Source organism: Anaerolineae bacterium (assembly GCA_016931895.1).
Lineage (GTDB): Bacteria > Chloroflexota > Anaerolineae > 4572-78 > J111 > JAFGNV01.
The window spans coordinates 1-57671 of record JAFGDY010000030.1 but is presented as its reverse complement, the minus strand read 5'-3'; the positions used below and the strand labels follow the sequence as shown (position 1 = coordinate 57671).

Here is a 57671-nt window from a genome sequence, read left to right as displayed (position 1 = left end):
GGCCACCGCCGCCGCCGGTTCCATAGATAAGCCTTCTAATTGGGCCATCACCCGCATGGCTCTGAAAGAAGCTTGGTCGTCTACTTTAACAAAAGCCCCGCCATGCGTAAGCACAAGACGGCGCAAGTAAGGATAGGCCGGGCCGGGATTGCCGGTGGCCAGAACATTGATAATGCTGGACGGATTATCAACAATTTCGCAAATTTCCAGCCCTTTGTGAAAACTGTTGACCATGGGGGAGCAGCCGGCGGTTTGGATAACGGCCAATTTAGGTATTTTTTTAACCAGGCCCATCTCGTATAATTGGTGAAACCCGCGCCAAACGCCAATCGGCCCCATTCCGCCGCTAACGGCCTGGATATACCAATCCGGCGCGGTCCAGCCCATGTTCAGCTTACGCCCCAACTGCTCGGCAATTTCAAAGGCAATGGTTTTCATGGCTTCTCTGGCGGCCACGCCCCGGATGCCCTTATCCAGAAACAGGTTTCGATGTTGGGCGAATTGGGCGGCCACCTGCTTGGTGCGATCATAGCTGCTGGATACTTTGATCACTTCGGTGCCATAGAGCGTAACCTCACGCATTTTTTCGTGAGGCACATCGCTATCCAAAAAGGCCCATAACTTTACCCCGGCGCGGGCGCAATAGGCTGAATAAGAAATAGCCACATTGCCGGTAGAGGCCACCACCATCTCCTTTAAATCATTTTCCTTGAGCACAGAAAGGGCCAGAGAGGCCTGCCGGTCTTTAAAAGAGGCGGTGGGGCCTTGCCTTTCGTCTTTGATAAAAAGATTGCCATGCCGCAACATAGAACCCAGATTTTCGGCGTGCAGCAGCGGGGTCCAACCTTCGCCCATAGAAACAATATTGCTTTCATTGAGCAGGGGCAACAGCTCCCAATACCGCCACATGGTCCGGTCCCGGAGCGGCAACTCCCGCTGCCAGGTAGCAACGGTTTCATTTAAATCATAAATAAAATCAAGCCAATCCCCTCCGCACTCTGGACAGGCTTCCGCCAACGTTTTATAGACCTGGCTGTGGCCACATTTAGGACATTGATAAGAAAATCGTTTAGACACGGGCTTACTCGCTTAACAATAAGATTGTTACTTACAGGGCCAACTCTTTGTGTTGATGAATCTGCTTAAGGGCCTGCCCCACATCTTCCAGGAGTTCGGTTTCGCTAAACAGGCCCTTTTGCAATAACACCTCTACCTGTCCCATTAAAAATTGGTGCTCTTTGGCGGTCAGCTCTTTGGCGCTGACAATAATAATGGGAATGGCGCGGGTTTTTTCATTATTCTTCAGTTTTTCAACCACCGTAAAGCCATCCATTTCCGGCATGGTCAAATCAAGAATGATCAGGTCCGGGTTCTGGCTTTCCACCAATTCTAAACCTTCTTTCCCATCGCTGGCCGCCAAAATGCTGTAATTGGGCTGCGCCTCCAGGATCCGGCGGATCAGGAGAACATCGTCGGCTTCGTCGTCAATGACCAGTACTTTGATTTGGTCTTTGCCTTGTTGGTCCACGTATTTGAGCGCGCTGACCAGATCGTCTTCAACAATGGGTTTGGTCAGGTAATCGGCGGCGCCTAAAGAAAAGCCCCGGTTTTTATCGCTGACAATGCTACAGATAACCACCGGAATGTTTTTGGTAAAGGCGTTCTCTTTTAATTCTCTAAGCACGCCCCACCCATCTTTTTCAGGCATGAGCACATCCAGCAGAATGGCTAAGGGGTTATGTTCTTTGATTTCAGGGATAACATCTTTGCTGCTCTGGATGCCAATTACTTCATAACCCTGCTTTTCCAAAAAACGCCGGTACAGGCCGATGACATTAGGATCATCGTCAATGGCCACAATCACTTTGCCTGCACCATCCTGGTCATCGTGCGCTGCCGGATTCTCCGGGATTTTTTCTTCCGCCTGCTCCTCGGTTGGGGACAGGGGGATAGAGAAGCTAAACGTTGAACCATAGCCCAAGGTACTCTCCACCCAAATATGTCCTTTATGCATTTCCACAAAGTGGCGGCTGATGGGTAAGCCCAGCCCGGTGCCGCCCACCTTGCGCGTGGTGCTGGCGTCAACCTGGGTAAATTCTTCAAAGACGGTTTCCAATTTTTCTTGCGGAATGCCAATGCCGGTATCAGACACCGTCACCGTTAATTTTTCATTGTCGGTGAAAGCGCGCAACGTTATCTCTCCTTCATCGGTGAATTTGCAGGCATTAGATACCAGGTTGAGGATAATCTGGCGCAGCCGGGTGGGATCGGCCCAAACCGGGGCCAAATTATCCGGCACTTCTTGCAGCAATTCTACCGGCTTATCTTTGACCAGGGCTTTGGCGGTTGACATCACGCCCTTGATGATGGGTTCAACCTCCACTTCCTCAAAATTGAGTTCCATTTTACCGGCCTCAATTTTAGACACATCCAGCACGTTGTTGATCAAACTCAAAAGGTGCTGCCCACTGTTATGGATGGAGGTCAGGTCGGCTTTTTGCAAATCGGTCAGGGGGCCGTCTATGCCCTTGAGAATAACGCGCGAAAAACCGATAATGGAGTTGAGCGGGGTGCGCAGTTCGTGGCTCATATTGGCCAGAAATTGGGTCTTGAGTTTATCAATTTCTTTGAGGCGTTCCGCTGTTTCTTGCTGTTCGCGGAAGGCGCGGGCGTTTTGGGTGGCAATAGCCAACTGCGCGCCCAGAATTTCCATAGTGGCAATGTCTTCCTGGTTGAAGGCGGCCGGTGAGGTGCTATGCACGTCCAAAACGCCCACCAGGGTATCGCCAACTTGCAGCGGAACGGCCAATTCGGCCTGGGTATCCGGCAGAAATTGTTTGTGTTGTTCCGGCACGTCAAGATTAGCGGCGTCTGGTTGCATGTTTGTCCCCAAATGGCGAACCACCAGGGGCCGGCGCTGGAAGGCAGCCTGGCCAATAATGTTGGGGCTTCTGACGGCAACCTTGTGATTCAAGGCCAACAATTTCTGACCGATAGCCCCCGTGCTTTTATGCAGCACCGCAAATCGTCCGGATTCGTCAATCAAAAAAACCTGGGCGTGGTAAAAGCCAAAGCGGTCTCTAATAAGCTCTACGGCCTCGCCCAACATTACCTCCTGATCCAGAATGGAGGTAGCCACCCGGCCCACATCGGCGCTGGTTTGCAATTGCACGGCGCCGCGGCGCGTTCTTTCCAGCAGGCGGCGGTTTTGCAGCATAATGGATAACTGGTCGGCCATGGCCCGGGCCAGGTTGATTTCCGACTCGGTGAAAACATGTTTTTGGCCCACCGCGTCGGCGCCCATGGCCCCAACCACCTCGTCTTCAAGCAAAATAGGCACCAGCAAGAGGGAGGCAATACCGCGCTCCAGGTTGATGTCTCTCACCGTAGCCACCAGGGGGTCGGCAACTACATCTTCAATGGCCAGCGGTTGTTTGGTTTCAATGAGTCTTTCGTAAGAGGGATTGCCCACAATGGGAAAACGCAGTCCCGGCTCAGCCGGTTTGCCGTCTTCAAAGAGGGCGAAGAGTTTGCCAAACTTCCTATCTTCTTCAAAAAAGAGAATCCCACCCTGTTTTAAGCCCAGTGTTGAGAGCAATTCGTCCAGCACGGTGTGATACATTTCCTGCTCGTTTTCAGCCGTCACCAAAGCGCGGCCCACCTTGTAGAGCGCCTCTGCCTCTTCGCGGGCGGCCTGGGTTTGTTCAAATAAACGAGCCGCTTCAATGGCTTGCGTGGCCTGGTTGGCCACGGCTTCGATGATGCGCAGGGTGTCTTCGGCCAATAGTTTGTCTTTATCGGGCACTTCAAAATCAAGGGCACCAATCACCACTTCATTTTGCAAACTCAAAGGCGCAATCAGCGTGGCGGCCTGGGTTGAGTCTTGCGTTCCGTTATCCTTGTTTGAACCAGATGCCTTTGGCCGGGTTTGGGTGGCCGCAAGCGGGGGAGAGATGATCATAGGCTGTTTGGTTTCAATGGCCTGGTCTATTTCGGGCCACCAGGTATCTGCCGGGGTTTCGACAAAGCCGTCTTTGGTCAGACGGTAGCCGGTGGTGGCCTTTTGCTCTTTTAAGAAAGCGCCCCACTGCTCGCGCAAATAGTATTCGTGCAGTTTGCGCACATCGCCCAAAGCTTTTTGCGATTCCTGGAAGGAACGGGCGGCCTCGATGGCGTTGGCCAATTGATTGGCCATGGATTGCAAAATGGTGATATCACCCTCGGTAAAAGCGCCGCGTTTGGTGCTCTGCACGTCAAGGGCGCCAATCACCTGGCCGCGGGCAATAAGAGGCAGGGCCATTTCGGAGTGGGTGTCGGGCAGGAGGGGATTATTGAACCAAACCGCGTCCTCGCCCACGTCCAGGGCAATGCGCGATTTGCCGGTGCCGGTGGCTGTGCCCACAATGCTCTTGCCGCCTACTTCTAGCTTGTGATGCATGGCCAGCATTTTGCGGCCCACTTCGCCGGTGGAAGCTTCAACCACCGCATAATTCCGGTATTCGTCAATCAAAAAGATAGAAACGTGATAGTAGCCAAAACGGTCGCGGATAAGGTCAACCGTTTGGGTCAGCAGGGTGTCCAAATCCAAAAAACTGGTGGCGGCCTGCGAGACCTCGGCTGCCGTTTGCAGAAGCGTAGCCCGATGTTGGGCCTCGTCCAGGAGGCGATGATTCTCCAGGGCCACCGACGTTTGCCGGGCGATGTCTTCGTAAAGGCGCACGGCATCGGCGGAAAAAGTGGTCTTTTTATAGTTTCCAATCAGGAAAAAGCCGTTGACTTCGCGGTTGAGCCAGATAGGGACCGCCACCAGGCTATTAATTTGCATCAACATCAACAATTGTCGTAAGGATTCGGTAAAACGGTCGTCTTCAAAAATTTTGTCTGAGATAACCGTTTGGCCTGTTCTGAGCAGCGGCTCCAGGCCCAACTCGTCGGTGGAAAAACGCGCGCCCGGGGCAATGGCGGGCCAGCCCTCCACTCCGTCGGGCAACGACGGATTATCCCAGATAGCCACCATTTCCAATTCTACACTGCCTTCAATTTCATCGTACATAAAGATGGCGGCGCCCCGTTCGGGTTCGGTGGCGGCAATGGCCTCGAGGCTGAGGGTGTAGATGGCCTGGGCCTGGTCGGCCACCAATAATTCCTGGCTCAACAGGGACAATATTTCTGAATGATAAAGGTTTTGCTGCGTTTCTTCAACCAATTGCAGATTTTGAATAACCACCGCCACCTGGCCGGCCAGGGTAGTGGCCCGGTTGATCAGTTGCGGCTTAAATTCAAACGCCTCTAAACGGCTGCCGATGAAGAGAACGCCCAGCCAGTTTCGGCCCACCGCCAGCGGCACGGCCAAAATGGACCGAACCCGGCCAAAATAGGTATTGATATTGGCCTGGGTATTTTCGTCCAGCTTGTCAAAATAAATGACATGGTGGGTGTTGGCGCTGGTTTGGGTGATGAATGAATAGTTTTCGGGGATGAGGGGAATAGTAAAAGTGGCAGCCCACTCATCTATGGGCGTGGTTTTATCCCACTCGGCCAAAATATCCAGCCTTTCGGGGACCCCGTTATCCGCCAGCGCCGAAATCATGGTCAGGGCGATGTAGTCTATATCCACTTCCGTCTGGGTTTCTGCGGGCGCCAGGCTTTTAACCAGGATGTCCAACAACTCCTGGGGGTGTTGCGCCTTGTTAAATTCTCCGGCAGCCCGGTACAGAACTTCGGTTTCTCGTAAAGCGGTAGAGGTTTGTTGTAGCAGCCAGACATTTTCCAGGGCGGAGGCCGTTTGGATGGCCAAGGATTCCATCAACGAAATCTGATCCGGGGTAAAGCCCTCCTCTTGCGTAATAAAAAAGGTTAATGTTCCCTGCAAGTTGCTGCGCTGGGAGTAAAAAGGCGCACAGGCCATCGCCCGCATGCCCGGCGGGGCCGGCACACCCGGAATATCCCAGTCTACCTGACTACTATCCCTGACAACGGTTTGGCGGGTATTCAGCGCCCTGGCCTCAAGGCCATTAGAGAAAATCAAACGCATTAAATTATGGGCCGCGGCGGGTGATAAATTCTGACGTTCCGGGATGGTTGAGGCCATAGATAGAAACGCTTCGCCATCGGTCACATAAACTTCGCCGTGAGCAGCGCCTATTGGGGCGGTGCAGGTTAAAACAGTTTTCTTAACCTCGTCAATGGTCGCGGCCTGGCTTAGGGTTTGACCAATGGTGTAAAGCAGGGCGGCCTGGTCACGTTCGCGGCGGATGGCTTCAAAGAGGCGATGATTTTCAATGGCAATAATGGTCTGGTCGGCCAGGGTTTGGTACACCCGGACCTCCTGCTCGGTGTAGTGATGGGGGGTTCTGGTGGAAATGGAAAGCACGCCCTTATATTCCGTGCCTAAAAACATAGGCGTTGAAAAAAGGGTAATGGCGCCCAAACCCTCATACATGAAGATACGGAAAGCGTCGTCCATCCGTTCGTCCTGGCCGTCGGGGTTTCTGAGGTCTTCAGAAATTAAGGGATGGAAGGGGGGTTTGGCCGAGGCATCTACCAGGGAGAACATCGTGGCCGAAATTTTAGAACCAACCGGCAAAATTCTATCGGATTCTCGATCCCAACTGGCCACAATGGTTACGCTTTCAACAGCGTCGGCGGGCGACACATCCAACAGCGAAATGCTCACCCGGTCAATGCCATAAGTTTTTATGGTTTCGATGACCACATTAAAGGTATCTTCCAGCGAGGTGCTTTCTACCAACGCCCGGCTGACCATATAAAGCTTCTGAGTTTCGGCCAGGGCCGCTTCGGTTTGCTGGAAGAGTTGCGCATTTTCTATGGCCACCGTAACCTGAGAGATGATGGCCTGGGCCAATTGTAATTCGTTTTGGGTGTAATTGCGATGCTGGCGGCAATGGCAAACCTGCAAAACGCCAATTAATTTATTCCGCACCACCAGGGGAAAGAGCGCTCGCGTTTGGATCTCTTTATCGGCTTGCGTTTCCAGTTGGCGGCGCAACTTTCGGTTCAGGTGAGGGTCGTTCAGGTGTTCGATGATATATTCAGGGTGTTCCAGGATGCGTCGTAACGAGGCCGAATCTTTTATGATTTCAAACCGCGGCCTGGCCGCCTCAAGCACAATTTCGTCGGCCAAGTTGCGGCTCTGTTGCACCGCCGTTTCAAATCGGGTTCTGGCGGCATTGAGCAATGACACCCTGGTCATGTCGGCGTTCAGGTAATTGATAATCTGGGCGGTCAGAATCTGGTAGATGCGCTGCAAATCAACGGTTTCGGAAAGCTGGCGGCTGGCTTCAAACAGAATGGATAATTCTTGGGAGCGTTTTTGGGTTTGCTGCAATAAACGCGAGCTTTCAATAGCCAGGGCTATTTGAGACGTGGCCTCTTCAAGCAGCCTGATATCGTCTTCGGCCCAATTCTTGCCGTCGGCCGCATCTTCAATGCCAATAACGCCAATAGTTTCGCCGTAAAGCCTGATAGGGGCAATCAATTCCTTATGTTCGTTATCTTGCAAGGTATCAACCATTTCTTGTTTTTTGGCAATGGCCAATTGAGCCGCCGGGGAGATGTCGGCTGTTTTGGTAATGGCCTGGCCGTCGTACTGATACCCTATTAACGATTTTGTTTCCTCCAGGGCGGCATGTTTAATTAAATCTTCCTGGCGTTGCAGGTTGTAAAGAATTTCTATTTCTTGCAGGTCGTTCTGCAATTGTTGCACGGTTTGGGTGGTTTGAATGGTTGCGGCAAACAGGCTGGCCAGGCTGGTTAAAAAGCTAACATCGGCCTCGTCAAAGTCGTCCGGCTTGTCGCTTTGTAAATTCAAAACACCCAGCAAGGTAGGGCCGTATTGCAGCGGCACAGCCAGGGCTGAACGGATGGAGGTGTCTGTTCCGTTCTGTTCAAAGGACGAGGTTGATCCCCGGCAAATATCAGGTATGTTTACCGACTCGCGCTGCCGCGCGGCCTGGCTAATGGGATTTTCTTCGGCAACCGAGAAAATATCTTTGTTGGGGGTAACGGGTTTGGCCCCAGGGCCAACTTCTAAATACAACCACAACTCGCTGCCGGTTGGCGAGAGACGGTAAATCTGCGCCGCAGGATAAGCCAGGTTGGTCAAAAGATGATGCAGCGCGGACTGCAAGGCGCTGCCCGCTTGCTCATTTGAGCCAAGAATCTGGTTGATGTCGGCGATGATTTGCAGCCGGCGGGCATATTTTTGGGCGAGCGGTTTGTAGCGCACGCTCTTGCGCGCGCCCCCGCGCACGCTTTTGTGCGCGTCCCCGCCTTTGTTTTTGGTTGGTGGCGTTTTTGACTTGCGCATACTGTTTCCTCTCTAATCTCCCCAGGCCGTTTCACTGGTCGTGGCTGTTGGAAGGGGATACCAGGTGAACGTAGGTTCGTTTGCCCCCAAAGGCATCGCCTAACTCTTTCACAGTGGTTTGCAAAACGGTATCCAGGTTGGTCGAGGCTCTCACTTTGGTAGTAATTTCTTTAATCAAGCTCTCGCGGTGGGTGGCGCGCCGGCTGGCCTGGTAACGCTGGGCGTTATCCAGGGCCAGGGCGGTCTGGTCAATAAAGGCTCTGAGCAATCTGAGCTGGGAATCTTCAATGGCGGCTTCCACATTTTTGTTGAACCCAACTTCAACCAGGCCAATATTTTCTCGGCGCAGGGTAATGGGCGTAAACAGGCGCATCCCCCACTCGGCCATACTTTCAGCCTCAAAGTTTTTAGAGTCAAAACGTTCATCCCAGCCGGTGATAATTTCGGTTCTGCCGGTTCTGATAATATCGGCCATGATGTCTGCGCTGTCCATGGGATGGCTGGCGCGTTTAAGATGGGCTTGGGAGACACCCACCCCGGCAATGGCGTTCACTCGCTGTTGGTCTTTGTCAACCAAAGAAAAAATCACAAAATCAAACCCCAGCACTTTGGTACAGGTTTGAAAGAAAAAGTCCAGGATTTCGTCAAATTGCAGGGTCCCGGAGAGGGCCTGGCTGAGCTGCTGCATGGCAATGGTTTCTTGCAAAAGCGACTCCGCCTCTTCCACCACGCTGATTTCGCGGGCCAGAATGTAACTACGGGTGACCGTTTGGTGGTAAGACTCTAATACATCCAACACCGGCAGCCGCAACTGCTCCGGTAGTTGGGTAAGGCAGAATTTTCGGACGGCCTGTCCCCATTGTAAAAGGGCGGCTTCATCCAAACCGGCCTGGCATAATTGCGCGCCGCGTTGGCGAACTGCGGCCTGGTCGGGGTTTTTGATAAAGCCCAATAAAGCTTTCACCTCATCCGCAGCCAGCTTCTTTAAGTCGGCAGGCCGGGGGCGGCGGGAGGGTGGATTTTCTTGCAAAATCTGGTGATACAGGTTAACCAGTTTGCTTTTTTGTGGCGATAAGGCAGCGTGAATTTCCATCAATTCAGTTGACTTGCTCATGACTTTACCCGTTTTGACTCAACCTGACCTGATCCGGCAGCGGGATTAACGTTTGAGCCGGAACCGCCCAGGCCCAGGATAACACCGCCATTGGCCGCGCCCAGAACTTTGCTCAATTCGGTCACGGTTGTTTTGAGAATATCGTCCACGTTGGTAGTGCTTCTGATTTTGCCGGTAATTTCTCGGATAATCTCCTCGCGTTTGGCCCGCCGCTGGGATGCTTCTAACAGGCGCAGGTTTTCCAGGGCTACCACCATTTGCTGCACAATGGTGTGGTAGAGCCTGGTTTGGGAGGTGGTAAAGCTTTTGCTTTTGGCTTTATAGGCCACCAGCAAAAACCCAAGCCGGTTCTGGAAAGTGGATAGCGGCAGCACCAGCAGCGTTTTGATGCGGATCAGTTTTAACGAGCGGCGGACCCGGTCGGTCAGGCGGGGGTCCTCATCAATGTCTTCAATAAACAAGCCATCGTGCAAAGGCACCAGTTGTTCCATCACCAGGTCGCCGGCCTTGAAGCGGGTGCCATTGGGAAAGATTGGCTCGCCGGTATTGGCCCAAATTGCTTTTTGTTCAATCATTTGCTCGGCGCTGTCTGGATCATCCACATACATGTAGATGGCGCTGGAATCAATGCCCGACTGAGTGATGGCCTCGATGGCCACTTGATAAACGGCCTCCTCGTCGCGGGCGGAAAGCAATTCCTGAGTGATTTGGTACAATTTTTCAGTTTCAGAAAGCGCAAGCTGGGTTTGGGTAAAAAAGCGCGCATTTTGAATAGCGTTGGCCACCTGGTCGGCCATTGTTTGCAGCAGGATAATGTCTTCGTCGGAAAATGCGCCGCGCTCCACGCTCTGTACGGTCAGCGCGCCAATCACCTCGTCCCGGCTAATCAACGGCAGGGCCATTTCCGAGTGGGTATCAGGCAGGTAGGGGTTATTGAACCAAACCGCATCTTCCCCCACATCCAGGGCAATGCGGGCCTGCCGATTTTTAACGCTCCAGCCAATCATAGACTCGCCCCCAATCTTGAGGCGGTGCTCGGCTTCAACCTGGAGCCGTCCGGCTTCGCCGGTGCCGGCCTCCAGCACAGCCCACTCTTTCTCCTCGTCAACCAAGAAAAGACCAACGTAATAAAAGTCAAACTTATCACGGATGAGATTGACCGTGGCGCTAATCAGTTCGTGAATATCCAGAATCGAGGTGGCGGTTCGGGAAACTTCGGCGGCGGTTTGCAGCAAACGGGAACGGTATTGGGTAGACTCAAACAAGCGGATGTTTTCAATGGTATTGGCGGCTTGCAGGGCAATGGAGTCTAACAAAGAAATATTGTCTTCGCGAAAACGGCGGTCAGGCTTGTTGTCGTAAACTTCCAAAAAGGCAATCACGTCGTTTCTGAGTAGCACCGGCACAATGAGCAAGGCCGTGCCCTGGTGCGTTTTCAGGTAATCAAATTCCGGGCTGTTTGTATCAAAGATGGAGGGAGCGTTGAGGTGAACTCTCAGTTCCTGTTTGGTTTCCATGACTTTGGTCAGGTAAGCCGAGTCGCTAAAATTAAAATGCGGGCGGCGATGCTGTTTGATAGAATGTGATGTATCTCGCCGGGTATAGTCGCTGATGGTGTAAAGGCTGTTCTCTTCAATCAAAGTCAGGGCGCACTCGGCCACGCCAAGAGCTTCGGCGGTTTCAGTGACCAGGTTATCGGTGGCGTCCTGGAGATCAAGCGTAGCCCCCATTTTGGTGCCGATGCCGTATAAGGTGGCTTGTTCCATCAGGCGGCGTTGGGTTTGGTCAAAGAGTTGGGCGTTTTGCAGAGCGGCGGTCAATTGGTTGGCCATCACTTGCAGGGTTTCAATATCTTCGTTACTAAAAGCGTTGGCTTTTTCACTTTGCACGTCCAGGGCGCCAATCACCGTGCCGCGAGAAATGAGGGGCAGGGCCATTTCTGAACGGGTATTGGGCAACAACGGATTATTGAAGTGAACGGCGTCTTCACCCACGTCCAGGGCAATGCGGGGTTGGGCTTGATCGGTTACGTAACCCACAATGGATTTGCCGCCCACTTCCAAACGGTGAGGCCGCTCAACCATAATTTTGCCGACTTTGCCGGTGGAGGCGCGGACCACGGCCCAATCTCTGGCCTCGTTGAGCAGGAAGATGGAAACGTGATAAAAGCCAAAACGATCCCGAATGAGGTCAACCGTTTTGTTGAGCACTTCATCCAGGTCAATCATGCGCGAGACGGCCTCGCCAACTTCGGCCACGGCTCTGAGCTGTTCGGCCCGGCGCTCGGTTTGTTCCAGCAGGCGGCGATTTTGAATGGTGATGGCAATTTGGTCGGCCATGGCCCGGGCCAGGTCAATTTCTCGTTGGGTAAATTCCCGATGTTGTTTTACCGCGTCGGCCCCAATCCAGCCAACCGTTTCTCCCTGAATAATCAATGGCGCTTCCAGCAGCGACCTGGGAGGTTCTACATTGAAACTGCGAAACTCTTCCAGGCGGGGGTCATTGGCGACATCGTAGCTGGTGAACGGTTGGCCGGCCAGCAGGATTTCCTGGTAGGGTACGCCTTCGATAACGGGGAATTTTAAACCCTCAGTATCCTGCACCTGGCTATCCTGCACATAAACCATAAGCTGGCCGTATTTGCGGTCGGAGGTGAGCAGGGTAATGGCGCCTTGATCCAGCCCCAGGCTGTACAGAAATTCAACCAGCGCTTCTTCCAACACTTCCTGGATGTCGGCGGCGCCGGCCAGCACGCGACCCGCCCGGTAAAGTAACTGCGTTTCAGCCAGGGCCGCTTCGGAGCGTTGAATCTGGCGGGCATTTTCAATGGCAATGGTGGTCTGGTTACAGACGGTGCGGTACATGGCCAGTTCACGCTGGTTGAAGCTATAGGGCACCCGGTATTCTATGGAGATGAAGCCAATCACCCGGCCGCGCGCTACCAGGGGGTTAAGGGCCAAACTCTGGGTGCCAAATCTTGATAAGAACTCCTGTTCCGCCTCGCTCAAACGCTGATCGCCGGAAACATGGTCTATAACCAGCGTTTCCTGGGTGCGGGTCAATTCTTCCAGAACCGGGTAGTCGGCCAGGCGGAAACGGTCGCCAATGCCTTCATCGCTGGCGGCGGCACGGGTATCGCTCACAAACACAATTTCGCCATGTCTTGAATTAGTGCCGGAGTCCAGCTCGTCGCACATGTATAATACGCTGCGCTCCACGCCTACGGCCATAATACTTTTGACCAGGGCGGCGTAAACGTCGTTGATGTTTGTGGCGGCCGCCAGTTGGCGGCTAATGTCTAACATCAGGTGGGTTTCTTGCAGGTTATGCTGAATATCATTAACCAGCATGGTGTTTTCCAGGGCTACAGCTATTTGCGAGGCGAGGGTGCCCAGGCGGGTCAGGTCTTGCTCGTTGAAATGGTTGGGTTCGGGATGAACAAAGGAAATGGCCCCTTTGAGTTGGTCTCGCCCCACTCTGATAGGCGAGCAGATAATAGAACGGACGGAGACGGTTTGGTCGGCATATTCAATAACCAGCCAGCGCTCATCCTGCTGCGTATCGGTGATAAGGGCCGATTGCTCATGTTTGAGCACCCAGGCGTCCAAACCTTCGGCCAGGATACGCTTAACCACGGTTTGCCGTTCCGGGTCTGAGAGTTCGTTCCGTTCGGGATAGGTGCTTTTAAAGTAAACCTCGCCGGTATCGGCCAGTAAGTGGATTTCGCCGGAGGTAGCGCCCAGGCGGTTGGCAAAACCAACCGCGGTGGCGGTTACGGCGTCAAAGTCCAGCGCTTTGCTCAGGGCATTGCTGATCTCATAGAGCAGGCTATTTTTATCGCGTTCAGAGATAGCCTCAAGGTAGAGCTGCGTTTTTTCAATGGCCGAAGCAATCTGGTCGGCCAGGGTTTGCAAGGCCGTTACATCATCCGGCTCAAACGTGCTGCCTTTGGCGCTTTGCAAATGGAGGGTGCCAACCAGGCGATCTTTGGCAATAAGGGGCAGCACCATCTCCAAACGGCGTCCGGTGCGAGGGGGAGGAGGGGTGAGATGATAATGACGATGGCGCCCGTTTTGACCCCTTTCCTGTTCGTGGAAATAAAAAAAACATGGCTTTCTATTTTGATTGACCCAACCGATAATGGATTGATCGTCGTCCACCGGCAGGCGATAGCCCTCTTTTTTCATTTCCCGACCGGCCTTGCCGGTGGCCTCGTGCAGCACCGCCCATTGGGCCGAGTGGTCAATCAAAAAAACGGCTACTTGGTAAAAGTCAAAGCCATCTTTGATGATTTTGACAATTTGTTTGTTAAGCTTATCAAGATTATGGGTTGAAGCAATCACCCGGCTCACCTGGGCGCCGGTTTCCAGGTATTGCGCCAGACGATTGGTTTTGGCCAGCGTTTGGGTCAATTCTTCAACTTGCGCTTGCAGTTGTTTAACCACCTCTTGTTGGCTCATGATGTTTCTCAATTCTTGACTCGTGATCGGCCTAACTCAATTTTAATAAAAAAGCGACAATCTTGTAATCAGTACCCTAAATCCCACACGGTATTCCCCTGTAGAATCTGGATGATCTGGTCGGGGAATTTGTCGGGGTCTATGGGTTTGCCCAGGAATCCATCGAACCCGGCTTTTTTGGCTTTTTCCATGGAAGCGGGATTGGCGTCGGCGGTGACGGCCACAATCCGAGTTTCGGCAAAACGGGGGTCGCTGCGCAATTTGGCCAGGGCTTCGTAACCGTCCTGGTAAGGCAGGTGGAGGTCCATCAGCACCAGGTCAACCTGGGGCATGGTGTCGGCAAATTCCAAAACCTGCCAGCCGGAGGCTCTCCACTCGTACCGGCGGACGCCAATAAAGGCCAACAGCCGGGCAATCAACACCAGGTTTTGCAGGTTGTCTTCCACCACCAACACGTAAGCATCTTTGGGATCAATCTGTTTTTTTTGGGTCTTTGTCGCTATATCGGTCATCATGAGGCACCTTTCAGAAAGCTTTCAATCTGTTCGGGAAGTTCGTCAACATCAATGGGTTTAGAGATGTAACCGTCGCAGCCGGCGTCAAAAACGTTGTCTCGGTCTTTTTTCATCACATTGGCCGTCATGGCCACAATGGGAATGTGAGCGGTTGCTCTTTCTTTTTTTAAGTTGTTGGTAATTTCGTAGCCGTCAATATCCGGCAAGTTGATGTCGGTAATAATGATGTCTGGCAGGTTCAGAAGGGCCTTGTGCAATCCTTCCTTGCCGGTGGCAGCGGCAATCACCTCGTAACCCTCTATCTCCAATACTCGTTTCACCAGGATCATGTTATCAGGGTTGTCTTCAATATATAGCACCTTGGCTTTGCCCATAGTTGAGCGGCCTCCTTATGAAAGTTCTTCACTATTTTGTTCAAGCAGCACCCCTTGCCGACTTGTTGCCGGGGAGCCCCCCAAAGCGTTTTGGGCGGCCAACACCTCATTAACCAAACTTTGTAATTGCGCGGTGGGGAATGGTTTGGTGAGATAACCATCTACTTTAAGCCGCTTCGCTTCTTCTTGCACTTCGGGCGAGCCAAAGGCCGTCATCAGCACAATGCTAATATCTGGATGCAGCGAACGAGCCACTTCCAACAACGTAAACCCGTTGATGCCGGGCATTTTTAGATCGGTCACCAGTAAATCGTACCGATTATAGGTTAGTTTGGTTAACGCTTCTTCACCGGAAGCGGCATCGTCAACCAGGCAAGAAATACCGGATTCTTGTAAGCCTTGCTTTAAAAAGAAAACCAGGGTTGACTCATCATCAACAATTAAAATACGCTTTGGCCGATTATGCTGGTCTAGCATACCTCTTGCTCCTCAAAATACAGCCCGACAGATTGAATGGCCCTAGCTTTAATATAACACAAAATATCTTTTGTTGTGGTTACAGGATGGTTACAGTTATGGAGAATGGGTAAGAGGATTGAATTGAAACACCGGCCCGTCTAAACAGGTCAACCAACCCCGGCCAACCTCGCAACTGCCGCATAAGCCCAGGCCGCAACGCATGGGGGCTTCCCACGATAATTGCGCCGGGAGATTCTCTGCCTCACACCAGGCCGCAACCGCCTGGAGCATGCCAATTGGCCCGCAGGCATACACCATTTTTGGAGGATCGGCGGCGTGGGCCAATACCAGGGGGATGGCGTCTGTGGCCAGGCCCGGCCGGCCCGCCGAGCCGTCTACGGTGGTCAGCCAGAGGGGCACCGCCAAGGCTTGAAACTCATCCGCCAAAAGCAGGCTGTTAGCCGTAGCAGCGCCAATAATCATTGAAACCCGGCAGCCAACCGCCAGCGCCTGCCGAGCCAAAAAGAACAACGGCGCCACCCCATAGCCACCCCCAATGAGCAACAGGTGTCCGCCGGAAGCGGGCAGGCGAAACCCCTGCCCCAAAGGCCCCCGCAGCCACAATAGATCGCCCACTTGCAATTGATGGATGGCCCGGCTAAAAGGCCCCACCGCGGCAATGGTCAGCGTGATAGGCCTGGCTCCGGCCAAGCTGAAGGGTTTGTCTTCCAGGCCGGGCAGCCAGGCCATTACAAACTGACCCGGTTGAGCCTCAAGGGAATCGGCCAGGGTGAAGGTTTTGGTAACAGCGTTTTCAACCTTGATGCCAACGATGCGGACGGCCTGGGGCAAAGAGGCCCGCTTTATTAACGGACCCTCAATATGGTGCTGGCTCATAATTATTTCCGGGCCACCAAAATCAACCGCCGGCTTGTTTCACTATCATACGCCTCAAAATCGTAACTCCCATAGGCATCCACAACTTTGAAGCCGGCTGTTTTTAACAATCTCTCCTGATCATTTTTTAAGTACATGCGGGGGTATTCCACGCTCCAAACCTTAAAATCACAAAGCTCGTCGCTATGGAAAATGTCTAAAATGTTGTACCGCGCGCCCGCGCCCAAATAATCTATCACAAACAACCGGGTGAAATCTTTTTGGTTGATGGCGGGAATGAATCTTGGTTTCTCTTGCCATTGTTTGTCCGTGGTGCCCTGGGTTAAAACCAATATCTTTCCGGGCCGTAACACCCCAAGCATACTTTTAAAAGCGTTGGCCGCTTCGGTTTCGTTGGGCATGTGGTGAATGGAGCTGGACAAACAAGCGACCGCATCAAATTGCCGGTCAAAATATTGCGGCAACTCGCGATAGTCTACCTGATGCAGGGGCAGGTCCAGGCCACATGCGCTAAGGTTTTTCTCTGCCTGCGCCAGCATCGCCGCCGAGGTATCGGACCCAACAACCTCACAGCCGAGGAGATGAAACAAATGCAGGTGTTTCCCGGTGCCACAAGCGCAGTCCAGCACGCTCCGCACCTGATTTTCCGCAAAGAGTCGGCGAAAGAATGCAAGCTCTAAAGGATCGTGGTCATCAAAGCCACTGTGGAACAAATCGTATCGCCCGGCAAAATCCTCATACAAATTTTGAGACATATCTTGTTACAACCTCCTTGTGCATCTTATAGATATTCAGAAAAGATTTTGAATTTTTACCGGGTAGAGACAGGGCAATGTCCTGTCTCTACCGAAAAACATTAATAGTTATGACTTCTCCCTCTCAGCATTTCTACTGAAGAGACATGATACTGATCCATAAAAGCCATCAACTCTTCGCCAATCTGTTGCATGGCCGACACGCCGCGATAATAGACCGCCGATCCCACGCCCACCACCGAGGCCCCGGCAGCCAACATTTCCACCGCATCCGGGCCGGTAGAAACGCCGCCGGTGCCAATAATGGGCACGGAAACCACTTTGGCAATCTCATACACACAGCGCAAGGCAATGGGTTTAAGGGCCGGGCCGGAGATGCCGCCCACCCGGTTGGAGAGGAGGGGCCGGCCCGAAACAGGGTCAATGGCCATGCCCGGCATGGTGTTGATGGCGGTAATGGCATCGGCCCCGGCCTCCACTACCGCTGCGGCAATGCGAGCAATGTTGGGCACATTGGGAGCCAGTTTGATAGCCACCGGGCAAGCTACCGCTGCTTTGACCGCTGCGGTAACAGCGGCGGCGCTGTTGCCTGTGGCGGCAAAGGGCGTGCCAAACTCATCGCCTACGTTGGGGCAGGAGATGTTGATTTCAAGCATGTCGGGCTGGCTGGCTTCAACAATGCGGGCCACTTGCACAAATTCGTCTACCGTTCCGGCAAAAATACTGGCGATCAACGGCACCCCCAAGGGCCGCAATTGCAAGCGGGTTACGGCCAGCAGGTTAGCCTCCTCCGTTGCGCCGGGGTTGGTCAGGCCGATGGCGTTAAGCAAGCCCGCGCCAAAGTCAAACGCTACCGGATTGGGATGTCCGGCCCGAGGCGTTGGGCCGCAGCTTTTGGCCGTAATCATGCCCGCCCCGTTACGCGCCGCCCGCGCCATCAACGCCGCGCTGGTGCCAATAACGCCGGAAGCCAGCACCAGGGGGGTATGGAGTTGAAAATTTAAGAAGTTACAGGAAAGTTTAGAAACCGGCATAAGCATAGATCCGTAACACGCGACACCTGACCTGATACGTGATCCTCACCCTCTACGCTCTCCCCAACACTGCCGCCAGCAAGGCCATGCGAATATACATTCCATTTTTGACCTGGCGGAAATAGGCCGCGCGCGGGTCGTGGTCAACGGAGTAATGGATTTCGCCAACGCGGGGCAGGGGGTGCAACACAATCATTTTGGCTTTGGCCTTTTCCATAATTTCTGGGGTGATTTCGTACTGGTCTTTGACCTCCTCGTATTGGGCCAGATCGGTAAAACGTTCTTTTTGCACCCGCGTTACATACAAAACATCGGCATTTTCAATCACATCGGCCACATCGTGGGTTTCGCGCACGTCTTTGCCCGCGTCAATGACCTCGTTCATGATCACCATGGGCATGCGCAAAATTTCGGGGGAGACAAAGCGCAAACTCACGTCATACTGGGCCAGCAATTTGGTCAGCGAATGGACGGTGCGGCCATAGCGCAGATCGCCCACCATGGCCACTTTCAGGCCGTCCACCGTGCCCAACTCTTCGCGGATGGTGAACAGGTCCAAGAGTGCCTGCGTGGGGTGCTCGCCGGCGCCATCGCCGGCGTTGATGATGGGGATTTGGGCGTAATCGGCCGCCGTCTGGGCCGAGCCAAGCTCTGGGTGGCGCAACACAATCACATCAGAATATTGCTCCAGGGTGCGGATGGTGTCGGCCAGGGTTTCACCTTTGCTTACGGAGCTAAATTGCACGCCCTGAGTGATGGGGATGACACTGCCGCCCAGCCGCTCCATAGCGGCAATAAAAGAGGCGCTGGTGCGCGTGCTTGGCTCGTAAAAAAGGCAGGTCAGCACAAAACCGGCCAACAAATCTGTTCCGCCCACCCGATTCACCATCTCGCGCATCTCCCGCGCCCGGCCAAAAATGTAAGACAACGTCTCCCGGTTAAACTGGGAGACGGAAAGAATGTCCTGGCCGCTCAAACCATTTCTGGAATCAGCCGGGCCGGGCACAGCAGCAAAGTTAAATAAAGGTTCTACAGTTGTGGTCAGCATTGTTTCATTCCTTATTTAATGGATTAAGATTCCTCAAGATACTTTTTAACCGTGGCCACCTGCTCCGCCGAAATTTTACCCAACTCACTCAACGTATCCAGAATTTCAGATAATCGAAACGCGGCGCGCAAACGATAGCCCTTTTCGGCCAGGTTTTTGTCGCCGCCCTGCTCGCGGTCAATCAACACAGCCACATCCGCTACGTGCAGACCGGCGGCCGCCAATGTTTCAATGGCCTTGAGCACGCTGCCACCACTGGTCACTAAATCTTCAAGCACCACCACCCTATCACCCCTGGCAAAAACGCCTTCAATGGCTCTGCCGATGCCATGCGCCTTCACCTCTTTACGCGGATAAATCAGCGAACCGTTGGTAAGGAGCGTCACCGCCGCGCCAATGGGCAAGGCGGCATAAGGCACTGCGGCAATGCGGTCAAACGAAAGCGGTTTTAACAAACCGGCGTAGGCCTCGGCCACCATTTTTAAGAGGGAAGCATCACCGGCCACCCGCCGGAGGTCAATATAAAAGGGCGACTGTTTGCCCGAAGCCAGGGTAAATTGGCCAAATTGAAGACAGCCTACTTCGTACAGCTTCAAAATCAAAGCCGTAGCGGGTGAAGCCGGTTGTGGGGCAGGCTTGACCTTCTGTCGGGCTTGGTTGATCTGGTCCCGTAAAGCCAGCGCGGCCGCCCGCGGGTTGTTGGCATAAATAACTCCCCGCGAAACAGGGATAAGCATACCGCTATCTCTGCCGGTCAAACCGGCAGCCAGCGTTGCCGCCAAATCGCCCCCCTGCGCGCCAACGCCGGGGGCCAATATCCAATTAGGGGTCAAACGCCGGAACTGGGCCAGGGCGTGCGGCTGAGTAGCCCCCACCACAAACCCTATTTGCTCCACACTGCCCCAGGTTTGAGCCTGGCGGGCAATATGTTCAAACAACCGCTCTGCCCCGGAGCCAAACTCCTGCACGGTTTTGGCCGAGGGGTTGGAAGTGTAACCCAAAATAAAGACCATTTTGCCGGGGTAAGTCAGAAAAGGGTCCACCCCGTCGCGGCCCAGGTAGGGATTAAGCGTAACCGCGTCCGCTTCCAACACCTCAAATACAGCCCGGGCATAGGCTGCGGCAGTGCTGCCGATGTCGCCGCGTTTGGCGTCGAGCAACACGGGGAGGTCATCCGGCACGGCTTTGATGGTTTGGGCCAGCGCGGCCAGGCCGGCCGGGCCATGCTGCTCGTAAAAAGCGATGTTGGGTTTGTAGCAGCAAACCAGGTCGGCGGTTTGCTCGATAAGGCCTTTGCCCCAGGCAACTAACGCTTTTTCGTCAACCGTAGGCGGGAAATGGCCGGGGAATTTCACCGGATCAGGGTCAAGGCCAACACACAACAGCGAATTGTTACGCTCAATCGCGCCGGTCAATTTTTGGATAAAGGTTTTATTTGGCAAGATGGATTCCTCCGGTAGATGAGACTCCAGACGTTACGGCCACACCCACCCGCTGCCCGGTCTGGCCAATACCCGGCGACGCGCTGCCTGAGAAACATCGAAAACGGTTTCTCCGCGCAAAATCACCCGCTGCACCCGTCCGGTCGCGATCATGCCGGCAAAGGGGGTCCAGCCGCACTTGGTTTGCAAGTCCTGGTTAGAAATGGTGTATTGGGCTTGAGGGTCCACTTCAACGTAAGTATCGGCTTGCGCCGGGAGGTTAAAGATACGCCGGGGATTGGTAGCCATCAATTCAATCAGTCGCTCCAGGGTGAGGCGGCCTTCTTGAACAGCGGTGAGCATGAGCGGTAAGGCTGTTTCCAAACCAGGAACGCCCGGCGGGGGCTGGGATGAGTGTTTTTCGGCCAGGGTGTGGGGGGCGTGATCGGTGGCAATACAATCAATAGTAGCAGAAAGATGCGCCCACAAAGCAGCCACGTCGGTTTGGTGAGCCAAGGTGGGGCGCATGTCGGCCAACGGCCCCAGTAAATCAGAGTGAGCTTGAGTGAGAAAAAGATGATGGGGGGTCACTTCGCAGGTTACCGGCAAACCCTGCCGTTTGGCTGCGGCAATCAGTTCAATTTCGGCTTTCCGGCTGATGTGGCAAAAGTGAACGGGGCGTTGGTAAACGGCGGCCAGGCCAATGCCCACCGCCACGCTTTGCCCCTCGGCGTGCATGGCAATTATTTTTGAGCGAGGCCAGGTGCGAAAACAGGTCATCAGGGCAGATAATTCTACCACCCGCAAGGGGCCAAAGGTTTCATTAAGATAAATTTTAAGGGCGCCGGCATAAGGAGCCAGGCGGGGTAACTGGTCGAGTTGGCCAGGGCCGGCCCCAGCAAAAAGCCCAACATCGCAGCGGATCGCTTGTTGGGCCTTTTGTCGAGTTTCCTGCAAAACCTCTAACGAGGCGAGAGGCGGCGTGGTATTGGGCATAGCCAATATAAGGGTAAAGCCACCGGCCAAAGCCGCCGCCGTGCCGGTGGCAAAATCCTCTTTATGCTCGCCGCCGGGCACGCGCAAATGGGTATGAACGTCTATCAAACCGGGTAATTTTAACATTTTCCTTATTTGGGCGCTTTGTTTAGCAGGCGGGCAATGAGCATAAAAAAACGCCCGATTCTTGGAGAATCGGGCCATTGATTTCTGATAAGCAACTTAGCCAACGTATTAAATTGCCAAGGTGAAGGTTCAGGCTCATTCACCCTCCAACAATTTCGCGCCGGGGCTGGATTATAACATAACCCCAGAGACAGGACAAATCACAAACTGAACGAGATTTTCCCTAATTATTCCCCACCCACCACTTTTAAAACCAGCCACTCCCTTGAGCCAGGCCCAACATGACCCACCCCAATAGTTGGGCGCGGCCAACAAATATCCCTAAAAACACGGCCACAATGAACAGCAAAACAATGATAACCAGGGCCATACAGCCGAATAACATCCACAGCGAGGTGTTATTTCCTGAAGCCATCGCGGCTACGCCAGATGCAACCGGCACAGAAGCAGGCGGCGGAGAGAGGGGCGGGGCAGGGCGATCAGGGGCATTAGAATCTGGTGGGGCGGTGGTAAAAAGAAAATGAGTATCCCCCACACTAACCCGATCATTGTTTTTTAGCCGGGTTGGTTGCCCAATGAGCACGCCGTTAACGTAAGTGCCGTTGGCGCTGCCCTGGTCGCTGATGATGAAGGTGTTATCAATGGGGGTAAAACTGGCATGATGACGGGAGACTTTTTGATCGGCCACCACAATCGCATTACTTTTTTCGCGGCCCAGGCGCACTTCGCCGCGTAAGGGGAACGAATGACTCAGGCGTCCCCCGGCAACCAGGGTCAGGTAGGCCGTAGGCGGCGCTTCCTGAATGGTTTGAAACTCGGCCTCGGTAAATTCGTCTTCTGTATCGGCAATATAACGTACCAAAAATGCTCACCTATTTGCGGAAATATCAACAATTATTATAGCACATTTAACTTTTGAAATCCATACACTTGACCATAATGAAAAATGGCGTTATTATTATACGTAAAGTTATTGATGATTGGGGGTGATAATTATTAACAGAGGACAATCAAGCAGACTTTTTATATTGTTGGCGATAGCTTTGTTGGGCCTGATCTGTATTGGTCTGGTAGGGTTGGGCGGCGCGGTTTATCTCATTCAGAATCGCCAGGCCGAGCAGGCGGCGATCCCAACGGCCACTATTTTTGTGCCTATCCCTACGCCCACCAATACGCCCACCGCTACCCCCACCCCCACCGCTACCCCTTTGCCAACTCCAACCAGTACCCCCGTTATCCTTCAGCCCGGACAGGAAGTGTCTACCGAAGCCAATCCACCTCAACAAGAAGCAACAGCAACCAGTGCCCCGGCAGAAGAATCACCTACAGAAGAACCGCCCACCGAGGAACCAATAGATGAATCTGAACCAACGCCAACCTCAATGCTGCCCACCGAGGAGGCCCTCGTCGAGATAACACCCACCAACACGCTGGTGATCCAAACGCCCACCCAGGAAATTACAATGACCGCCACCGTTCCCCTGGCGGCCATACCGGAAGGCGGCGGCGCGCTACCGGCCAATAATCATCATTATATAAGCTGGATGGGGGTTGCTTTATTGGCGCTGTTGCTGGTAGGGGTGTTCAACCATTTGAGATCATCCTCATCATCCTGACCTCATTTGATTTAAGGATAAAAAAAATGCGGCAGCTAAAAAGCTGTCGCATTTTTTCTTGCCGCAAACGCTTTCTACTGTTCGTCTTTCAAATAACGTCCAATAGTGGTCAGCAGCCGATTCAGATCAACCGGCTTGGTAAAATGCTCATTGGCGCCGGCCGCCAGGGCGCGTTCTTTATGTTTGGCGCTGGCCCAGGCAGAAATAGCAATAATTGGAATGTGGGCCGTTGTGTCTTCAGAACGAATGATTTTGATGGCCTCAAAGCCGTCCATCCGGGGCATGCGTAAATCCATCAAAATCAAATCCGGAAGCCAAGCTTTTGTCTTTTCAACGCCTTCCACCCCATCGCTGGCTACAGCCACTTCAAAACCATTGAGTTCAAGCATCTGAGCCAGGATGTCTCTTTGAGCAGGATGATCTTCAATATATAATACCTTTGACACAAATCGCTCCAATCGAGTGATTTACTTTTGCCTACATTATAGCGCAAAGCACAAATTTTCTCAAGACAACCGCCACAGTATATCAAGCAAAATTGCTACATATATACCCCAAAAACAGTATTTTTTAATCTTAATTTAATCTTTGTTTCATTTTTTTTTAATCTTTGACGAGTATAGTGTAGACACACTAAGTTAAGTAGTGTGAACCCTCCCTCCTAATGAAAAACCCGCGTTTGTGGCAGCGCGGGTTTTTCTCTTTTTTAACGTCCATCCTAAATTAGTTTAATTCATTTCCTAATTCAAAGCAAACTATTACTCACAAAATAACTATTGGTTTGACATTCTGCTCTCTCTGGCTACCATAGAGCCATTGGGGGAAACCGGACCAAAAATTCATCCAAATATTATCTGAGCGAGGATAAATGACAAACCAAACACCAAAAGTAGTGGTCGTAACCGGGGCCTCAACCGGCATAGGCCAAGCTTGCGCGCTACACCTGGACAAGCTAGGATTTTACGTTTTTGCCGGGGTCCGCAAACAAGCAGACGCCGAAGCTTTACGGCAACAAGCATCCAGCCGATTAATGCCGGTGTTTTTAGACGTAACCCAAAACAAGACCATTATCTCCACCGCAGAAGCCGTGCGTGATTTTGCCGGCCCGGCCGGTTTGGCCGGATTGGTCAATAATGCCGGCATTGCCGTGGGAGGGCCGCTTGAGTTTCTGTCTATTGAGGCCCTATGCCGGCAGATTGAGGTTAACGTGATTGGTCAAATTGCTGTAACCCAGGCCTTTTTGCCCCTGCTCCGCTTGGGCCGGGGCCGGATTATTAATATGGGGTCAATTAGCGGGCGGGGAGCGATGCCCTTTATGGGGCCTTACGCCGCTTCAAAATTCGCTCTCAGGGCGCTGACCGACTCGTTGCGGTTGGAACTTAGGCCCTGGAACATCCAGGTGTCGTTGATTGAACCGGGAGCCATTGACACGCCCATTTGGGAAAAATCGCTATCCGCCGCCGATGAATTAGCCAATGCCTGGCCGCCAGAAGTACACGACCTTTACGGCCAGGCAATGACCACCACTCGCCAGACCATTTTTAAGGCCGGCCAAAACGCCGTTTCTGTTGACGAGGTGGTGGGGGCGGTAACGCACGCGCTCACGGCCAAACAACCCAAAACTCGCTATCTGGTGGGACGAGGCACCAAGGTTATTGCGTTGGCAATTAAACTGCTGCCCGACCGCGTGCGCGACTGGTTTATATTAAAACAACGCAACGGCTAATCGGCTTGCTCGGCCAACCAGCGTTCGGCCTCAATGGCCGCCGCAGCTCCCATCCCCGCCGAGGTAATGGCCTGTCTGAAAACGGAGTCGGTGATTTCACCGGCCGCCCACACCCCTTCAACACTGGCACGCAAACGCCTATCGGTAACAATAAAGCCCTGTTCATCAATCTCAAGCTGGCCTTTGAACAAAGCCGAGTTGGGGATGTGGCCAATGGCAATAAATACGCCGTCGGTGGGGTGGGTCCAGGTTTCGCCTGTTTTTACGTTTTTTAATTCCAGGCCGGTTACGGCGGCCTCCCCTTTGATTCTGGTAACAACGGTATCCCAGATAAAGTTAATCTTTTCATTCTTTTTGGCCCTGGTTTGCAGAATAGGGCCGGCGCGGAGTTCGTCCCGGCGGTGAATGACCGTGACGCTGCGGGCAAACCTGGTCAAAAAGATGGCCTCTTCCAGGGCGCTGTCGCCGCCGCCTACCACCACAATGTCCCGCTCTCTAAAGAAAAACCCGTCACAGGTAGCGCAATAACTTACGCCGCGCCCGGTCAATTCTACCTCGCCCGGCACGTTTAATTTACGATACGATGCGCCGATGGTAATGATGAGGGATTTGGCATAATAATCGGCGCCGGGAGACGAAAGTTTAAAGGGACGTTGGCTCAAATCAGCCTGCTCAATGTAATCCATTTTTATTTCGGCGCCAAAACGCTCGGCCTGCTCTTTCATTACTGCCACCAATTCTGGGCCGGTAGCGCCGCTGAAGCCGGGATAATTTTCAACTTCGCTGGTGGTATTGATCTGCCCGCCAAATTCATTGCCGGTAATAACCAGCGGTTTCAACTCGGCCCGACCGGCATATAAGGCTGCGGCCAAACCACTGGGGCCAGAACCAAGAATGATGGTTTCACGGATGTCGTTGCTCATCTTAATCACCTTTTCCTTAATTAAAGGACACAGCCCAAATATTATTTCTTAATTTACTTATCTTTAGACGACAAAACAGGGCCAAAACTTACTTCTGGTCGATTTTAGGTTACGCCGAGGCACAGCCGAAGTGTCTTCCGGTTTCTAAACTTTTCAGGCTTCTACAAACGCACCTTTTTTACCTGCATCACCAGGTCAAGCTCGCGCAGCGTATCAAGCACGTCCTCCGGCACATCAGTATCTACCCCGATAAATGAAATGGCCCGGCCATAAGGCTCGTCGCGGCCGTAGCGCCAGATAGCAATATTAATCCCCTGCTGCCCCAACAACGTGCCTACCTGGCCGATGAAGCCGGGCCGGTCGTGATTGCTGACCACCAAAATAATGCCCTCCGGGCGCACGTCCACCCGATAGCCGTCAAATTGCACAATGCGCGGCTCATTGTGGTTGAACAAAGTGGCCTCCACGGTGTGACTACCCCCGGCCCACTTTACGCAACAGGAGATCAAATTTGGATAATCACTGGGGATATTGCTGGCCTGGGAAACAATGACGCCCCGCCGTTGGGCCAGGTGGGGGGCATTCACGTAATTCACCGTCTGATGCAGCACCGGCTCCAGCAAGCCTTTCAAAATGGCTACTGTTACCGGCTTGATATGCCCCTCCAACTCATCTCCCTTCACCCGAACCTCTACCCGTTCCACCGCATTGTCGGCCAACTGAGATTGCAAACTGCCCACGCGCTCGGCCAAGTTCAGGTAGGGCCGCAATATCCGCAATACACTCGCATCCTGCACCAACGGTAAATTCACCGCATTTCGATAATCCACCTCCCGCAGTGCGTCCAACATCTGATCCACAATCTGCGTGCCCACATCTCGCTGCGCCTCCTGTGTGCTTGCGGCCAGGTGGGGGGTAATCACTACATTGTCCAGGGCCAACAGGGGGCTATCCGCGGCCAGTGGCTCTTTGATAAACACATCCAGGGCTGCTCCGGCAATCTTTCCCCTCCGCAAACCCTCAACCAGGGCCGCCTCATCTATCAACGCTCCGCGCGCCGTGTTGACAATCCGCACCCCATCCTTCATTTTTTTAATTGCTGCCTCATCTATCAAGCCTGCCGTTTCCGCGGTGCTGGCCGCATGCAGGGTAATGAAGTCGGACCGGGCCAATAGCTCGTCTAACTCCACCGGCTCTACCTTCAACTCTTCCGCCACGTCATCCGCCAGGTAGGGGTCGTATGTGATCACCTTCATCCCAAAGGCGCGGCAGCGCAGCGCTACCCGCGCCCCAATTCGTCCCATGCCAATAATGCCCATTGTTTTCCGGTATAACTGCACGCCCACATAGCTCTTACGGTCCCATTCTCCCCCCTTCAATTTCCGGTATGCCTGCGGCAAATGCCGCACCAGGGCCAGCAACAGGGCCATGGTGTGTTCCGCTGTGGCGGTGGCATTGACTCCGGGGGTGTTCATCACCACCACTCCGCGCATGCTGGCGGCATCTACGTCTATGTTGTCTACGCCCATGCCGGCTCGACCCACCACCTTCAGCCTGTCGGCCGCGGCCAACACTGCCTCGGTGACCCGCACACTGCTGCGCACAATCAAACCATCATAATTCCCAATCCGCTCTGCCAAGCCCTCCGACGTTAAACCTTTTACAATATCAAATTCAACATCTTCCGCGCTCTCCAGCCGGGCCAATCCCTGCGGCGACAGGTCATCGGTAATCAATATTTTGTATGTCATTTTCCTCACTCCAAATAATTAATAATGGTCCGCTAATCCAAACTACTAATTTTGCCGGTAAAAAAAGAGGCGGCCACGCGCATGCTGTGTCCGCCATTGGATGGGTGCAAGTTTACCTCAATTAATTTATTTGAGCAATCTGTATGGGTCTTGCCTGGGGTGTTTCAATCCTTTTTCTAATTATTTTCACACCCAATTCAAATGATTTTGGGCTATAGTGAATAAAAAGGCCTTTGTCTCTAGCCAAATTTCCTATTTAATAGCTTCTCTCATTTTGATAGACTCTATCTAAGGAATTCAACCATCAAGTTGTAATCACTTTGTAACCAACCAGGCGCAATTTTCGTGATAAACTTTTAGTAGCAATTCAGAACATTAACAGCGGAGGGGCCAAACGTGTTCGTAGACCCATCAATCTTGCTATCCAGCCAGGCGATTGTTCCTTTAGGCATTACTTTGATTTACCTTGCGCTTTGCATTTTTTTATTTGTGCGGCGCAAATTAGACGACGCTATGGATGGCCTTTGCGCCGCCTATCTGTTTTTGAGCGCCCTGTGGAACGTTAATCTGGCGGCGGCAGTTGTCAATGCGCCGGCCATACCCGGCCTCAGTTGGACGCAGGTAGCCGGGTATGGGCTGGTTATTTTGGGCATGGTCTATTGGGCCTTTGCCCGCGCTTTTTTGCAACGTCCAGGCATAGCGTGGTGGGGCTGGGCTATGGGCCTGGCCGGTTTGGCCGCAATGATCAGCCTGGACCTGGGCTGGTTTGTTCTGCCGCCGTCGGCCCTGGCCTGGAGTTATGGCTGGCTTCAGCCCGCCAATCTCACTTTTACCCTCAGCATGGTATGGGCAGGCCTTTTTTTGGCCATCGCCATTGTCACCACCGAAGTGCAATATTTCCGCACCCAAAGCCCGGCCCATAAAAATAGAATCAGTTTTTTATTAATATCTATCGTGCTGTCGGCTGTAGGTTATGGCCTGTATTTGTCGCTGCTGGAACCTTTTTGGACGGCCGGTTTGATTATCGCCTGTTTAGGCGGAATTTTAACCATTTACATTGTGGTGGTTGAAGATTTGGTTGATTTAAGCACGGCCGTGCGCCATACCATCAGAATGTTGATTGTGGCCCTGGTTACGGTAACGGTTTACCTGGCCGGCATTTATCTGGTCAATATCTTCCTGGGCAACCTTCTGGCTTCTATGTTCTTGACCCGTTTTTTAGACCGGACTCTGTTGGTTGCCGCTGTTACAGCGGTGTTGCTGACCATTGTCTACGGCCCTATTCGCCAAATCAGTATCCGTTTGGCCAATCGCCTTCTTTTTGGCCAACATTATGATTACCAGGTGGTCATCCACAATTATAGCCAGGCCATTAGCAATATCCTGTACCTGAGCGAACTATCGGCGGTGGCTTTGACTCATATCGGCCAGGCCCTGGGCGTAGAAAACAGCACCCTTTTTATTCTGGATACGGAAAAAGACAACGTTTTTAACCTGCGTTCCGTGCCCCCAACCAGCAGCAACGGGTCACCCAAATTAATTTCTCTTTCAAAAAATACGCCCATTACCAACCGCCTGGTTATTGAACGCCAGGCGTTGGCCCAATATACCATTGATATTTCGCCTCAATTCAAAAACGCGCCCACCTCCGAATGTAAAGCCTTGCAGGCCCTGAAGGCGGAATGGTTTATCCCCATTCTCAAACAGGAAAGGCTCATTGGCCTGTTGGCCGTGGGCCTCAAACAATCAGGCCGGGCCTACAGCGTGCAAGACATTCGCCTGCTCACCACCCTGGCCGACCAAACCGCCCTGGCCCTGGAAAACGCCGCGCTATTTGACCGGCTGCAACGCAACCTGGAACAAACCACGCGCATGAAAAATTTAATGGACAACGTGTTTGACAGCATTGACAACGGCGTTATCACCACCGACATTGCCGGCAAGATCACGCTGTTCAATCGCGCCGCCGAAATCATTATGGCCACCCCCGCGCATCGCTGTATTGGTTTCTCCTACACCGACGTGCTACCCAATTTTGCCAAAACCATTCTGCCCAACCTGATCAAAAATGTAACCCACCGCGAAGACCATTACACCGATTACGAGATCACCTCAGAGTTGCCGGGCCGGGGGCAGGTTAACCTTAACATGAACTTGGCCCCCCTAAAAGATGCGCAAAATCAAACCCAGGGGGTCGCCATTGTGGTAGACGACCTGACCGAAACCAAACGACTGCGCGCCGTGCAAGATATGTTCCGCTGTTACGTATCGCCGGCCGTGGTTGACCGTCTGCCCTCAGACCCGGCAGACCTGAAACTGGGTGGAAATCGCCAGGAAGTGACCATCCTCTTTGCCGACATTCGCGGTTTTACCACTTTTAGCGAAAAATTGGCCCCGGAGGAATTGGTTGACGTTTTGAACCAGTACCTGTCAATGGCGGCTGCTTCAATTTTAATGTATGAAGGCACCCTGGATAAATTTATGGGCGACGCCGTTATGGGCATCTTCAACGCCCCCCTGCGCCAAGACGACCACGTTCTGCGGGCCGTACGCGCCGCCGCCGCCATGCAGCGCGCTATCAACGATTATCACCACAGCATTGGGGAAGAACGCGGCCTCACCTTTGGCATTGGTTTGCACGTGGGCGAAGCGGTGGTGGGCAACGTGGGCATGTCGGACCGGATGGACTACACCGCCATTGGCGACACCGTTAACCTGGCCAAACGTATTCAAGAAAATACTCCCGGCGGCAAAATATTGGTCAGCGAAGCGGTGTACCAGGCCACCAAGGCTTCAATCAACGCCGTCTTCTACCAGGAAATGAAAGTAAAAGGGCGCGAACAGCCGGTGAATACCTATGAGCTGCGCGCAATGTAGCCCTGGTTGGTTGACTCAAGGCCCCGGTTTCCTTATACTTAAGTCAATTCATCTCATTTTTTGGATAAGGTCCAATGTCACCTAACAAAAAAGCGTCAGAAACAGCCGATTACACTATTCTCATTGTAGACGACGAGGCCATAGCCCGAGACACCCTGGAAGGCCACCTGATAACCGAAGGCTACAACCTGACTTTGGTTAATAGTGGCTTTCAGGCCCTAAAACATCTTGAGAAAAATCACGCCGACCTTATTTTGTTAGATATTATGATGCCCCACATGGACGGCTTTGAGGTTTGCCAACGGATAAAGACAAATGAGCGCTGGCGGCACATTCCCGTTATTTTGTTTACGGCGTTTTGGGATGATGAGGTAGAGCAGCGCGGCACAGAAGTAGGGGCCGATGGCTTTTTACAAAAACCCATTAATGGCGTTAAATTAAGGTTGCTGATTCGCTCGATCTTGGAAATAGAATAACGGCTATTTTGACAAAGAGCGACGATGCTTCATTCTTCTCAGACAACTTCTAACGTATTCCTCTCTCAAGGGTGTGCCCGACATTTTAGGAGGACCGGGGGGTGTGGGGGACGTCCCCCTAATTCCCCCCTCGGCGCTTTCCAAAAATTTTGGACGCACCCCTCTCTCAATTAATTCTTCCCAACCTCGACCATCTGTGCTAAAATGAGATAGCATAAATCCCAAAGGTGGTCTTGATGCCCATTACTTACCTCACCGGCCCGGCCGGCGCGGGCAAAACAACCTATGCCGCGGCCCAACTGCGCCAACTGTTGACCGGCCACGTTCCGGCCAATAACATCCTGGTGCTGGTGCCGCAACAAACACTGGCCGAACCCTATCGCGCTTTGTTTCGCGACTCGTCCCTGCCGGGGAGCGGGATGGTAGACATTTTGACCATGAACGGCCTAGCTCTGCGCACCATTGACCTCTTTTGGCCGCTGGGCGCCACTGCCGCCGGTTTTGGCCGCCCGCATGAGCGACCCGTTTTCCTGAATATTGAACAGGCCCAATACTATCTCCGGCAGGCCATTGAGCCGCTGCTTGAACAGGGCTATTTTGATCCTAACGTTGTGCCCGTCACCATCTCCCTGCCTCGCCTGGTCAGCCAAATCTTGGATAACCTGAACAAAGCGGCCCTGATTGGTCTATCCCATACCGAGGTTGGCCAGCGCCTGGCCGCCTCCCTCACCCTGGAACCCGGCAGCCGCGTGGCCCTGGAACACACCCAGGCTTGCGTCAACCGGTTCCGCGAATTTTGCCTGGCCCGCAACCTGCTCGATTTTTCGCTACGGATCGAAACCTTTTACCAACATCTCTGGCCGGTACCTGGCGTGCAACAATACCTCACCAACCGCTATCGCCATTTAATTATTGACAATGTTGAAGAGGACACGCCCTTTGCCCACACCATTTTGCGCCAATGGCTGCCCCACACCGAGTCGGCTCTCCTGGTCAACGATGAAGACGCCGGTTATCGCATTTTTCTGGGCGCCAACTGGCGCACCGCCCGGGACCTGTCCAACCTGAGTAACGAGACAATCTCAATGAATGAATCCCACGTCGCTCCCGCCGACATGCTGGCCTTTGGCGAGCGCATCAACCAAATCTTGCAAAGGCAGCCAAACAAATCAACAACTCACAATTCACAATTCACAATTCACAATTCACAATTCACAATTAATCATTCTGCCGACCCTCGCCAGGCCATCACGTTTGAACAACACCGTTTCTACCCCAATATGATTGACCAGGTGGTCCAGCGCATTGCCAGCCTGCTGGCCCAGGGAGTGCCCCCCAACCAGATTGTGGTGCTGGCCCCCTTTGTCAGCGATGCCCTGCGTTTTGCCTTTGTCCACCGCATGAAACAACGCGGCCTGCCCGCCCGCTCCCACCGGCCCTCCCGCCCCCTCAACGAGGAACCGGCGGCCAAAACAATGCTCACCCTGGCCCGGCTGGCCTTCCCCGGCTGGCGCATGCTGCCCGAACCCTTTGACGTGGCCCAGGCCCTGCATCAGGCCATTGCCGATTTGGATTTAGTGCGGGCCAACTTACTGACGCAAGTGGTTTACCGCCAATATGCCCCGCCAACCTCACCCTACCTGACCTCCTTTGACCAGATTGAGGGAGATGTGCGCGAGCGGATTTCCTACCAAGCCGGGCATCGTTTTGACCTTTTACGCGCCTGGCTGCTGCGGGTCGAGCCGACCGCTCCCCCGGTGCTGGATTACTTTTTCGGCCGTCTTTTTGAGGAAGTGTTGGCCCAGCCCGGTTTTGGCTTCCACGGCCAGCAAGAGGCCGGGGAGATTGCGGCCCATCTTATTGATTCGGCCCGTAAATTCCGCCGGGTGGCTGAAAGAATAGCCATCAATGTCTACACGAATGAAGTGGGCGTTGTCCAGGAGGTCAGGCTGCCCAACACCAACGAGTTGAATCGCGCCTACCTTGACCTGATCGAACAGGGCATGCTGGCGGCCCAATACCTGCGCGGTGGAGACCCTACCCCGGAAGAAGCGGTTCTCATCACGCCGGCCACCACCTTTCTGATGAGCAATCGCCCGGTGGATTACCAATTCTGGCTCGACGCAGGCAGTAGCGGTTGGTGGGAGCGCATCTCCCAACCCCTCACCCATCCCTACATCCTGGCCGCCGATTGGGAGCCGGGCCGCCCCTGGACCGACGCCGACGAAGTGACCACCCAACGCGACCGGCTCTCCCGCCTGGTGTTGGGCCTGACCCGGCGCTGCCGCAAACACATCTACATTATCAACGCCGAAATCGGTGAGCAGGGCTATGAGCAACGGGGACAGTTGTTGATGGCTTTGCAGCAGATGTTGAGGCAAATGCAGCGAGAAGAGGAAGAAGAAAAGAGAGGGTAGAATTAGGAGCATCTGATGACGATCAAAGAAAATGAAGAAATTCTGGACCTTTTTTCAGAAAAAATGAGAGAGGAATTAGGTAGCCACCTCAAAGAAATTATCCTCTTTGGTTCCAGAGCCAGGGGAGATTTTGCGCCCGACTCTGATTACGACTGCTTGTTGGTAATGGACAAAATACCGCCGGAAACGGAAAACATCATTAGCGACATTACCGGTGAGTTTCTATACCAATACGATGCCTTATTCTTCATTCTTCCTATCCCAGAGAAAACCTATCTTCGCCAAAAATTCGACCCATTTCTGATGAATATCCGTAAAGAAGGAATTTCGCTATGGGCAAACAAAACGAATTGACACCCATCGCGCCTATTAACTCAAGCTGAGAAACTACCTCAACGTCAGGTAAATTTATGGTATAATGGCACACAAATTCTATCGAAATGTTGTTTTAAGAAGTTAATTTTTATCTCTGGCAACCTGTCAGAAATTTTCTAGAGAAGACTCTCAATCAATGTAAAAGGTGATTTCATGGCTACAATTGCGGTTAAAGACAAATATGCTGAAGTACTAACTACTTTGGGAGATCTGCAAACGGCGGTTGATTTGGCTCTACAACGCTACACAATCGAACAAATCACGACCAAAATAGATGAACTCAAACGACGAGAAGCAATCTACCAGGATAAATATGGCCTAGAGTATCCAACTTTTGCCCAAAGCATTTCTAAAGATGAAACATTCATCAACCACATAGAAACGAATGTGAGTAAACAGTGGGAAATCGATCTGGCCGATTGGGAATTTTGCCACAAGGGAATTAAAGATTGGACGCAGCAATTACAGACGCTTTTACTAACATAATCACGCTGGCTGAGTCAACATTTGAGCAAGTCGAGTATGTGACTGATTTTACCCCTAAACGGGCCATTTTGCGTCTTCAGGCCAAATACGATGTATATCGCATATTCGTTACCGAACTGTTTAGTGATGAATTGCGAAAATACCGATACTATATTTTACGCGGAGATTGGGTTGAGGCTGGCTTCGACAATGAGCCTGACCCACGCGCCATTCGGCTAAAGTATGGCCAGATTGGGGCAGAACATGCTGGTGAACACGTACCGCATCTCCATCAGAACAATAAAACTCTATTATCTCTGACTAATGAAATAACTTTTGCAGCCTTTGTGGATTGGCTGAAAATAAATATTCAGTTGCACTAAATTATGTTCCATTCTTAAACCTGCGGGAGGGTAATCGGCTCAAATGTCGGGTAGTGAGAAAGAAAAACAATCTTGTATGGTATAATCTCGTGTACAAACAATTAAATGCCCAAGTGAGTATACAGACAGAGAGGCTTAAATGAGCGAACTAACACTGGTTTCCGCACATCAGCATCCCTTAAAACCTCTAGTTGAAGCGGCGCTGGCCAATGAATTACGTTTACTGGAAGCAAGTATCAGACGAACAGAAGATCGACTCCACAAATTCGAAACCAAATACGAATTACTGACAGATGAATTTATCCGCCGCTTTGAGAATGATGAACTTGAAGAAACGTTAGAACTTGCTGAATGGATTGGTGAATATCGACTTCTAAACCGGTTGCGAGAAAAGGCAGAGACATTGCGAGGAATCAAATTTGCGAATTGAAACCTACTTCCAGCAGTTACAGGATACCATTGAGTCTTGCCTTGTCGTCCAATCGTCCAACATCACCTATGATAAACGAACCACCCACGAAGGCTTTATTCACGGTGAGCTTTATTTTGTAGATGGTTCAATCTTACACCTGCGAGAATTCCTTGATGTTGAAACCACCATTGACCGTTTGATGTATGTCTATCATTACATGGATGCTACCAATAAACTGATTTTTCGCTATGACAACACGGGGCATCATCGGAAATTGAATCTTCCTACCTATCCTCATCACAAACACGAGGGACACGAAGATAATATTATTGCTTCATCTGCGTCTGATTTGGCAACTGTACTGAACGAAATTGAGCAGCTAGTTCAATTGCCATAGAAAATGACCCAACCAACCTTCAGCCCACGCCCCTCCCAACAAAAAATTCTCGACACGCTGCTCACCGCCAATGGCCCGGTGCGGCTGGGAGTGTCGGCGGTGCCAGGGAGCGGTAAAACGCATATCCTCTCCTTTCTGGCCTCGGAACTGGTGCAGCGGGTTGAGGACGACCAGGAAGTGCTCATCGTCACCCTGGTCAACGCGGCCGTGGATAACTTCCGCCGCCGGGTAGACGGTTTTGTGCGCCAAAAAGGGCTGCTGCCCGGTTTCAACTACCGCGTCTGCACCCTGCACTCCCTGGCCCACGAAATTGTCCAGCAGCGGCCTTCGTTGGTGGGGCTTAGCCAGGATTTTGCCATTGTGGACGATCACACCGCCCAACTCATTTTGCGCGAGGTGGTGGATAGCTGGCTGGCCGCCAACACCGGCCTTATCCAGGATTATTTACTCTCAGACATCAACCTGGAGCCGCTCCTGCGCCACGACTTGCCCAACCTGGTGCTGACCATTGCCCAAAACTTTATCAAACGGGCCAAAGACCGGCAGCTTGCCCCCCACCAACTGGCCGACGCCTACCGCCGCCAAAATGAAACCCTGCCCCTGGCCCGGTTGGGCCTGGATATCTACCGCGACTACCAGAACCGGCTGGCCCGCACCGGCGTTGACTTTGACGATTTGATCCGCCTGGCCGCCCAAGCTATTGAGTTGGACCCCGCCTACCTGGCCCGTCTTCAACAACGCTGGCCCTACCTGCTGGAAGACGAAGCCCAGGACAGCAGCCTGCTGCAACAGCAGATCCTGGAAACATTGGCGGGCCGCACCGGCACGTGGGTGCGGGTAGGCGATCCCAACCAGGCCATCTACGAAACCTTCACCACCGCCGACCCGGCCCATTTGCGCGGCTTTTTGCAGCGAGACGGCGTAATTGACCTGCCCATGCCGGAATCGGGTCGTTCATCAGCCAGCATTATCCAACTGGCCAACTATCTCATTGATTGGACCATGGCCGAACATCCCCGCCCGGAAATCCAAAATGCCCTGAGCCTGCCGCACATCCAACCTACTCCGCCCAACGACCCCCAACCCAACCCGCCCGATCACCCCCACCAGATTCACTTTCGCCCCGAAAAATATCTCCCCCCGCAAGAAATCCAGGCCGTCGTGCGTTCGGTCAAACAGTGGCTCAAGGAAAACCCCACCAAAACCGTGGCCGTGCTGGATGCCCGCAACAAACGCGGCGTGGACATGGCCAATGCCCTGCGCCGGGCCAACGTGCCCTACGTGGAACTGCTCAACAGCACCGCCGCCACCCGCAGCACCGCCGGGGTGTTGGGCAACGTGCTCAAATACCTGGCCCGCCCCACCGACTCTCGCCAGTTAGCCACCGTGTTTCGCGTGTGGAAGCGGCACGACTGGGACCTGGAAGACCTCCAGCCCATTTTTGAGTGGGTCGAAAAGGCCATCCAAAACTGCGGCCGGTTGGAGGATTATCTGTGGCCCCGGCCTGGCCAGGATTGGCTGGATGAACTTGGAACAGATGAATTAGTCCGACAGGTGGAGGGGTTAGCAAATCAGCGAGACGGCGAAGCAGCCGATACCGACGAGAATCAAGAGTCTCATTCACAATTCACCATTCACCATTCACCACTCACAATTTTAACAGAATTTCGCGCTCTTGTTCGCCGTTGGCAGGCCGCCGCCATCCTCCCCATTGACCAGCTCATCCTGCTGCTGGCCCAGGATTTGTTCGACCATCCCGCCGACCTGGCCCTGGCCCACAAATTTGCCGTAGTACTGCGCCGGATGGCCGCAGAATATCCAGATTATCGCCTGCCCGAATTTGTGGAAAGCCTGGCCGAAATTGCCCGCAACCAGCGCCGTTTTTTGGGCTTTGATGAAGACGCGCTGGGCTTTGAGCCGCCGCCGGGCAAGGTCACGGTTTCCACCATGCATCGGGCCAAAGGCCTGGAGTGGGACCGGGTTTACCTGATGGGGCTAAACAACTACAGTTTTCCCTCCGGCGAGCCGCAAGACACTTACTTTTCTGAAAAGTGGTTTGTGCGCGATTCGCTCAACCTGGAAGCCGAAATCCTGGCCCAATTGGAGACGCTGGTTGATCAGGAAAGTTACGTTGAGGGCATGGCCACCGAACAAGCTCGCCTGGACCTGGTTCGGGAACGGCTGCGGCTCTTTTTTGTCGGCTTAACCCGGGCCAAGCAGGAATTGGTGGTCACCTGGAATAGAGGCCAGCAGTATCAAAACAAACCGGACAACCAACCGGCCATCCCGTTTGTGGCCTTGCAAACATGGTGGGCAGAAACTCAAAAAAAGGCATAAACTTAAAATTCTCACCTTGCGCAACACGCGCGGCTGTTTTGGGCCTGTCGGCATTTTTTATCAGTGGCGGGGAGTTTTCCTTTTTATTGGTTGTGTAGTATCCTTTCAATAATTTGGGAAAGGAAACCGCCCTTGTAGGAGGTAAAAATGTTTTGGTTATTTCTTGGTTTAACAATTTTGAGCATCATCATTTTAATTGCCGGCATGGTCTGGACACTGGCAACCAGTGGTCAAACCCAACGGCGCAACAAGGAAGAGGTCGGCAAAAAAATGGTAGCCGATATGATGAGAGATGACTTAACAAAAAACGAGGTAATTCTGGGCACAGATTTCAAAGGAAAAGCAACAGGCCTAAAAAGCGAAGCCACGTTCAGTTTTGCCGACATCAAGGCAGCGGTTCAAGCAGGTCAATGGCAATCGGTGTTACCCATTCTCCTGGCCCTCGGCGGCATGTTGGGGCTATTCTTGTTTGGCCCTATGGCCTTGTGGTTTGGCATCGAAAGCAAATTGGTTGCGGGTCTCCTCATGGTTGTGGCTCTTTACGCTATTATTCGCACCATTATTAGTTTTGCCCGCGCTTGAGAAAAAAATGTCCCTACCCAAAAACTTCCAATTCAGCCAATCCAGCCTGCAAGATTTTGAAACCTGCGCTCGCCGTTTTGAACTGCGCTACTTGCAGCAGCTAAGCTGGCCGGCCAGCGAGGCCGAGCCGGCGCAAGAAGTGGAACGCCTGGCCCGCCTTGGCGCCGACTTTCATCGCCTGGTGCACCAACATCTGCTTGGTATCGCTGAGGATACCCTCAACCGCACGTTAACCGCCGCCGAGCCGGAACTCAAAATTTGGTGGCAGAATTACCTGGATCACCGCCCCGCCTTAAATCAAGCCAAAACCTATCCCGAGCTGACCCTCTCCACCCCCCTGGGTGGCTATCGGCTTTTGGCCCGCTTTGACCTGTTGGCCGCGCAGCCCGACGGCGTATTTCTGTTGATTGACTGGAAAACCACAGGACGCAAGCCCGCCCCCGATTCCCTGGCCCGGCGCATGCAAACCCGCGTGTATCTTTACGTGCTGGCAATGGCCGGAGCAGCCTTCAACCGGGGCCGGCCCATTGACCCGGCGGTCATCAAAATGATGTACTGGTATCCTCAAGCCCCGGACGAACCGGAAATATTTGACTATAGCCCCCAAATGCTTCGGCGAGACGAGCAATTTTTGAGCGACCTCGTTGAACAGGTCAAAAGTGCCGCCACCAGGGATAACTTTCCCCTGGTGGAAGATCAAGCGCCTTGTCATTACTGTATCTACCGCTCTTTCTGCGACCGGGGCGACAAAGCCGGGCCGCTGGTGGAACTGCCGGAAGAACTGCAAGAAACCGTGGATGTGTTAGCCCTAGATTGGGACCAGGTGGCGGAGATTGAATTTTGAACTGGCAACTGCTGCCCCAGCCAAATATTCCTCAAGAACTGCTTGATTTTACCGGCGATCCTCTCCTGGCTCAACTGCTCGCCCAGCGCGGGATCGCCTCCGTTGACCAGGCCCGCGCTTTTCTTGACCCCGACGCTTACGAACCGGCTTCCCCTTACGATTTGCCTGATCTGGACGCCGCGATTGCCCGGCTCAACCAGGCCATTAACCAGCAAGACCTCATCTGCGTTTGGGGCGATTTTGACGTGGACGGTCAAACCGCCACTGCGCTGCTTGTCTCCACGCTTAAGGATTTGGGGGCCAACGTCACCTCCTACATTCCCAACCGCCTCACCGAGTCGCACGGCCTCAAAATTTCCGCCCTGGAACGGATATTGGCGCAGGGGGTCAAACTGATCCTCACCTGCGACACCGGCATTTCCGCCCACCAGGCCGTGAACGTGGCCCTGGCTGCCGGAACCGGCGTGATCATCACCGACCACCACGATTTACCGGAAATGCTGCCGCCCGCCCAGGCCGTCATCAACCCCAAACGATTGCCGCCGGAACATCCCCTGTACCACCTGCCCGGCGTGGGCGTGGCCTACAAAGTAGCCGAGGCGCTTTACAAATCCCACCGCCGGGCCGCAGAAAGCGAAACACTGCTGGATTTAGTGGCGCTGGGCATTGTGGCCGACGTGGCCCCCCAAACCGGCGACACCCGCTATCTTTTGCAAAAAGGCCTGGCGGTTTTGCCAAACACGCCCCGCCCCGGCCTGCAAGCCATCGTTGAAAACGCCAATCTCAAAACCAACCGCCTCACCGCAGACCACATCGGCTTTTGGCTGGCCCCCCGCCTCAATGCCCTGGGCCGCCTGGGCGACGCCAACCTGGCCATTGAACTGCTCACCACCGCCAACCGCGCCCGCGCCCGCATCATTGCCCTGCAACTGGAGGCCCTGAACGACCGGCGCAAAATGCTGGTGGACCGGGTGGTGATGCAGGCCCTCAGTTTGATTGAGGATACCCCTGCCCTGGCCGAATACAACGCCCTTGTGCTGGCCGCCGCCGACTGGCATCCGGGCGTAATCGGCATTGCCGCCAATCGCCTGGTTGACCAGTACGGCAAACCCGCTATTCTCATCGCCCTCCGACCCGACGGCCTGGGGCGCGGCTCGGCCCGTTCCGTGCCCGGCTGCGATATTCACCAGGCCCTTAAAATCCAGGCCCATCTTTTGACCAGCTTTGGCGGACATCCCCTGGCTGCCGGGCTGGCTATTGCGCCGGAAAATATTGTTGACTTCCGGCGGGGACTTTCCGCGGCCCTGGCCGATTGTCAAACCGCCCTGGAAAAAACTATCACCCTTGACGCGCTGATCCAACTGCCCCAAATTTCAGGCGAGTTATTGGCCACCATCCAACGGCTGGCCCCCTTTGGGGCAGGCAATCCGCCCGTGCAACTGGGCTGCCGGGGGCTGCGTATGGTTGAGGAAACTACCTTTGGCAAAGCGGGTACCCACAAACGCCTGGTGGTCCAGGATGAGACCGGCCAACAACAAGACGTTATCTGGTGGGGCGGCGCGGCGGAACGCTCTCCCCAGGGCGTTTTTGACCTGGCCTTCACCCTCAGCTCCGATGATTTTAAGGGCGACGGCACGGTGCAAGTGGAATGGCTGGCCGCCAGAGAATGGCAGCCCCCTGCCCCGGTTTCTCCACCGGAATGTATTGATTGGCGAGACATGGCCAACGTTGCGGCCAAAGTGGCGCAACTGGCCGCGCCCCTCATTTGGGCTGAAGGCGTGGCCATGCCCCCGCTTTCCTTTGCCTCGCGCCGGCAACTTCACCCCGCCGACACATTGGTTATCTGGACCGCCCCGCCAGGGCAGGACATTTTGCAACAGGCCCTGGCCACGGTCCGGCCCCGGCAGATTTTTGCGGTGGGGCAGCCCGGGCCGTTTGACGCCTTCCCTTTATTTGTCAAACAACTGCTGGGGCTAATCAAGTTTGCCCTCAGCCACAAAGCGGGTGAAGTTAATCTGGAAGATTTAGCCGCTGCGTTAGGGCAGCGAATCGTCACCGCCCGGCTGGGCCTCAACTGGCTAGCGGCCCAGGGCAAACTGGCAATCATGGTTGAGGAAGATGAACGATTGGTGCTGCGCGCCGAGCAGCAGCCTCCCACCGAAAACACAATTACCGTGGAACAGATGCTCAAAGCCACCCTGGACGAAACAGCCGCCTACCGCCATTTTTTCAAAAAGGCCAATTTGAGCGCATTAGCATTACCCCCAATATCCCATTGAATTCCGGCCCGGACCGGGTTATACTGATTTTAACATTCATTACCGGATATTTTTGCGCCAGGCCAAAACCGTTATTTCAAACGGCGCCAATCACCAACAAAGGACGATGAAGGACGAACGACGAAGGGCCAAATTGGTCGTTGGTCACTGGTCATTGGTCGTTGGTCATTAGTCGTTGGTTATTGGTCGGCAATAAACCTTAACCCAACAGCAAAATGACCTTTTACAAACCCGGCAACTCCCACAAACATTCTTGCTCGCCCAAACCAGATAACACTCACCTGCTCATCTGGGCGCTGGTTTTGTTGCAAATCGTGGGCGTGCTGGCGATACTCCTGTTTTTATCTTTCACCCAACCAAACACCCGTCATCGAACCGACATGGCTGCGCTTGACCTCCCTCCCCCGGTTGACGCGCAGCCGGTTTTGCCGGTGCAGCCCATGCTCCCTACCGCCGATGTTGCCCAAACGCCGGTGATTAATCTATCGCCGGCCGACCTTGCGCCTACCCCCACGCCAAGCCCTTCCCCCACCCCTTCTCAACCGGCGGCGCTCAGGATCCGCGGGTTAGAGGTCACCCAGGGCATCCAGGTTTTTAACGAACCGGAACATGCCCGCTGCAATCCCGACCCGGCCCGACCCGACCATATCTTCTGCAACAATGCGCTGCCCCTGGTGGCGGGTCGCCATACCCTGGTCCGGCTTTACCTGGCCTGCAACGGTCCCTGCCCCCCCGCCGACGCCACGGCGCAGTTACGATTGCTCAAAAACGGGCAGGAGCAAGCCGTTTTGCGCCAGTCTTTGCCCGCCCAAACCCTGGGGCGAATTAACAACTTGCCCCTTGACGAACTCCGCCTGAACCTGGCGAATTCCCTCAATTTTGAATTTTTGCCGCCCCCGGAATGGCTGGCGGGCCAAATAGGGTTTGAGGTGACGGCCGGCCCCCCGGGAACACCCCCCGCTACCCTCACCCTCACCAAAGAGTTTGTAGAGCGCAAACCACTCCGCGTGGCTTACGTGCCCATTCAATACCAGGGTCTCATCCCGCCCACTCCGCCCGATATTGACTACTGGTTATTGCGCATGTACCCGGTGCCGGGCGTTGAATATTATCGCCTGCCGGGGCCGGATTTGGCCTGGGAGGGCGATTTGAACAAAAGCGAGGTGCTGCGCAAATTGCTCTATGTTTATTGGCTCTACGCCCAAAACAATCCCATTGACACCTGGCCGGATCAACTATTTGGCTGGCTGCCAATGGAAATCTACAACGGCGGCATCTCCGACCCCTTCTGGTGCCCCCACTGCGTGGGGCCGCACTCCAGCCGGGTGGCCTTTGGCGGCCTGCGCCCGGAACAGGATATTGGCGGGCCGCGCATCTTGGTGCATGAGATTGCCCATAACCTGGGCGCGCAGCACGCCTGGTCGCCCACTTTTAATGAAGATAACGCCTGCTTTAAAGCCGAAGGCGTTGACATTCAGGTTGACCCCACCTGGCCTTACGTCGACACGCCCTATACCCAGGAATTTGGCATAGACCTGTACAGTAGCCCGCCCGTCATTTACACCCGCGCCCATTACGATATGATGGCCTACTGCACCTTGCCCTGGATTTCGCCCTACACCTACCGCAAAATTTTTGACAGCCCCTTTTTGCAACCCGACCCCGCCGCCGCCCTATCCCTGGCCGATTTCCGGCCGCAGGTCCAGGTTAAAGAGGATGGCGCGCTCCTGGTCAGCGGCATCATTTACCCAAACGGTACGGTTTCACAACCAGAAGTAATCCGCCTGGCAGGCGATGTGGCCTCGGCCTTTACCCCGCCGGTGGCCTTCTCCCCACCGCCGGGCGATGATTACTGCCTGAACGTGCAAAGCAGCGATAATACGCTCCTGGCCCAACACTGTTTTGACGTGGGCTTCCTGGATATGGAAACCGGCGAAACCGAACCCAGCCCCTACTTTTTCACCCTGCCCGATACCGAGGCGCAAGACATTGGCCAGGTGTCCATCAGCAAAAATCAACTCTCCCTGGTGATTGTGACGCCCAGCAACACGACTCCCCAGGTGAACGTGATCTTCCCCAACGGCGGCGAGAGTCTGAACGGTCAGCAAACCATCATCTGGGAGGCCACCGACGCCGACGGCGACCCGCTGCTTTACGATATTCTCTACAGCCCCGATAACGGCCAAACCTGGTCGCCCCTGGCCGTGCGAGTCAAACAAACTACCTATCCATTTTATACCGACCAATTGCCGGCCACGCACAATGCCCTCATCCGCGTCATTGCCAACGACGGTTTTCACACCGCCCTTGACCAATCCGACGCCCCCTTCACCATTGAAGCCGCCCCGGAAAATAGCCTCAGCCTGCGCGGGCCAAATATTGTTCAGCCGGGGCAAACCTTTAACGTGGTCGTTACGGCCCATCGCCTCACCGAGCCGGGTTTGTTTGGCCTCCAATTCAAGCTTAATTTTAACCCTGCTCTGCTGCAAGTTGACGGCGTTCAGCTACATCCCAGTTTAAACCTGGTGGTGGACGAAACCATTGACCACCAAACCGGCCAGGTCTCCATCGTCGCCAGCCGCCGGGGTCAAGTAGAGAATCTTACCGGCGACCTGACCCTGGCCACCTTCACCCTTACCGCCCAACAACAGGCCGGCCAGACCGACCTCTATTTGAGTGAAGTTGGCGCCGGGGCGCGAGGCGGGGTGCGGCTAGAGATTGTTGAGGCGCAAGGGCTGTCAATACATATAACATCCCCCACAGCCAACGCCGCAGAATTCCTTCAGCCGGTGAAGTGATACCGGGCGATACCCACTAGAAAAATCCGGCTTAATTTCACACCAATTTGGCCGGCAAAACCAACCATAATCAAACAGCCACAACGGATCATTTCAATAAGTCAGGGTAGCCGAAGGCAATGCCTTCGGCTACCTGCCTAACAAATAAAAAGCCGGGCCGGTGCCCGGCCGGCAATGGATTCATTGCCGGTTAATCTTGACAACCAAATGAATATATGTTACTATTAACCTATATTATAATACCCCTACATTACAAGGGACGAGAAAAATTTTAAGAGTCTGTCTGAAAAGCCGAACATGTCATTTCGAGCGACGAAAGGAGTGAGAAATCCCTAACGCGGTAACGTTTTCGAGCGAGATTCCAGGGATTTCTCGGCCTGTGGCCTCGAAATGACATGCTTTTCAGACAGCTTCTAAGAAATACAGGAGGATGTATGGCAATCAAGTATGCGATATTAGGTTTTTTAAGCTGGCGCGATCTTTCCGGCTACGATCTAAAAAAAATGTTTGGGGACTCAATGTTTCTCTACTGGTCCGGCAACAATAACCAGATTTACAGAACGCTGGGGCAACTTCATAAAGAAGGGTTGGTTACCGGCCAAATCCAGCACCAGGAGAGCGGGCCTTCTAAAAAAATGTACACTATCACGGAAAAAGGACGGTCTGATCTAAGAGAGTGGGTGCTTTCAAACCCGGAGCCACCCCAGCTCAAGAGTTCGTTTCTTATCCAACTGGCCTGGGCGGATCAACTGGAACCGGGTAAACTGGATACGCTGCTGGAGAGATACGAACACGAGGTTGAGATGCAGTTACTGATGTCCCGGGAACAAAAACGACGCAATCAGTTGAACCCGGCCCGGACCCAACGGGAAGCCTATTTATGGGAGATGATTGCCGAAAATTGGATCAACTTCTACAAAACCGAACTGGCCTGGGTGCGGCAAGTGCAAGCAGAACTTGCTGCCAAACAATGACGAACGACGAACGACCAATTACCAACGACCAACTTTATTTTGTCCTTCGTCCTTCGTCGTTCGTCTTTCGTCGTCGTTCGTCGTTGGTCACCATTTATGAAAAAGGAGCACCCAATGAAAACAAGATCAATTTACAAATCAACTGCCGGTAGAGAGGAGATTATGGCCTTATACAACCAGGTGCTGGCGCAATGGCCTCTGCCTTACACCCAGCTTCATATCCCTACCAGATATGGCTCCACGTTTGTAATGGTCAGTGGAGTTGCCTCTGCGCCGCCGCTGGTGCTGCTGCACGGCAGCGCTTCAAACTCGGCCACCTGGCGGGGTGATGTGGTTGAATACGGCCGGCATTTTCAAGTTTACGCCGTTGACATACCCGGAGAACCGGGGAAAAGCGATCCCCAACGTTTTTCGTGGGATGGCCCTGCTTTTAATGAATGGCTGGATGACGTGCTGAACGGGTTGAACCTGGAAAAAGTGATTCTGGGCGGAATCTCCCTGGGCGGATGGGCTGTCATAAAATATGCCCTTTATAAACCGGAGCGAGTGGAACAGGCTATTTTAATTGTGCCGTCAGGCATCCAACCTCCTCGCTTGTCGTTTGTGATACGCCTGCTGGTTCTATCTTTTTTGGGTAAATGGGGTCGCCGGCGACTAAAGCAGTTCATGTTTAAGGGAAGCGATTTTCCGGAGGAATTGGAGCGTTTTTTGACCTTGGTCGGCCGGCACTTTAATTATCGAATGGGGTCGCCGCCGCTTTTTACCGATGCGGAGTTACAAAGTTTGACCATGCCGGTGCTGTATTTGGCCGGTGAAAAAGACGCGCTGCTTGACACCCCCAAAACGGCTGAACGATTGCAAAAACTGGCACCGGATCTCACGGTCAAAATCTTTAAAGAAGATGGCCATGCCACCGTTAACACGGCCGCATTAGTGGTTTCTTTTTTGAAGCATAAAACCCTGATGGAGGGGGAAAAGAGCGGATAATGGGGCAAAAGAACACGTCTTTAATTGTCACCCCATAGGGATTTCTCGGCCTACGGCCTCGAAATGACATGAAGGTGAGCAGTTACAAATAGAGATAAATCAACTCAACAAACTCTTCGGGGTGGGTGCAGGTGACCAGTTTGGCTCTTACTTTGGCGCTGTGGGCCATGCCGCGGATGTATTTGACAATATGTTTGCGGAAAAGGATCAAACCCCGCTCCGGGCCGTAAAAATCCAACATCAAGGCCAGGTGCCGGTAAATCAAATTGACCTTTTCGGGCAGGGTCACTTCCTCAATGTTCTTGCGTTGAAAAATCCAGGGATTGCCGATGGCGGCGCGGGCAATCATCACCCCGTCGCAGCCGGTGTGCTGCTTGATGCGCTCAATGTCGGCCACGGCGCGCACGTCGCCGTTGCCAATAACGGGGATGCTGACGGCGCGTTTGACGGCGGCAATGGCGTCCCAATTGGCCCGGTCATGGTAGCCCTGGGTCTTGGCGCGGCCGTGGACCGCAATCAGGGCCGCGCCGTTGTCTTCCATGATTTTGGCCACTTCCAGATAGTTGAGGGTTTCATTATCCCAGCCCAGGCGGATTTTGCCCGTTACCGGCACAGAAACGGCCCGGTTGAGCCGGGCAAAAATACGGCCAATTTTAGCGGGGTCCTTGAGCAGTGCGGCCCCGGCGCCTCGCCCCGAGATTTTTCGGACGGAACAGCCCATGTTGAGATCAATCATGTCCGGGCCAAGCTGTTCAATTTTGCGGGCGGCTTCAACCAGCGTTGTTTCGTCACTGCCAAATATCTGGAAAACCACCGGGCGTTCGGCGGGATCATATTCCAATATTTGCATAGTGCGTTCGTTGCCATGCAAAATACCGTCCGCCGAAACAAACTCGGTGTAACTCATGGCCGAGCCGTACTCCCGGCAAATCAGCCGGTAGGGTTTATCGGAAAAACCGGCCATCGGCGAGAGGATCAAATCGCCGTAAACGGGAATATCTCTAATTTTGAAAGTGGGCGAAAGGTCAACCATAATTTACGTATCTGCCGTTACAGTGAAAGTCACTCGCCGCCGGCAGGCATTACCGCATCTTCAAAATCGGTGTCAAGCAGGGCGGCATGGTGCAGGTTGACCTCCGTTAAATCGGCCAGGCTGAAATCGGCGTAGGCCAAGTTAGCGTGACTCAGATCGGCCTGGGTCAGGTCGGCCCGGCTCAGGTTGGCCTGCTCCAGGTTTGCGCCGGACAGGTTGGCCCGGTGCAGGATGGCTTCGTACAAAAAGGTGTTGGTCAAATCAGCCTGGGTCAGATCGGCCTCAGCCAGAATAGCCTCTCCCAGGTTGGCTTCAACCAACACCGCCCCGCTTAAATTGACCCTGGTCAGGTTGGCCTGGCTCAAGATAGCCCTGGTCAGGCCGGCATTTTTTAAGTTGGCCCGGTTCAGGGTGGCCCCGGTGAGATTGGCCCCGGCCAGGTCTGCCGATTCAAGATTGACCCGGCTCAAATCAACTTCAGTCAAGTTGGCCCGGGCCAGGTTGGCCTTTTTCAGGCTGGCCCCGGCTAAAGCGGCCATACTCAAGGTGGCCTCGCTCAGATTGGCTTCGGCCAGGTTGGTTTCAATCAGTTTGGCTCCTTCCAGATTGGCCCCAAACAAATCCGCGCCGGCCAGGTCCAATTTACTCAAATCCCGGCCAGAAAGATCAAAGCCCCGCAATGATTCTTGGGCGCCTTTGGCCCGCCATGTTTTAACTTGCTCATATTGTTTGCGCCGCACGTCGGGGCTGGCCTCTACCGGCAACTCGCCCGCCGCTTCACGCTGGACCGCCGCCAAGTCCGGGGATAGGGAGCCGGCCAAACCCAACAAATCGCCCACCGAGCTTGGTTGAGGCCCAACCGGCGCGCTCATTGTTTCCAGATTGCCCAATGCCAGCGGCCGGCCCGGAGACACTCCTTCCAGGTAAATGCGGGCAATTTCTGCGGCCAGGGCTTTAACGGCCTCGGCCAAAACCAGGTTGGGATCGTCGGCGCTCTCTACGGTTACGGTAGCCCACTGCTTGCTTTCGGCAGGATATAATTGGATGGTCACGCTTGCAGAAATCATGGCGTTATTTTACCTCAATATTGAATCAGCCGCCTTTTTCCCCGCCCGTGATCCGCCAAACCAGATACATGCGTTGGATGGCCGTGAAGTTGGAAAAAATGGCCAGCACCCATAAGGCCAGGGTCAATTGATTCAGGAGCAGGCCGGTTACCAAAATAAAAACCCGCTCAAAACGGGTAAACAATCCTTCTTTAATAGGCACCCCAATGCCTTCGGCCCGGGCCCGGGCATAACTGACCATCAGCGAGCCAACCACCGTGGCGTAGATCAGAATCAGTTCCAGCTTGTGGCCCTGTTCAATGAGATAAATAAAGAGGCCCAAAAAGATGATGGCTTCCGAAAAACGATCCAGGGTTGAATCCAGAAAAGCGCCAAAACGACTGGTGCGCCCCAGCATCCGGGCCAACGTGCCGTCAATGCCGTCAAAAATGGCGGCAGCGATGATCAATAATCCTCCCCAAAACAGATGACCTTGGGCCAAGACAACGGCCACGCCAATCATCAATACAAAGCCAATCACGGTAATCACATTGGGCGAGAGGCCGGTCCAACTGATAAAGCGGGCAATTGGTTCCAAAAGGATGCGGCTGTATTTGCGTACAACCCTATCTAACATTGAGGTTGCCTCCTAAATAATTTAACGGACGTAAATTTCACCCACGCCGCGGGTGGTAGCGCCGGTGGTATCGGCGGCATCTGCACCCACAATATAAGTGCCTGTGCCGGGAGCGACCTCTTTGACCTCAAGTTTACACTCGGTGGCACCGTTACAGGTTTTTTCACCACCCTTTAAAGAAACCTGATTCTGCGTAAAAATTCCCCAACTGAAACTGCTAACCCCATCGGTGTCTCTGACAATAAACACTATTTTTACTTCGTCACCCGGATCAAAGGTGTTCCCGTTAGGCAACTCAATAACCACCTGGGGCGGTTGGTTGGCCGGCGGCTGGGTGGGCGGCGGCGGGGCCGGCGTGTTGGTGGGCGGCGGCGGGGCCGGGGTGTCGGTAGGCGGCGGGGGAGGGGGGGGCGTGTCGGTAGGCGGTGGCGGCGGGGGAGGGGTATCGGTAGGCGGCGGCGACAGCGGGGTATCGGTAGGCGGAAGATCGGGGGGGGGAGGTGCGGCGGCGTCGCCTGGCGCAACTTCTACTGTAGAAGCAGGGGTTGGCAATAAAACAGCCGTGGGAGTGGGGAGCGGGGTTTGGGGAGCAAGCTCCACGAGTTTGGGCGTTTTGGTGGGGGTAGGGGTAGCCGGCCGGCCGGCCATAAAACCACAGGCCACTCCCGGCAAAATTAAAGCAATTAAAATAAAGTGCCAAAAGAAAAAATATCTGCGCATTGTTACATCAAAATCCTGAACAAAGTTTTAAGAGCCTGTCTGAAAAGTAGGGCGGCATCCCTATGCTGCCCGCTCCGCATAGGGGTGCGGAGCTACAAAAAGCGACTTTTCAGACAGCCGCCGTCATTATAGCATAGGTAAGGGGGGGCGTCCAAAGTGCCCATTTAGCGAGGATTACAACCAGGTAACATGCATTGTCTAATCAGGCTCAATATGGTACAATCTTGATTGCGCAAGAGGGGTGATCCAAAATACGGGAAACTTGGGCGCGGGACGCCTGCCCCTTATCCGCTAAAATTTTGGTCAGGCCTGGGTGCAGCCTGGCTTCAAGTGGCCAGGTTCAGGGTGCGGTATTATGGCAGTAAAAGAGTCAAAAAATAATGCGGCCACAAACCAAGGGGAACTGGAAACTTGGATACCCGCGGTAATCCCGGCCTTAAAAACGTGCTGGGCTGAACATGGCACCGGCCTTTTAGCCGGCCGGCCTTTGCCCAAAATGAGCGATTGGTTGGCCTTGCTGCATACCGCGGCGGTCAATCCCCAAAAAATCCCCCATCACCTGGCGCAATTATTTAATGAGCCTCAACGCAGCGCCGACCGGCAGAGAAGTTGGATTATTCTCACCAAATTATTTGCCGTCACGTTTGAGGCGGTGCAGCAGAGCGCGAGTCATTTAGATGCTGGGGCCTGGCCCGGCTTGCTTGAAATTCAAAATCGTATTTTAAGGTCGGCGGCTACCGTTTCGCTGGTGGGAGAAGACCGGCCGGCCACCGATGTTTTGTCGCGCCGGGCGCTTTATCTGCAAATTATTACCGACGTAAACAAAAAGTTGGTTGTCCTCCAGGACCCAAACGAAGTATTGGCCGAAGTTGTGGCCCTCATTCAACAAAATCTGGGGTATGATTACGTAAGCCTGTTTTCGCTGGACCAGGCCAAACAAACGTTGACGCTGCAAAGCGCCGCCTGGAAAGATCAACAGCCCCCTGTTGAAGCGCTAAATCGCCTGCCGGTGGCCGAACAGGGTCTGACGAGCCGGGCTGTCACGACCGGCCAGGCCGTATTGGCCAACGATATGGCTAAAGACCTCCAGCTTTCACCGCCTGCTTTTCTGCCTAACATCAAAGCCCAACTATCCTTGCCGCTTTTGGCCGGCAGTAATTTATGGGGGGTGTTGGACATTGCCAGCGAGCAGGTCAATGTTTTTACGCCGGATGACTGCCAGATTTTGCCAGCCCTGGCCGGTTATATGGCCGCGATTATGGAAAACGCCAGGGGACAAAAGCTGCTACAGCGTCACATGCGCGAACACAAATTGCTTTACGAAAGCAATATTGCCCTGGACCCCAGCCTGGATACCCAGGCGGTACTGAAGTTGATGACCCAGAAAACTGCGGAAGCCCTTGCCGCCGGCGCATGCACCATCTGCAAAATTGATAACGAGGCCAATACTATTACCAATCAGGCCGAATACGTTTTGCCCCAGGCGGGACATCCGGCGCACACCTGGCGCCGGTTGGATACGCCTACACCCCTCGCAGAAGACCCTATCGCCCGGCAAGTGCTCAAAACAGGCCGGGTGGTGGTGGAGTGGGCCGACGCCCAAAAGCCGGCGCCCTGGCCACAACCCGCCGCCTCCACCGGGGCCGAAGCAAGTTGGGGCACCGTGTTGGCTTTGCCGCTTGCAGTCAATAAACGTATCACCGGCCTAATAGAAATTTACGACAAAAACCCTCACCGTAATTTTTCCGTCGACGACGTTCAACTGGGCCAAATTTTGGCTACCCAAACCACCCTGGCCATAGAACGCGCCCAACTTTTTGAAGAAACGCACCAGCGCCTGAGCGAGGTTTCCACCCTCTATACCATGGCCCAAGACATTGCCGGAAATCTTGATTTGCAAACTGTGCTAGACTCCATTGTTACATCGCTTCGGCGGGTCACCGGCTGCCGGGGCTGCTGCATTTTTCTGCTTGACCAGGACGAGCAGAAATTGGAAATCAAGGCGGCCGACGGCCTCAAACCGCAATGGCGAGAAATGGCCAAGCTGAATATTGGCGAAGGCGCCGCCGGTATGGCCGTCGCCCAAAAACAGACCATTTATATTCCCGACACGCGCAAACAACCTGATTTTATCTTTTTTGACGAAGATGTGCGGTCGTTAATGGTCATTCCGCTCATGGCCCAGGGGAAAATCATTGGCGCCATTAACCTGGACGACAGCAAACCCAACGCCTTTGGCCCGGCTCAGGAGCAATTATTGACCATTGCCGCGGCCCAGGCCGGCATTGCCATTGAAAACGCCAGACTCTTTGCCAAAGCCGCTGCCGATCAGCAGCAAACCCAGGCTATTATCCAATACATGGCCGATGGTTTGCTGCTGATTGACGACCAGGGCGTGATTGTTACCTGCAACCCGGCTTTGTCAATGATGTTGGGCCTGCACCCCGGTGAAATTGTGGGGCAAAAGGTTGACGCGCCCGACCTGCATCCCAAATTGGCCAGCATTACCGGCACAACCACCCAGCGCGCCCGAACCGGGGTATTGGCCAAAGAAGTGAACATAGAAACGCCCCGCCCCAGAACGCTGCAAATCTTTTCCACAACCGTGGTGGGCGATGATAAAAAACCCATTGGCGAAGTGCGGGTGGTGCACGACGTGACCAGAGAGCGGGAGTTGGAGCAACTCAAAGAAGATTTTATGTCTACCATTTCGCATGAGTTACGCACGCCTCTTTTTTCTATTCAAGGGTTTGTGCAAATCTTGCTGGAAAACGAGGGCGACCTGGATGCCACCACCCGCCAGGAGTTTTTAACCATCATCCAAACGCAGGCTGTGCAACTGAGCGAGATGGTCAACAATTTGCTTGACGCCTCTAAATTTGATGAAGGTAAACTAAAGTTTGATAAACAGCCGGTGGCCGTGTTAGACTTGATCCAACAAACCATGCTCAAACTGCGCGGCTTTGCTCACCAACAAAAAGTAAGCGTAACCCCAAAATTACCGGCCACGTTGCCCGTCATTATCGGCGACAAAGAACGATTGGAACAGGTGTTAACCAATCTCATTGGCAACGCCATTAAATTCACCCCCGAAGGCGGGCAAGTGACCGTCAGCGCGGCTGCGCCAAACAATGAATTATTGGTTGAAGTGAAAGATACCGGCCTGGGCATTCTCCCGGAAGCCCAAGAGCACATTTTTTCCCGGTATTACCAGGTAGAGGATAAAAAGAGCGAAAGCTCCAAAAAAGGCAGTGGTTTGGGCCTGTATATTGCCCAACAAATCATCAAGGGGCACGGTGGGGAAATTTGGGTAGAAAGTAAAGGCATCCCGGGCCAGGGTAGTATTTTCCGGTTTACCTTGCCCCTGCCGGAAACACCCATAGAAGTTTGATATTCTGAATAATCAAGAGGAAATTATGGAAGCATTAAATCAGCAAATTGAGCAAGCGGCCAACCTGGTTCACCAGGCCCGCCAGATTGTGGCTATGACCGGGGCCGGCATCAGCACGCCCTCCGGCATTCCCGATTTCAGAAGCCCGGAATCCGGCTTATGGGATCAGGTTGACCCTCTGACCGTGGCCTCGATTTTTTCTTTCCGGCAGAATCCCCAATCTTTTTACGACTGGATTCGCCCGTTAGCCCCCCTCTTTCTGGAAGCCAAACCCAACGCAGCCCATTATGCCCTGGCTGCCCTGGAACAGGCCGGTAAAATGAGGGCCGTGGTGACCCAAAATATAGACGGGTTGCACGGCAAGGCCGGTTCAAAAACCGTTTATGAATTACACGGCCATTTGCGAGAGGTCACTTGTATCCGTTGTTACGAAGTGCAAAAATCCGAGGGCATTATCAGGCAGTTCATTGAAGATGGCCGGGTTCCCAAACATGATTGCGGCGGTGTTTTTAAGCCCAACGTTATTCTTTTTGGCGAACAACTACCGATGCGCGAATTTGTGGCCGCCCAGGTAGCCATCAAAGAAGCGGACCTGATGCTGCTGGTCGGTTCTTCGTTGGAAACAGCGCCCGCCTCAGATTTGCCGGAATTGGCCCTGGACAACGGCACCAAGATGGTGATCATTAACCAACAACCCACGTATCTGGATAACCGGGCAGATTTGGTTATTCACGCCAACGTGGTTGAAGTGTTGCCCCAAATTCTGGAACTGGTAGCCGTGTAAATGATCCACACCATCGAAGAATACTCGCTCAATGCCTGGCCCTGTTTGCAGCAAATTTTGTACGACGGCTGGATTTTAAGATTTGCCAACGGTTACACCAAAAGGGCCAATTCGGTCAATCCCATTTATAGCGGGGCGCAAGATGTTGACCAAAAAATCCAGCGGTGTAGGCAAATCTATCTGGCGCAAAATCTGCCATCCATCTTCAGGATTACTCCGCTGGCCGATCCCCCCAATTTGGATAACCTGCTGGCCGAACTTGGCTTTAGCAAACAAAGCGTCACCAGCGTCCAAACCCTGGATTTGACCGCCTGCCCTACCGTAGAAACAACGGCTTTCCAATTTTGGCCTGAATTTTCCCCGGAATGGGGACAAATTTTTTCCGGCTTGAACGGTCACCTGGAACAACAGCGCGTAAAACACCAGGCCATCTTGCGCCAGATTGTGCCGGAAAAATGTTTTGCCGTTTTAGCCAACCAGGGCCAAATTATTGCCTGTGGATTAGGGGTGTTAGAAGCCGATCACCTGGGCCTGTTCGACATCCTCACCGCTCCTGGAGAACGGCGCAAGGGTTGGGGCCGGGAATTGATGCTGAATATTCTGCATTGGGGCAAAAAGAAAGGGGCCAAAAAAGCCTACCTGGGAGTGGAAATGGCCAATGAACCGGCTTTGAATTTTTACCAAAAGTTAGGTTTTGCGGAAGTGTATCGGTATTGGTACAGAATCAAAAAAATTGAGGCTGGCGAGGGACAACAATGACCACCCTGTTTATCAAAAACGCCGACGTGCTGGTGACAATGACTGAGGCCCAACCGGAGATCAAACTTGGCGCCGTGATTGTGGTAGACCACAAACTTGAATTTGTGGGCGCCACCGCCGCCGCAAATGACTTTATAACCCAAACCCGGCCTGATCTGGCCCGCGATGGTTTTGATCAGGTGATTGACGCCGGCGGCTGCGTGGTGATGCCCGGCCTGGTCAATGGCCATCATCACCTTTATCAAACGCTTACCCGCAGTATTGGCACCGGCGGCGGGCTGGCGCTGTTTGATTGGTTGAAATACCTTTATCCCATCTGGGCCGAACTGACGCCGGAAGCGGTTTATGTGAGCGCCAAACTGGGCCTGAGCGAATTGGTTTTAAGCGGCTGCACCACCGTGGCCGACCACCTGTATCTTTTTCCCAACGGCAGCAAAATTGACGACGAAATTCGCGCCGCCCAGGAGGTGGGCGTCCGTTTTCACCCTACCCGGGGCAGTATGAGCCTGGGCGAAAGCCAGGGCGGCCTGCCCCCGGACCGGGTATGCGATAGCGAGCCGGAGATCATCAAAGATTGCATCCGGGCCATTGAAACCTATCATGACCCCGAACCTTTCTCCATGTTGCGGATTGGCCTGGCCCCGTGCTCTCCCTTTAGCGTGACCGGTGATCTCATGCGCCAGTCGGTGGAAATTGCCCGCCAATATCCGCTGGTCAACCTGCACACGCACCTGGCCGAAACAATGGACGAGGAGCGTTTTTGCCTGGACATGTTTGGCAAACGTCCGGTGGAATATGCCGAATCGCTCAATTGGGCCGGAGAAGACGTGTGGTTTGCCCACATGGTCCATCCCAACCAGGCTGAGATTGACTGGCTGGCCCGAACCAACACCGGGGTGTGTCACTGCCCCAACAGCAATATGATTTTGGCTTCCGGCATTGCCCCCATCCGCCAGTTGCTTGATCAAAACGTGCGGGTGGGCCTGGGCGTGGATGGTTCGGCCAGCAATGACGGCGGCCACATGCTGGGCGAAGCCCGCCAGGCGATGTTGCTGCAACGGGTGGGCTGGCCCGGCTTTGAATCTAGAGCCGACCGTTTTTCGGCCCGCGAGGCCCTGGCCCTGGCTACCACGGGGGGGGCCAGCATTTTGCGGCGGGATGATATTGGCTCATTGGCCGTGGGCAAGGCGGCGGATTTGGTGGCCTTTCGGGTAGACGACCTGGCCCATGCCGGCGGTCTGGCCGATCCGGTGGCGGCCTTACTGACCTGCGCCCCCACCCAGGTCTGGCTATCGGTGATTAATGGGCGGGTGATTGTGGCAGAGGGTCAATTTTTGCTCTTTGCTCTGGAACCCCTCATCGAAACCCACAACCGCATGAGTTTAGAAATGATGACCCGGGCTGGAGTTTTATAAATGCCAAAATCCGACACGTTAGGGTATTTGCAAGAAAAAAAATTAGGCCCGGCGGATGAACTGCGGGAACACCTGCATAAACTGGAAGAAAGCCACCTTAATATCAAAACAATGGACTCGGCCCAAGCCCTGGCGTTATTACGTGACCTGGATTGGGTGGTCGCCCGGCTTGACCAGCTTGAAGCGAACGGATTGGATTTACGCCCTGAACGGGGACGATTCCAGGCCATTCAGGGTCATCTAAAAAAGAAAGCCGCCCCTCTTTTGCAGGCGCTGGGCGGGCCTATGGCTTTGCGAAAGCAGCGACCTGCCCCGCTTCCCCCACCTGAACAGTGGTGGTGGTATATCAACGATATGGTAGCGGCCCAACAACAGCGTTTGTGGCGGCGGGTGGTGATTGGCCTGGCCATGGGGCTGTTAGTTATTGGCGGTGTAATTATAGCCTTCAATACTATTTTGGCCCCTTCTCCTGAAACGGTGGCCCGCCTTAACGCAGAAAACGACGCCTCTTCTTTTGTGGAAGAGGGAAAATATTTAGAGGCCCTGGCCGCGCTTGAAAATGGCCTGGCCAAAGTGCCGGGCGACTCAGGTTTATTGATTTTTAAAGGAGTGGTGCTGGAAGCTTTGGGTCAAGAAGAGGAAGCGGCCCAAACATTTGCCCAGGCGCAGGAATTGATTACCGACCCTAAAGAGTTTTACCTGGCCCGCGCCCAACTGTATTTGCGGATGAACCAGCCGGAAAAAGCCGAGCGAGAGGCTCTGGCCGCCCTGGAACTTGATGAAGAGTTTGGCCGAACCTGGCTGACTTTGGGGCAGGCGTATGAGTTGCAGGGCCGGGTGCTGGAAGCCCTGGAGACTTACGAAACCGCCGGCCAGGTTGCTTTTGATCAGAATGAAAACGAAGTGTACGTGCTTTCGCGGATGGCCCTGGCCCGTCTGAGCCAGTCGCCGCCCGACCTGCCGGTTGAAGAAGCCACGGAAGAATCTGGTAATTAAGCGCGATGGTCAGGCCCAGGCGTTGTCTCTTGCCAAAATTGGATACAGACACGGACGCCGATACCGCCACCGACCTTGACATTGAGTTTGTGGTGATGGACGAAGAGGAACTGGAGCGTCCCTACCGGGTCATCATTCACAATGATCACGTGACCACGTTTGAATTTGTCATTGCGGTGCTGATAAATATTTTTGAATTGTCCCCTAACCGGGCCATTGATGTAACCTATGAGGCCCACACCCAGGGCAACGCCTACGTAACCACCCTACCTCTGGAAGAGGCTAAAAGTAAGGTTTTTAAAGCGCAATACCTGGCCCGCCAGCAAGGCTTTCCGCTCACGTTTACCATTGAACCGGAGTAAACGGTAAGGTCGCCTCGTGAGGCTATTGGTTTGTTGGGCCTGCTCTCACCCAATGCCCTAAACTAACCCAACCGGGTGATGGCTGAACTGCCTGAAACAACCCATTTGTAGTGAAACAAACAATCTGATTACCCAGGAGGGCTATCAAAAGATAGCTCTTATTTTATTTTTATCTGCTCGGCCATTGCCGAGCTAATTGACTTTTTCCAAAGTCCAATGATAAAATTTGTGACATCTGTGTTCATCTGTGGACTTGGCTCAAATGCTTATCCCGCAACAAGTCTAATGGACCAGCTCGACTTTTGCAGTGACATAAGATTTAACATTAACAAGAAAATATGGGATAATAAAGGTCAAGCTAATCGGTATTCAAATGCTCTC

General features: G+C 53.6%; 43 protein-coding genes and 1 pseudogene (1 of these 44 running past the window's edge). 23 read left to right on the top strand and 21 right to left on the bottom strand.

Annotated features, from left to right (window positions below; all coding sequences use genetic code 11):
- The 14 genes from JW953_02600 to JW953_02535 form a co-directional block, all read right to left on the bottom strand.
- On the bottom strand, positions 1-1077 hold the 5' portion of the coding sequence (locus JW953_02600) for a pyridoxal-phosphate dependent enzyme (protein ID MBN1991565.1). Its footprint begins 609 nt before the window's first position; 1077 of the gene's 1686 nt are visible here — the first part of the coding sequence; its start codon is at positions 1075-1077; its stop codon lies off the left edge, out of view.
- Between the two features lie 31 nt (positions 1078-1108).
- Positions 1109-8329 carry a GAF domain-containing protein gene (locus tag JW953_02595; protein MBN1991564.1) on the bottom strand — a complete coding sequence of 2407 codons (7221 nt, stop codon included), beginning with the start codon at positions 8327-8329 and terminating at the stop codon, positions 1109-1111.
- Between the two features lie 31 nt (positions 8330-8360).
- Complete coding sequence (locus tag JW953_02590; protein MBN1991563.1) at positions 8361-9443, bottom strand: GAF domain-containing protein; 1083 nt, start codon at positions 9441-9443, stop codon at positions 8361-8363.
- Complete coding sequence (locus JW953_02585) at positions 9440-13903, bottom strand: GAF domain-containing protein (GenBank protein ID MBN1991562.1); 4464 nt, start codon at positions 13901-13903, stop codon at positions 9440-9442. The genes JW953_02590 and JW953_02585 overlap by 4 nt, the downstream gene beginning before the upstream one ends.
- A gap of 68 nt (positions 13904-13971) precedes the next feature.
- Complete coding sequence (locus tag JW953_02580; GenBank protein ID MBN1991561.1) at positions 13972-14415, bottom strand: response regulator; 444 nt, start codon at positions 14413-14415, stop codon at positions 13972-13974.
- Positions 14415-14792: a response regulator gene (locus JW953_02575; protein ID MBN1991560.1), complete on the bottom strand. Its 378-nt coding sequence runs from the start codon at positions 14790-14792 to the stop codon at positions 14415-14417. The genes JW953_02580 and JW953_02575 overlap by 1 nt, the downstream gene beginning before the upstream one ends.
- Positions 14793-14807: 15 nt before the next feature.
- Entirely contained in the window at positions 14808-15269 is a 462-nt protein-coding gene (locus JW953_02570) for a response regulator (protein ID MBN1991559.1), read from the bottom strand.
- Positions 15270-15365: 96 nt separating this feature from the next.
- On the bottom strand, positions 15366-16148 hold the full coding sequence (locus tag JW953_02565) for a dihydroorotate dehydrogenase electron transfer subunit (GenBank protein MBN1991558.1): 783 nt from the start codon (positions 16146-16148) through the stop codon (positions 15366-15368).
- Between the two features lie 2 nt (positions 16149-16150).
- Positions 16151-16903 (bottom strand): class I SAM-dependent methyltransferase, encoded by a 753-nt coding sequence (locus tag JW953_02560; GenBank protein ID MBN1991557.1) that lies wholly within the window; start codon positions 16901-16903, stop codon positions 16151-16153.
- A gap of 101 nt (positions 16904-17004) precedes the next feature.
- Entirely contained in the window at positions 17005-17937 is a 933-nt protein-coding gene (locus tag JW953_02555; protein ID MBN1991556.1) for a dihydroorotate dehydrogenase, read from the bottom strand.
- 52 nt (positions 17938-17989) lie between these two features.
- Positions 17990-18985 carry an aspartate carbamoyltransferase gene (pyrB, locus tag JW953_02550; protein MBN1991555.1) on the bottom strand — a complete coding sequence of 332 codons (996 nt, stop codon included), beginning with the start codon at positions 18983-18985 and terminating at the stop codon, positions 17990-17992.
- 23 nt (positions 18986-19008) lie between these two features.
- Positions 19009-20427 (bottom strand): orotidine-5'-phosphate decarboxylase, encoded by a 1419-nt coding sequence (gene pyrF, locus JW953_02545; protein ID MBN1991554.1) that lies wholly within the window; start codon positions 20425-20427, stop codon positions 19009-19011.
- 33 nt (positions 20428-20460) lie between these two features.
- Entirely contained in the window at positions 20461-21528 is a 1068-nt protein-coding gene (locus JW953_02540) for an amidohydrolase family protein (GenBank protein ID MBN1991553.1), read from the bottom strand.
- A 247-nt stretch (positions 21529-21775) separates the two neighbouring features.
- The gene (locus JW953_02535) at positions 21776-22390 is read right to left on the bottom strand and encodes an FHA domain-containing protein (GenBank protein MBN1991552.1); all 615 of its coding nucleotides are present in this window, start codon (positions 22388-22390) and stop codon (positions 21776-21778) included.
- A gap of 289 nt (positions 22391-22679) precedes the next feature.
- Here JW953_02535 and JW953_02530 point away from each other — a divergent pair.
- Positions 22680-22760: pseudogene (locus tag JW953_02530) on the top strand (energy transducer TonB).
- 458 nt (positions 22761-23218) lie between these two features.
- Here the strand turns inward: JW953_02530 and JW953_02525 are convergent.
- The gene (locus JW953_02525) at positions 23219-23590 is read right to left on the bottom strand and encodes a response regulator (GenBank protein MBN1991551.1); all 372 of its coding nucleotides are present in this window, start codon (positions 23588-23590) and stop codon (positions 23219-23221) included.
- Positions 23591-24012: 422 nt separating this feature from the next.
- Between JW953_02525 and JW953_02520 the strand changes: the two genes are divergently transcribed.
- A complete protein-coding gene (locus tag JW953_02520; protein MBN1991550.1) occupies positions 24013-24870 on the top strand; it encodes an SDR family oxidoreductase in 858 nt (285 codons plus the stop codon).
- Here JW953_02520 and trxB read toward each other — a convergent pair.
- Together trxB and JW953_02510 are read right to left on the bottom strand one after the other, a co-directional pair.
- Complete coding sequence (gene trxB, locus JW953_02515) at positions 24867-25793, bottom strand: thioredoxin-disulfide reductase (GenBank protein ID MBN1991549.1); 927 nt, start codon at positions 25791-25793, stop codon at positions 24867-24869. The two genes, JW953_02520 and trxB, sit on opposite strands and share 4 nt — an antisense overlap.
- A 161-nt stretch (positions 25794-25954) precedes the next feature.
- Positions 25955-27544, bottom strand: coding sequence for a phosphoglycerate dehydrogenase (locus tag JW953_02510; GenBank protein ID MBN1991548.1), 1590 nt, complete (start codon positions 27542-27544; stop codon positions 25955-25957).
- 396 nt (positions 27545-27940) lie between these two features.
- Between JW953_02510 and JW953_02505 the strand changes: the two genes are divergently transcribed.
- The 15 genes from JW953_02505 to JW953_02435 all read left to right on the top strand — a co-directional run bounded on the left by JW953_02505 (position 27941) and on the right by JW953_02435 (position 46147).
- Positions 27941-30421: a PAS domain-containing protein gene (locus JW953_02505; GenBank protein MBN1991547.1), complete on the top strand. Its 2481-nt coding sequence runs from the start codon at positions 27941-27943 to the stop codon at positions 30419-30421.
- A gap of 74 nt (positions 30422-30495) precedes the next feature.
- Positions 30496-30897 carry a response regulator gene (locus JW953_02500; protein MBN1991546.1) on the top strand — a complete coding sequence of 134 codons (402 nt, stop codon included), beginning with the start codon at positions 30496-30498 and terminating at the stop codon, positions 30895-30897.
- Between the two features lie 236 nt (positions 30898-31133).
- Entirely contained in the window at positions 31134-33314 is a 2181-nt protein-coding gene (locus JW953_02495; GenBank protein MBN1991545.1) for a hypothetical protein, read from the top strand.
- A gap of 15 nt (positions 33315-33329) precedes the next feature.
- Positions 33330-33668, top strand: a complete 339-nt coding sequence (locus JW953_02490) for a nucleotidyltransferase domain-containing protein (protein ID MBN1991544.1) — start codon at positions 33330-33332, stop codon at positions 33666-33668.
- Between the two features lie 174 nt (positions 33669-33842).
- On the top strand, positions 33843-34175 hold the full coding sequence (locus tag JW953_02485) for a hypothetical protein (GenBank protein MBN1991543.1): 333 nt from the start codon (positions 33843-33845) through the stop codon (positions 34173-34175).
- A complete protein-coding gene (locus tag JW953_02480) occupies positions 34139-34537 on the top strand; it encodes a hypothetical protein (GenBank protein MBN1991542.1) in 399 nt (132 codons plus the stop codon). The genes JW953_02485 and JW953_02480 overlap by 37 nt, the downstream gene beginning before the upstream one ends.
- 139 nt (positions 34538-34676) lie before the next feature.
- Positions 34677-34967, top strand: a complete 291-nt coding sequence (locus JW953_02475; GenBank protein ID MBN1991541.1) for a hypothetical protein — start codon at positions 34677-34679, stop codon at positions 34965-34967.
- Positions 34957-35346, top strand: a complete 390-nt coding sequence (locus tag JW953_02470; GenBank protein ID MBN1991540.1) for a hypothetical protein — start codon at positions 34957-34959, stop codon at positions 35344-35346. The genes JW953_02475 and JW953_02470 overlap by 11 nt, the downstream gene beginning before the upstream one ends.
- A 3-nt stretch (positions 35347-35349) precedes the next feature.
- Positions 35350-37683, top strand: coding sequence for an ATP-dependent helicase (locus tag JW953_02465; GenBank protein MBN1991539.1), 2334 nt, complete (start codon positions 35350-35352; stop codon positions 37681-37683).
- Between the two features lie 147 nt (positions 37684-37830).
- Positions 37831-38265 (top strand): hypothetical protein, encoded by a 435-nt coding sequence (locus JW953_02460; GenBank protein ID MBN1991538.1) that lies wholly within the window; start codon positions 37831-37833, stop codon positions 38263-38265.
- A gap of 7 nt (positions 38266-38272) precedes the next feature.
- Positions 38273-39109 (top strand): PD-(D/E)XK nuclease family protein, encoded by an 837-nt coding sequence (locus JW953_02455; protein ID MBN1991537.1) that lies wholly within the window; start codon positions 38273-38275, stop codon positions 39107-39109.
- A complete protein-coding gene (recJ, locus tag JW953_02450; protein ID MBN1991536.1) occupies positions 39106-41388 on the top strand; it encodes a single-stranded-DNA-specific exonuclease RecJ in 2283 nt (760 codons plus the stop codon). Before JW953_02455 ends, recJ begins: the two co-directional genes overlap by 4 nt.
- A 215-nt stretch (positions 41389-41603) precedes the next feature.
- On the top strand, positions 41604-44186 hold the full coding sequence (locus JW953_02445; GenBank protein MBN1991535.1) for a hypothetical protein: 2583 nt from the start codon (positions 41604-41606) through the stop codon (positions 44184-44186).
- A 434-nt stretch (positions 44187-44620) separates the two neighbouring features.
- The gene (locus tag JW953_02440; protein ID MBN1991534.1) at positions 44621-45160 is read left to right on the top strand and encodes a PadR family transcriptional regulator; all 540 of its coding nucleotides are present in this window, start codon (positions 44621-44623) and stop codon (positions 45158-45160) included.
- A 114-nt stretch (positions 45161-45274) separates the two neighbouring features.
- A complete protein-coding gene (locus tag JW953_02435; GenBank protein MBN1991533.1) occupies positions 45275-46147 on the top strand; it encodes an alpha/beta hydrolase in 873 nt (290 codons plus the stop codon).
- An 82-nt stretch (positions 46148-46229) separates the two neighbouring features.
- Here the strand turns inward: JW953_02435 and dusB are convergent, their stop codons facing one another.
- From dusB to JW953_02415, 4 genes are read right to left on the bottom strand one after another with little or no spacing between them, the layout of a single operon-like run.
- Entirely contained in the window at positions 46230-47180 is a 951-nt protein-coding gene (gene dusB / locus JW953_02430) for a tRNA dihydrouridine synthase DusB (protein ID MBN1991532.1), read from the bottom strand.
- A 29-nt stretch (positions 47181-47209) separates the two neighbouring features.
- On the bottom strand, positions 47210-48247 hold the full coding sequence (locus JW953_02425; protein MBN1991531.1) for a pentapeptide repeat-containing protein: 1038 nt from the start codon (positions 48245-48247) through the stop codon (positions 47210-47212).
- Positions 48248-48272: 25 nt separating this feature from the next.
- Entirely contained in the window at positions 48273-48863 is a 591-nt protein-coding gene (locus JW953_02420; protein ID MBN1991530.1) for a CDP-alcohol phosphatidyltransferase family protein, read from the bottom strand.
- A gap of 21 nt (positions 48864-48884) precedes the next feature.
- Positions 48885-49583, bottom strand: a complete 699-nt coding sequence (locus tag JW953_02415) for a hypothetical protein (protein ID MBN1991529.1) — start codon at positions 49581-49583, stop codon at positions 48885-48887.
- A gap of 355 nt (positions 49584-49938) precedes the next feature.
- On the opposite strand from JW953_02415, the gene JW953_02410 reads away from it, so the two are divergent.
- From JW953_02410 to JW953_02385, 6 genes are read left to right on the top strand one after another with little or no spacing between them, the layout of a single operon-like run.
- Positions 49939-52974 (top strand): GAF domain-containing protein, encoded by a 3036-nt coding sequence (locus JW953_02410; GenBank protein MBN1991528.1) that lies wholly within the window; start codon positions 49939-49941, stop codon positions 52972-52974.
- Between the two features lie 25 nt (positions 52975-52999).
- Positions 53000-53758 (top strand): NAD-dependent deacylase, encoded by a 759-nt coding sequence (locus JW953_02405; GenBank protein ID MBN1991527.1) that lies wholly within the window; start codon positions 53000-53002, stop codon positions 53756-53758.
- Complete coding sequence (locus JW953_02400; GenBank protein MBN1991526.1) at positions 53759-54517, top strand: GNAT family N-acetyltransferase; 759 nt, start codon at positions 53759-53761, stop codon at positions 54515-54517. It begins immediately after the preceding gene.
- The gene (locus JW953_02395; protein MBN1991525.1) at positions 54514-55932 is read left to right on the top strand and encodes an 8-oxoguanine deaminase; all 1419 of its coding nucleotides are present in this window, start codon (positions 54514-54516) and stop codon (positions 55930-55932) included. The genes JW953_02400 and JW953_02395 overlap by 4 nt, the downstream gene beginning before the upstream one ends.
- Positions 55933-56928: a tetratricopeptide repeat protein gene (locus tag JW953_02390; protein MBN1991524.1), complete on the top strand. Its 996-nt coding sequence runs from the start codon at positions 55933-55935 to the stop codon at positions 56926-56928.
- Positions 56929-56933: 5 nt separating this feature from the next.
- Positions 56934-57290 carry an ATP-dependent Clp protease adaptor ClpS gene (locus JW953_02385; GenBank protein ID MBN1991523.1) on the top strand — a complete coding sequence of 119 codons (357 nt, stop codon included), beginning with the start codon at positions 56934-56936 and terminating at the stop codon, positions 57288-57290.
- The last annotated feature ends 381 nt before the right edge of the window (positions 57291-57671 follow it).

Excerpts from the sequence above, each read along its gene's own strand:
- JW953_02540 (MBN1991553.1), bottom strand. The coding sequence starts at position 21,528 with ATGTTAAAATTACCCGGTTTGATAGACGTTCATACCCATTTGCGCGTG.
- JW953_02465 (MBN1991539.1), top strand. The coding sequence starts at position 35,350 with ATGACCCAACCAACCTTCAGCCCACGCCCCTCCCAACAAAAAATTCTC.
- JW953_02590 (MBN1991563.1), bottom strand. The coding sequence starts at position 9,443 with ATGAGCAAGTCAACTGAATTGATGGAAATTCACGCTGCCTTATCGCCA.
- JW953_02520 (MBN1991550.1), top strand. The coding sequence starts at position 24,013 with ATGACAAACCAAACACCAAAAGTAGTGGTCGTAACCGGGGCCTCAACC.
- JW953_02565 (MBN1991558.1), bottom strand. The coding sequence starts at position 16,148 with ATGAGCCAGCACCATATTGAGGGTCCGTTAATAAAGCGGGCCTCTTTG.
- JW953_02575 (MBN1991560.1), bottom strand. The coding sequence starts at position 14,792 with ATGGGCAAAGCCAAGGTGCTATATATTGAAGACAACCCTGATAACATG.
- JW953_02585 (MBN1991562.1), bottom strand. The coding sequence starts at position 13,903 with ATGAGCCAACAAGAGGTGGTTAAACAACTGCAAGCGCAAGTTGAAGAA.
- JW953_02460 (MBN1991538.1), top strand. The coding sequence starts at position 37,831 with ATGTTTTGGTTATTTCTTGGTTTAACAATTTTGAGCATCATCATTTTA.
- JW953_02510 (MBN1991548.1), bottom strand. The coding sequence starts at position 27,544 with ATGACATACAAAATATTGATTACCGATGACCTGTCGCCGCAGGGATTG.
- JW953_02595 (MBN1991564.1), bottom strand. The coding sequence starts at position 8,329 with ATGCGCAAGTCAAAAACGCCACCAACCAAAAACAAAGGCGGGGACGCG.
- JW953_02455 (MBN1991537.1), top strand. The coding sequence starts at position 38,273 with ATGTCCCTACCCAAAAACTTCCAATTCAGCCAATCCAGCCTGCAAGAT.
- JW953_02555 (MBN1991556.1), bottom strand. The coding sequence starts at position 17,937 with ATGCCGGTTTCTAAACTTTCCTGTAACTTCTTAAATTTTCAACTCCAT.
- JW953_02570 (MBN1991559.1), bottom strand. The coding sequence starts at position 15,269 with ATGCTAGACCAGCATAATCGGCCAAAGCGTATTTTAATTGTTGATGAT.
- JW953_02500 (MBN1991546.1), top strand. The coding sequence starts at position 30,496 with ATGTCACCTAACAAAAAAGCGTCAGAAACAGCCGATTACACTATTCTC.
- JW953_02385 (MBN1991523.1), top strand. The coding sequence starts at position 56,934 with ATGGTCAGGCCCAGGCGTTGTCTCTTGCCAAAATTGGATACAGACACG.
- JW953_02475 (MBN1991541.1), top strand. The coding sequence starts at position 34,677 with ATGAGCGAACTAACACTGGTTTCCGCACATCAGCATCCCTTAAAACCT.
- JW953_02410 (MBN1991528.1), top strand. The coding sequence starts at position 49,939 with ATGGCAGTAAAAGAGTCAAAAAATAATGCGGCCACAAACCAAGGGGAA.
- JW953_02405 (MBN1991527.1), top strand. The coding sequence starts at position 53,000 with ATGGAAGCATTAAATCAGCAAATTGAGCAAGCGGCCAACCTGGTTCAC.
- JW953_02485 (MBN1991543.1), top strand. The coding sequence starts at position 33,843 with ATGGCTACAATTGCGGTTAAAGACAAATATGCTGAAGTACTAACTACT.
- pyrB (MBN1991555.1), bottom strand. The coding sequence starts at position 18,985 with ATGCTGACCACAACTGTAGAACCTTTATTTAACTTTGCTGCTGTGCCC.
- JW953_02390 (MBN1991524.1), top strand. The coding sequence starts at position 55,933 with ATGCCAAAATCCGACACGTTAGGGTATTTGCAAGAAAAAAAATTAGGC.
- JW953_02415 (MBN1991529.1), bottom strand. The coding sequence starts at position 49,583 with ATGCGCAGATATTTTTTCTTTTGGCACTTTATTTTAATTGCTTTAATT.
- JW953_02395 (MBN1991525.1), top strand. The coding sequence starts at position 54,514 with ATGACCACCCTGTTTATCAAAAACGCCGACGTGCTGGTGACAATGACT.
- JW953_02495 (MBN1991545.1), top strand. The coding sequence starts at position 31,134 with ATGCCCATTACTTACCTCACCGGCCCGGCCGGCGCGGGCAAAACAACC.
- JW953_02445 (MBN1991535.1), top strand. The coding sequence starts at position 41,604 with ATGACCTTTTACAAACCCGGCAACTCCCACAAACATTCTTGCTCGCCC.
- JW953_02420 (MBN1991530.1), bottom strand. The coding sequence starts at position 48,863 with ATGTTAGATAGGGTTGTACGCAAATACAGCCGCATCCTTTTGGAACCA.
- JW953_02440 (MBN1991534.1), top strand. The coding sequence starts at position 44,621 with ATGGCAATCAAGTATGCGATATTAGGTTTTTTAAGCTGGCGCGATCTT.
- dusB (MBN1991532.1), bottom strand. The coding sequence starts at position 47,180 with ATGGTTGACCTTTCGCCCACTTTCAAAATTAGAGATATTCCCGTTTAC.
- trxB (MBN1991549.1), bottom strand. The coding sequence starts at position 25,793 with ATGAGCAACGACATCCGTGAAACCATCATTCTTGGTTCTGGCCCCAGT.
- JW953_02490 (MBN1991544.1), top strand. The coding sequence starts at position 33,330 with ATGACGATCAAAGAAAATGAAGAAATTCTGGACCTTTTTTCAGAAAAA.
- JW953_02400 (MBN1991526.1), top strand. The coding sequence starts at position 53,759 with ATGATCCACACCATCGAAGAATACTCGCTCAATGCCTGGCCCTGTTTG.
- JW953_02580 (MBN1991561.1), bottom strand. The coding sequence starts at position 14,415 with ATGACCGATATAGCGACAAAGACCCAAAAAAAACAGATTGATCCCAAA.
- JW953_02560 (MBN1991557.1), bottom strand. The coding sequence starts at position 16,903 with ATGTCTCAAAATTTGTATGAGGATTTTGCCGGGCGATACGATTTGTTC.
- JW953_02435 (MBN1991533.1), top strand. The coding sequence starts at position 45,275 with ATGAAAACAAGATCAATTTACAAATCAACTGCCGGTAGAGAGGAGATT.
- JW953_02425 (MBN1991531.1), bottom strand. The coding sequence starts at position 48,247 with ATGATTTCTGCAAGCGTGACCATCCAATTATATCCTGCCGAAAGCAAG.